This window comes from Bacillus spongiae, from assembly GCF_037120725.1.
GTDB lineage: Bacteria > Bacillota > Bacilli > Bacillales > Bacillaceae_K > Bacillus_CI > Bacillus_CI spongiae.
The window spans coordinates 1-50,606 of sequence record NZ_JBBAXC010000022.1; the positions used below are offsets into that span (position 1 = coordinate 1).

50 protein-coding genes and 2 pseudogenes are annotated in these 50,606 nt (G+C 36.4%); 26 read left to right on the top strand and 26 right to left on the bottom strand.

Features of this window, described 5'->3' with window-relative positions; translation table 11 throughout:
- Positions 1-190 precede the first annotated feature (190 nt).
- The 4 genes from WAK64_RS19490 to plsY form a co-directional block, all read right to left on the bottom strand.
- Positions 191-625: an NUDIX hydrolase gene (locus tag WAK64_RS19490; RefSeq protein WP_336588730.1), complete on the bottom strand. Its 435-nt coding sequence runs from the start codon at positions 623-625 to the stop codon at positions 191-193.
- Positions 626-811: 186 nt separating this feature from the next.
- Positions 812-1,102: a HesB/YadR/YfhF family protein gene (locus WAK64_RS19495; protein ID WP_336588678.1), complete on the bottom strand. Its 291-nt coding sequence runs from the start codon at positions 1,100-1,102 to the stop codon at positions 812-814.
- 77 nt (positions 1,103-1,179) lie between these two features.
- Entirely contained in the window at positions 1,180-2,346 is a 1,167-nt protein-coding gene (locus WAK64_RS19500) for a CapA family protein (RefSeq protein WP_336588679.1), read from the bottom strand.
- Between the two features lie 132 nt (positions 2,347-2,478).
- Positions 2,479-3,063, bottom strand: a complete 585-nt coding sequence (gene plsY / locus WAK64_RS19505) for a glycerol-3-phosphate 1-O-acyltransferase PlsY (protein ID WP_336588680.1) — start codon at positions 3,061-3,063, stop codon at positions 2,479-2,481.
- Positions 3,064-3,481: 418 nt separating this feature from the next.
- Between plsY and WAK64_RS19510 the strand changes: the two genes are divergently transcribed.
- The 7 genes from WAK64_RS19510 (at position 3,482) to WAK64_RS19540 (ending at position 10,579) form a co-directional block, all read left to right on the top strand.
- On the top strand, positions 3,482-4,774 hold the full coding sequence (locus WAK64_RS19510) for a purine/pyrimidine permease (RefSeq protein WP_336588681.1): 1,293 nt from the start codon (positions 3,482-3,484) through the stop codon (positions 4,772-4,774).
- A 638-nt stretch (positions 4,775-5,412) separates the two neighbouring features.
- A complete protein-coding gene (locus tag WAK64_RS19515; RefSeq protein WP_336588682.1) occupies positions 5,413-5,721 on the top strand; it encodes an alpha-helical endospore appendage domain-containing protein in 309 nt (102 codons plus the stop codon).
- A 42-nt stretch (positions 5,722-5,763) separates the two neighbouring features.
- Positions 5,764-6,765: a right-handed parallel beta-helix repeat-containing protein gene (locus tag WAK64_RS19520; protein WP_336588683.1), complete on the top strand. Its 1,002-nt coding sequence runs from the start codon at positions 5,764-5,766 to the stop codon at positions 6,763-6,765.
- A 564-nt stretch (positions 6,766-7,329) separates the two neighbouring features.
- On the top strand, positions 7,330-8,268 hold the full coding sequence (locus WAK64_RS19525) for a GNAT family N-acetyltransferase (RefSeq protein ID WP_336588684.1): 939 nt from the start codon (positions 7,330-7,332) through the stop codon (positions 8,266-8,268).
- A 325-nt stretch (positions 8,269-8,593) separates the two neighbouring features.
- Positions 8,594-8,821 carry a GNAT family N-acetyltransferase gene (locus WAK64_RS19530; RefSeq protein WP_336588685.1) on the top strand — a complete coding sequence of 76 codons (228 nt, stop codon included), beginning with the start codon at positions 8,594-8,596 and terminating at the stop codon, positions 8,819-8,821.
- Between the two features lie 476 nt (positions 8,822-9,297).
- On the top strand, positions 9,298-9,606 hold the full coding sequence (locus WAK64_RS19535; protein ID WP_336588686.1) for an alpha-helical endospore appendage domain-containing protein: 309 nt from the start codon (positions 9,298-9,300) through the stop codon (positions 9,604-9,606).
- A 34-nt stretch (positions 9,607-9,640) separates the two neighbouring features.
- Positions 9,641-10,579, top strand: coding sequence for a NosD domain-containing protein (locus tag WAK64_RS19540; RefSeq protein WP_336588687.1), 939 nt, complete (start codon positions 9,641-9,643; stop codon positions 10,577-10,579).
- Between the two features lie 64 nt (positions 10,580-10,643).
- On the opposite strand, the gene WAK64_RS19545 is transcribed toward WAK64_RS19540, so the two are convergent.
- Positions 10,644-10,988, bottom strand: a complete 345-nt coding sequence (locus WAK64_RS19545) for a hypothetical protein (protein ID WP_336588688.1) — start codon at positions 10,986-10,988, stop codon at positions 10,644-10,646.
- A gap of 282 nt (positions 10,989-11,270) precedes the next feature.
- Here WAK64_RS19545 and WAK64_RS19550 point away from each other — a divergent pair, with 282 nt between their 5' ends.
- From WAK64_RS19550 to WAK64_RS19595, 10 genes are all read left to right on the top strand, one after another.
- On the top strand, positions 11,271-13,616 hold the full coding sequence (locus WAK64_RS19550; RefSeq protein ID WP_336588689.1) for a xanthine dehydrogenase family protein molybdopterin-binding subunit: 2,346 nt from the start codon (positions 11,271-11,273) through the stop codon (positions 13,614-13,616).
- Positions 13,613-14,449 (top strand): FAD binding domain-containing protein, encoded by an 837-nt coding sequence (locus WAK64_RS19555; protein WP_336588690.1) that lies wholly within the window; start codon positions 13,613-13,615, stop codon positions 14,447-14,449. Before WAK64_RS19550 ends, WAK64_RS19555 begins: the two co-directional genes overlap by 4 nt.
- Positions 14,446-14,910, top strand: coding sequence for a (2Fe-2S)-binding protein (locus WAK64_RS19560; RefSeq protein WP_336588691.1), 465 nt, complete (start codon positions 14,446-14,448; stop codon positions 14,908-14,910). The genes WAK64_RS19555 and WAK64_RS19560 overlap by 4 nt, the downstream gene beginning before the upstream one ends.
- Positions 14,911-14,915: 5 nt before the next feature.
- On the top strand, positions 14,916-15,857 hold the full coding sequence (locus WAK64_RS19565) for an XdhC family protein (RefSeq protein ID WP_336588692.1): 942 nt from the start codon (positions 14,916-14,918) through the stop codon (positions 15,855-15,857).
- 2 nt (positions 15,858-15,859) lie between these two features.
- Complete coding sequence (locus WAK64_RS19570) at positions 15,860-16,450, top strand: nucleotidyltransferase family protein (RefSeq protein WP_336588693.1); 591 nt, start codon at positions 15,860-15,862, stop codon at positions 16,448-16,450.
- Positions 16,451-16,683: 233 nt separating this feature from the next.
- Entirely contained in the window at positions 16,684-17,094 is a 411-nt protein-coding gene (locus tag WAK64_RS19575) for a CoA-binding protein (protein WP_336588694.1), read from the top strand.
- A 233-nt stretch (positions 17,095-17,327) separates the two neighbouring features.
- Entirely contained in the window at positions 17,328-19,304 is a 1,977-nt protein-coding gene (gene parE / locus WAK64_RS19580; RefSeq protein WP_419465972.1) for a DNA topoisomerase IV subunit B, read from the top strand.
- Between the two features lie 3 nt (positions 19,305-19,307).
- The gene (gene parC / locus WAK64_RS19585; protein ID WP_336588696.1) at positions 19,308-21,731 is read left to right on the top strand and encodes a DNA topoisomerase IV subunit A; all 2,424 of its coding nucleotides are present in this window, start codon (positions 19,308-19,310) and stop codon (positions 21,729-21,731) included.
- Between the two features lie 156 nt (positions 21,732-21,887).
- Positions 21,888-22,952, top strand: a complete 1,065-nt coding sequence (locus WAK64_RS19590; protein ID WP_336588697.1) for an ATP-binding protein — start codon at positions 21,888-21,890, stop codon at positions 22,950-22,952.
- A 77-nt stretch (positions 22,953-23,029) separates the two neighbouring features.
- The gene (locus WAK64_RS19595) at positions 23,030-23,803 is read left to right on the top strand and encodes a hypothetical protein (protein WP_336588698.1); all 774 of its coding nucleotides are present in this window, start codon (positions 23,030-23,032) and stop codon (positions 23,801-23,803) included.
- Between the two features lie 356 nt (positions 23,804-24,159).
- Here the strand turns inward: WAK64_RS19595 and WAK64_RS19600 are convergent, their stop codons facing one another.
- The gene (locus WAK64_RS19600) at positions 24,160-24,627 is read right to left on the bottom strand and encodes a hypothetical protein (RefSeq protein WP_336588699.1); all 468 of its coding nucleotides are present in this window, start codon (positions 24,625-24,627) and stop codon (positions 24,160-24,162) included.
- Positions 24,628-25,208: 581 nt separating this feature from the next.
- Between WAK64_RS19600 and WAK64_RS19605 the strand changes: the two genes are divergently transcribed.
- From WAK64_RS19605 to WAK64_RS19620, 4 genes are all read left to right on the top strand, one after another.
- Positions 25,209-25,496 (top strand): YolC/YozM family protein, encoded by a 288-nt coding sequence (locus tag WAK64_RS19605; protein ID WP_336588700.1) that lies wholly within the window; start codon positions 25,209-25,211, stop codon positions 25,494-25,496.
- A gap of 350 nt (positions 25,497-25,846) precedes the next feature.
- Entirely contained in the window at positions 25,847-26,794 is a 948-nt protein-coding gene (locus WAK64_RS19610; RefSeq protein WP_336588701.1) for an MBL fold metallo-hydrolase, read from the top strand.
- Between the two features lie 157 nt (positions 26,795-26,951).
- Entirely contained in the window at positions 26,952-27,371 is a 420-nt protein-coding gene (locus WAK64_RS19615; protein WP_336588702.1) for a hypothetical protein, read from the top strand.
- 119 nt (positions 27,372-27,490) lie between these two features.
- Positions 27,491-27,850, top strand: coding sequence for a hypothetical protein (locus WAK64_RS19620; RefSeq protein ID WP_336588703.1), 360 nt, complete (start codon positions 27,491-27,493; stop codon positions 27,848-27,850).
- A 911-nt stretch (positions 27,851-28,761) separates the two neighbouring features.
- On the opposite strand, the gene WAK64_RS19625 is transcribed toward WAK64_RS19620, so the two are convergent.
- Positions 28,762-29,367 (bottom strand): hypothetical protein, encoded by a 606-nt coding sequence (locus WAK64_RS19625; RefSeq protein ID WP_336588704.1) that lies wholly within the window; start codon positions 29,365-29,367, stop codon positions 28,762-28,764.
- 223 nt (positions 29,368-29,590) lie between these two features.
- Positions 29,591-30,892 carry a hypothetical protein gene (locus WAK64_RS19630; RefSeq protein WP_336588705.1) on the bottom strand — a complete coding sequence of 434 codons (1,302 nt, stop codon included), beginning with the start codon at positions 30,890-30,892 and terminating at the stop codon, positions 29,591-29,593.
- Between the two features lie 354 nt (positions 30,893-31,246).
- Between WAK64_RS19630 and WAK64_RS19635 the strand changes: the two genes are divergently transcribed.
- Positions 31,247-32,170: a DUF5655 domain-containing protein gene (locus WAK64_RS19635; protein WP_336588706.1), complete on the top strand. Its 924-nt coding sequence runs from the start codon at positions 31,247-31,249 to the stop codon at positions 32,168-32,170.
- A 191-nt stretch (positions 32,171-32,361) separates the two neighbouring features.
- On the opposite strand, the gene WAK64_RS19640 is transcribed toward WAK64_RS19635, so the two are convergent.
- From WAK64_RS19640 to WAK64_RS19655, 4 genes are all read right to left on the bottom strand, one after another.
- On the bottom strand, positions 32,362-33,108 hold the full coding sequence (locus tag WAK64_RS19640) for an SDR family NAD(P)-dependent oxidoreductase (RefSeq protein WP_336588708.1): 747 nt from the start codon (positions 33,106-33,108) through the stop codon (positions 32,362-32,364).
- Positions 33,109-33,417: 309 nt separating this feature from the next.
- Complete coding sequence (locus WAK64_RS19645; protein ID WP_336588710.1) at positions 33,418-33,846, bottom strand: MarR family winged helix-turn-helix transcriptional regulator; 429 nt, start codon at positions 33,844-33,846, stop codon at positions 33,418-33,420.
- Between the two features lie 563 nt (positions 33,847-34,409).
- The gene (locus WAK64_RS19650) at positions 34,410-34,808 is read right to left on the bottom strand and encodes a VOC family protein (RefSeq protein ID WP_336588712.1); all 399 of its coding nucleotides are present in this window, start codon (positions 34,806-34,808) and stop codon (positions 34,410-34,412) included.
- A 125-nt stretch (positions 34,809-34,933) separates the two neighbouring features.
- The gene (locus tag WAK64_RS19655; protein ID WP_336588713.1) at positions 34,934-35,515 is read right to left on the bottom strand and encodes a GIY-YIG nuclease family protein; all 582 of its coding nucleotides are present in this window, start codon (positions 35,513-35,515) and stop codon (positions 34,934-34,936) included.
- Positions 35,516-36,086: 571 nt separating this feature from the next.
- On the opposite strand from WAK64_RS19655, the gene WAK64_RS19660 reads away from it, so the two are divergent.
- Positions 36,087-37,568: a flavin monoamine oxidase family protein gene (locus tag WAK64_RS19660; protein WP_336588715.1), complete on the top strand. Its 1,482-nt coding sequence runs from the start codon at positions 36,087-36,089 to the stop codon at positions 37,566-37,568.
- 371 nt (positions 37,569-37,939) lie between these two features.
- On the opposite strand, the gene WAK64_RS19665 is transcribed toward WAK64_RS19660, so the two are convergent.
- Positions 37,940-38,119 carry a YuzK family famiily protein gene (locus WAK64_RS19665; RefSeq protein ID WP_336588716.1) on the bottom strand — a complete coding sequence of 60 codons (180 nt, stop codon included), beginning with the start codon at positions 38,117-38,119 and terminating at the stop codon, positions 37,940-37,942.
- Between the two features lie 569 nt (positions 38,120-38,688).
- On the opposite strand from WAK64_RS19665, the gene WAK64_RS19670 reads away from it, so the two are divergent.
- Positions 38,689-38,955: an ATP synthase subunit c family protein gene (locus tag WAK64_RS19670; protein ID WP_336588717.1), complete on the top strand. Its 267-nt coding sequence runs from the start codon at positions 38,689-38,691 to the stop codon at positions 38,953-38,955.
- A gap of 242 nt (positions 38,956-39,197) precedes the next feature.
- Here WAK64_RS19670 and sigJ read toward each other — a convergent pair whose 3' ends face one another.
- The 11 genes and pseudogenes from sigJ to WAK64_RS19720 all read right to left on the bottom strand — a co-directional run bounded on the left by sigJ (position 39,198) and on the right by WAK64_RS19720 (position 47,456).
- Entirely contained in the window at positions 39,198-40,070 is an 873-nt protein-coding gene (gene sigJ / locus WAK64_RS19675) for an RNA polymerase sigma factor SigJ (RefSeq protein ID WP_336588718.1), read from the bottom strand.
- An 11-nt stretch (positions 40,071-40,081) separates the two neighbouring features.
- On the bottom strand, positions 40,082-41,272 hold the full coding sequence (locus tag WAK64_RS19680; protein WP_336588719.1) for an NAD(P)/FAD-dependent oxidoreductase: 1,191 nt from the start codon (positions 41,270-41,272) through the stop codon (positions 40,082-40,084).
- 124 nt (positions 41,273-41,396) lie between these two features.
- A complete protein-coding gene (locus WAK64_RS19685; protein ID WP_336588720.1) occupies positions 41,397-42,173 on the bottom strand; it encodes an SDR family NAD(P)-dependent oxidoreductase in 777 nt (258 codons plus the stop codon).
- Between the two features lie 49 nt (positions 42,174-42,222).
- Positions 42,223-42,726 (bottom strand): GNAT family N-acetyltransferase, encoded by a 504-nt coding sequence (locus tag WAK64_RS19690; RefSeq protein WP_336588721.1) that lies wholly within the window; start codon positions 42,724-42,726, stop codon positions 42,223-42,225.
- A gap of 101 nt (positions 42,727-42,827) precedes the next feature.
- Entirely contained in the window at positions 42,828-43,394 is a 567-nt protein-coding gene (locus tag WAK64_RS19695) for a GNAT family N-acetyltransferase (protein ID WP_336588722.1), read from the bottom strand.
- Between the two features lie 58 nt (positions 43,395-43,452).
- Entirely contained in the window at positions 43,453-43,560 is a 108-nt protein-coding gene (locus tag WAK64_RS22515; RefSeq protein ID WP_419465973.1) for a hypothetical protein, read from the bottom strand.
- 462 nt (positions 43,561-44,022) lie between these two features.
- Positions 44,023-44,501 (bottom strand): annotated as a pseudogene (locus tag WAK64_RS19700) (recombinase family protein).
- A gap of 176 nt (positions 44,502-44,677) precedes the next feature.
- Complete coding sequence (locus tag WAK64_RS19705; protein ID WP_336588723.1) at positions 44,678-45,346, bottom strand: hypothetical protein; 669 nt, start codon at positions 45,344-45,346, stop codon at positions 44,678-44,680.
- A 134-nt stretch (positions 45,347-45,480) separates the two neighbouring features.
- On the bottom strand, positions 45,481-46,146 hold the full coding sequence (locus tag WAK64_RS19710) for a hypothetical protein (RefSeq protein WP_336588724.1): 666 nt from the start codon (positions 46,144-46,146) through the stop codon (positions 45,481-45,483).
- 184 nt (positions 46,147-46,330) lie between these two features.
- On the bottom strand, positions 46,331-46,993 hold the full coding sequence (locus WAK64_RS19715) for a hypothetical protein (RefSeq protein ID WP_336588725.1): 663 nt from the start codon (positions 46,991-46,993) through the stop codon (positions 46,331-46,333).
- A 133-nt stretch (positions 46,994-47,126) separates the two neighbouring features.
- Positions 47,127-47,456 carry a helix-turn-helix domain-containing protein gene (locus WAK64_RS19720; RefSeq protein ID WP_336588726.1) on the bottom strand — a complete coding sequence of 110 codons (330 nt, stop codon included), beginning with the start codon at positions 47,454-47,456 and terminating at the stop codon, positions 47,127-47,129.
- Between the two features lie 194 nt (positions 47,457-47,650).
- On the opposite strand from WAK64_RS19720, the gene WAK64_RS19725 reads away from it, so the two are divergent.
- Together WAK64_RS19725 and WAK64_RS19730 are read left to right on the top strand one after the other, a co-directional pair.
- Positions 47,651-48,886, top strand: coding sequence for a TolB family protein (locus tag WAK64_RS19725; RefSeq protein ID WP_336588727.1), 1,236 nt, complete (start codon positions 47,651-47,653; stop codon positions 48,884-48,886).
- Between the two features lie 363 nt (positions 48,887-49,249).
- Positions 49,250-49,807 (top strand): annotated as a pseudogene (locus WAK64_RS19730) (AAA family ATPase).
- Positions 49,808-50,069: 262 nt separating this feature from the next.
- Here the strand turns inward: WAK64_RS19730 and WAK64_RS19735 are convergent.
- Together WAK64_RS19735 and WAK64_RS19740 are read right to left on the bottom strand one after the other, a co-directional pair.
- Entirely contained in the window at positions 50,070-50,237 is a 168-nt protein-coding gene (locus tag WAK64_RS19735; RefSeq protein ID WP_336588728.1) for a hypothetical protein, read from the bottom strand.
- A 138-nt stretch (positions 50,238-50,375) separates the two neighbouring features.
- Positions 50,376-50,606 (bottom strand): integrase core domain-containing protein (locus WAK64_RS19740; RefSeq protein WP_336588729.1); only part of this gene is annotated, 231 nt, incomplete at its 5' end.

Here is a 50,606-nt window from a genome sequence, read left to right on the forward strand (position 1 = left end):
CAGCTCCTATTCTACCAACTAAGTGGTCTCCAAGCTGAAGAAGAACATCGCCTGATCGGCTGCGCACTCTCGTTAACTAATTTCTAGGATTGGGTGCAAATCACAGAAAATGGTGAAGAGACAGAAATATAGAGTAAATCTACCTATGCTGTCTCGATGAATAGTTCCTATCAAGCCGAGCCGGTGAAGGCTACTCAAGAAAAAGCAATGGTTTGTCTATAGAGGGGACATACTTTATAAAATACTCTTTTGTTTCTTGATGAGTAAGTTTGGTTGTAACCTTTTCTTTCTCAACGAATTGTAGCTCGCCTATTTCAATATCATTCGGAATTAGTATAGAAGTATCACCTAAAAACTCGACGAGAAACATAGTTGTTTCCTGTTTGTCATAGCCGACCATTTTCTTTAATTTAGTTGGAAACGGAAAAGAAATGATTTCGTCAAATTGTTTAACAATTTTATATTCAGTTGAACCCGTTTCTTCTTTTAATTCGCGCATAAGTGTATCTCGTAAATCCTTATCACCCTCTTCGACTCCACCCTTTACGAAATCCCACTCTCCTTTAATCGCTTCTTTGCCATTATGAGTGTTGATTCTTGTTTTATGTACTAGTAAATATTTAATTGATGAACGATTATCGCTCCAACTGCTTTTCTAATCATGAATACCACTACTCTTTCTGATTTCAAATTTCTGGCGAACTTTTCATCCTATGACTTTAAGTATGTTACAGAAGTACACGATGAAGAAAAAAGCCCCATATGTCTTTTATGGGACTCTTTCATCTCGTTTATCCGAAGGCTTCCAAGTTTATTTTTTATATTCATATTCTGGCTCGTCCAAAGCCTCATTATATTGAACAAATAGATGATGACCATCAAAAAACCACTCATCTTTACTCTCAATATAATAGATGACCTCGTTGATTATGGTTTCTACACTAGCGTCAATCGGTTCTTCTTTCGCGATACCTAATGAAAAGGCTTCATGTAGTGGGCTGGAGCCCCCATACCTTACATAGAATCGGATATAGTCTCCAGGTTGAACGTCCATTTCATCTGTAAACCATTTTTGGGCTCTTTCTGAAACATATATATTCATAATGTCATTCTCCGTCCTTCTATTAAAATGTACGTAGGCTCATTTTATTTAACGATACGCTGATAAGTGTTGACTTGTTATCTAAGGGATGTAGTCATATAGGTACTCATATGTGAATTAACATCCACTACGGAGTGATTCGTTAACCCGAGCTTTTCCGCTTCTTCAAGTGGGTACATCATGTAACGATAGGTTGGGTCCTTGGCGACAAAGGTTGGTTTGAATTCAATCTCAGGATAGGTAATCGTAGTCTTTGTTCCTTCGACTGCTTTGTTTACTTTTACGTTTATAACTCCGCCTAAGTCCTTAGATTCACCAGTTTGGCCTGAAATAAAATTACCGAGTGAGTAGATGATGACTGCCTCTCGACCATCGACTGTTTTTCTTGTTTCAATAGGTTGAAGAACGTGAGGATGATGACCAAATATGATGTCCGCCCCAGCATCAGTCAGTTCTTGAGCAAGTGTTTGCTGATCCTTGGTTGGTAGAGCCTGGTATTCCTGGCCCCAATGAAGGCCAAGAACAATTAAGTCCACATCATTCTCCATTTTTACTTTTTCGATATCTTTGATTATTCGATTTTCATCAAGTAAGTTGACCATATAATCTTTTCCTTCTGGAACAGGGATACCATTTGTTCCATATGTATAAGACAATACTGCTAGGGATATTCCATTTACGTTAAACGTTCGAACTGTGTTTTGATCTTCTACGCTTTTAAATGCACCGGTATAAGGCATTCCGACCTCTTCATAGTAGGTAATGGCACTGTTTAATGCTTTCTCGCCTCTATCTAATGAGTGGTTATTGGCATTTGTCACCATATCAACGCCTGCCTCTTGAAGTGCATCAATAATTTCATGCGGGCTATTGAAGGATGGGTAACTCGATAACCCAATTTCCACTCCCCCTGGCATCGATTCTTGATTCGCAATTAAAAAATCAGGCTCTTGTAAGTACGGTTTTACTTTTTCAATCATTGGACGAAAATCATAACCTGAGTCCGTCTTCGCACCTTCATAAACACTATTATGGAGTAATACGTCTCCGATAGCTGAAATCGTTGCTTCTGTCGTGAACGATTTAGCCTCTAATTGAATCTCTTTATTTGTTATGGGAGTAGGGGTACGTTCTTGCGATTCGTTTCCTTGTTCAAAAAGATTCCTTAGGAGGAGCCCTATGCCAATAATGAATACGACCGTAATGATGACTCGAACTTTTCTTATTCTTCTTCTTTTTTTCATATGTATTCCTACCTTTTCGATTACTTCCTTCTCATTTTACCCGAAAAAAGCTAAAACTGGAAGGTCATCAGAAACGTAAAAAAGCCCAGTTTCCTGAGCTTTTTTACGTTTCTTCCTATGTATGAGGTGATGTTACAACCATTTTATTTTCGGTTCTGTCTTATTTTTAATCCGAACAATATTCGCTTTATGTCGGTAGATAACAAATATAGCTAAAGCTATGACAACGATTAATAGAAAAGGGTCATCTGTAAATAATGCTGCATACAGAACTGCTGTAATCGAACTGAGCATAGATGCTAAGGATACATATTTTGTTAAATACAAAAATAGAAATAAGATTAATAACATAATGCCGAAAAATAATGGATTATAGGCGAGTATAACTCCTCCAGAAGTTGCAACTGCCTTCCCACCTCTAAATCCTGCGAAGATAGGAAAGGTATGTCCTAATACCGCAATGATTCCAGGTATAAGCAAGTGTAGTTCACTGCCAAAAAATAATGGTAAGAGAGTAGCAACTGTTCCTTTTAAAATATCCATTATGGTTACGATTAAGCCAGCCTTCACTCCTAACGTACGAAATGTATTTGTACCGCCAAGGTTCCCACTTCCATGTTCACGAATATCCTTTTTATAAAAAAGTTTCCCGATGATTAAACCAGATGGAATCGAACCAAGCAAATACGCTAGTAATAGAATAATTGAAAATATCATTAGCATTGCTCCTTTAATTATCAGTCACCTGCGCATTTATTTTAGCATGAAAAAGAGAAAATAAGAAAGAGTTATTAGTGAATGTAGTAGTAAAATTGATACATTCGAATAGGAAAAGGCAGAAAATTGATAGGAACACTACTGAGCGAATGGACAATTTGTAGTCGGACGATCATTGTTAGTATAGGAAATTTATGAAATAGGGCTAAAAATTTTTAAATTAATATATTGATCAAAAAATTTTAAAAAATGTGTAAAATTAACATGGTCTATACAGAAACAAACAACTTCGATATACTTCTTGTGATAGAGAATATGAAAATAATTAAGTGCTCATTTTAAAAAGATAAGTGATTTTTTTCTATAGAAATGTAATTGTAAAATTGACTTAATCTATGTAGCAAGAAGGGTGAAATAAATGAATCAAGCTTTTACAGCCATTCAGTGGATGATTTTTATGTTGGCAGCGGCGATTGTTGCGCCGATTGCGATCGGAGAATTATATGGGTTTGAAGGAATTGAAAAAGCCGCATTTGTCCAAAGGACTATGTTTGTCTTAGGTGTTGCCGGTATATTACAAGGGCTAATTGGCCATCGCTATCCAATAAATGAAGGTCCTGCTGGTCTGTGGTGGGGGATTTTCTTAATTTATGCAGGATTTGCGGGTACTATCTATGCTTCAACAAGTGAAGTTCTTCAATATTTACAAGCAGGGATGTTAATTAGTGGTATTCTTTTTATTCTCCTTTCTACTTTCGGTTTTATTTCTGCTTTAACAAGCCTGTTCACTCCAACGGTTACATTTGTGTATTTATTATTATTAATCATCCAGTTGAGTGGAGCATTTATGAATGGAATGCTGGGAGTTAATGAGGATACGGGAACGGTTGATGGTGTGATAATGGTGGCAAGTACCTTTTTATTATTGTTAACGTTCTATTTTTCTAGCCATAGAATTCAGTGGATTCAACGATATTCCGTTATTCTTTCCTTATTAATCGGCTGGGCATCCTTTAGTTTATTAGGGAAGAGCCCGACTATTTCATCGATTGAATCAAATTGGATTTCATTTCCTGGTGTGTTTGTTTGGGGACTTCCAAAATGGGACGCAGGAATGATTGTAACAGGTATTTTCCTCACGTTGCTTTTAACAACGAATTTAATTGCATCCATAAGAGTCATGGAGCATGTCGTAGGGAATAACGGGATCTCTCTTGAAAAACGAGCTCGTCAAGGTGGGTTTGTTTCAGGAATTAACCAACTGATTGCGGGGACTTTTTCTGCAATTGGATCTGTTCCAATTTCCGGTGCCGCTGGATTTGTTGCGACAACAGGAATAAAACGAATTACCCCTTTCATACTAGGAAGCGGATTAGTGGTGATTGTGAGCTTACTACCTCACGTAATGAATGTGTTCGCATCCATCCCTCCGGCAGTTGGGTATACGGTCACTTTTGCTATTTTTACTAAAATGCTTGCTATGGCATTCTCAGAATGGAAAAAGGAATCCGACCTTGATAAAGCATATACTATTGCAGGCCCTGCTCTTTTAGCAGGAATAGGCGTCATGTTTGTTCCATCGACAGCCTTTACTCAATTACCAACAGTCGTCGTATCTGTATTAAACAATGGTCTTATTCTAGGAACACTAATCGCTATTGTCGTTGAACAGCTATATATGATTAATCAAAAGAGAAAGAATAGCGTTTAATATTAGAGGTCACCTTCCCTGCGTCCTATTTATCCATAGCACGAACTTTAATGTTCCCCACTTTTAAATAAAAGTGGGGTTTTTTTGTTCTCCTTTTAACTAAAAGTTTCTGATATTAGTGATTTGGATAAACAAATAGAAATGATGGGAACTATTGATGAAGAATCATTCTCTGCTTTATTTTGAATGCTAATTGAAAAAGAAGGAGTAAATATAGTTAGCGGTTGACTAGATTAACAGGCAAGTAGCGGTGGGTTTAATCGTTTTCATGCTGTACCAAATAAGTCTATATATGTATTTACATATAGGTATTAACGATGTAGTAGAAGGATAAGGTTGTCTCTAGGTTACATCAATGAAAAAAGAATTTTTTTCTTTCATAAAAATGAAGCGAATCTATTTTGGAAAATTAAAATGATGTGAGGAACTTCATGTCCCGTAAGCACTGGTAAGACGATAAAGAACGTATCAAAGCATTCATGGTAAGTTTCTTTTGTTAAACCCAACTGTTCTACATATGGACTCCAATGCGTAATAAATAACCCTATTTCCATTCAATCTAGTTATTCGTACAGGCAGTCCTTGTCCTTTCTCATAGTATAAATTGAGGAAAAAAAAAGAGAAAGGAGTTGAATCTAATGGGCCAACCGAATTTCCCGGATCCGTTTAATGGATTACCAGATTTAGATAAAAACCAAACGCTTTTATTTCTTCTCGCAACCGTAGGCCAAGAAGAGCTGGCGCTTGCACACATTATGAATGCGGAAGGTGAAAAAATTCAAGCAGCTGTTGCAGCTTTCGAGGATGATTGTTTAACGATTGAAGATTTACTTGCTGTTAATGATAATGTAAATGAAACATTAAAGCATGTTATAAAGAAGGAAATGCTTCTTCAATTTAAAGTAGAAAATGTTATAGAATTATTCGAAGTTGTCGAGGATTGTTAGCCGTTAACATTGAAAATCCGAATATAGAAAGGAGGGAAAAACATGACAATTTTTAGAGTACCTGAGGATTTCCCACAAGTACAAGATGTAATTGATAATATGATGCCACCTGTTCTTGAATCAGGAGATACGATTGAAGTAAGTGCAGGAACGTTTCAATCGTTCGTATTGAATGATATGGACGTTAATTTGAATAATTTAGAGCGTGTCCGCATCTCCGGCTGTGGAATCGGTAGAACTATCTTCAACGGAGGAGGTACAGGTGATGGTGTCGTGATAAATGGGTCTCCGCAAACGTATTTGAAGAATTTTACTGTTCAAGGTTATTCAGGAAGCGGGGTTCTCCTTCAATCTAATACTTTAAATGGCGATAATTGTGTCATTCAAAATGTTGAAGCAAAATTCAATGGAATTGGCTTTGATATTCAAACAAATGATAATACGCTCGTAAACAATAGTGCAAGCTCTCATACTACGGGTGAAGGCGACGGATTTGAGATTAGTGGAGAGAATAACTGCCTGTTTGAAAATACAAGTAATGAAAACATAGCAGGTTTTCATGTCACAAATAGTAACAATACGTTGGTTGATAATGTAGCAAAACAGAATACAGAGGATGGATTTCTGTTGGATGGTGATGGATCTAATACCACATTAGTTGGCAATTTAGCGCTTAAAAATAATATTGGAATCAACTGTCAAACAGACGACAATATGATTTTAGAAAATCGAAGCTGTAATAATACGTCCATTGGCATTGCTTTAGTAGGTGTAGATGCAGATATTGCAAATGGAAACCGTGTTGACTGGAATATTGTTCGTGGAAATGGAACAATGGGACAACCGAATAATGCGGGAATTTTCGTAATTCTTGGAGCGGGTTCCACGGTTCCAAATGCGATTACCTTTAATAAGTTAAAGTTAAATGAGAACTTCAGTATCCTTGATGAAGCTGGTTTTCCTGGTACACCTAATATTTATAATGGAAATGTGTGTACTGATAATATAAGTGACCCGGTTGAAGCGTGTGACACTATTAATTAATGTAACTACAAATGGTAGGTCTAAAATGAAGCTAGGATTTATTTCTCCTACCATTTGTATTTAGAAAAATACAATTTATGAACGTTCATGTTTGTAGTAGATTAACCGAATGTAAACATTGTTGGTTACGCTATTAAATGGAAAGGCTCCCTTATAAATTTCCATAAAGAATAGCGACTAGAGAACAGGAAGTATCCTATCTACTATTGTTGAGGCTATTCATTCATCATCAATAACGAAAGTGTATTCAGTGCTTCGTTATCCTGGCCCTCTTATCGCTTGAAAACATGAAACAGCAGAAAATAATTGTTCGATAAAATTAAGAGAATGAGGAAAAAATCAACGTAGTTGAACATTTATTTTACAAATTCTTTCTTTGGATGAATTGTCCATTCTACATATTTAAACGCTAAAATAAAGGGATTTGCTAAGTGATGTTGAATAGAATAATACAATGTTGAAAAAAGGGGCTGATCGTCATGATGATCGTTAAAAGGGAAAATCAAATCAGTTGTCAAGTAGTTCAAGAGGTGATGATAAGACGATAGGAAGGAAGTTTCCTGTATGACCAAAATAAAAAATAGGCATTATGTAATAAGAAACTACACAGAGGAAGATGCTGATAAGATTGCTCAATTTAATGTTGTTCTAATGCTTACTTATTGTTATAACGGTGATTATAAACCGGAGAATATCTTCTGTGCAGTAGACCAAGAAAACACGATCATGGCTGTTGGGCATTTGGAGTTTGATCAAACTTGGTCGATAATGAATAAAACAAACCAATCGATAGATTATGTATATAAATTAAATCTTGATATTTCGATTTCGAACAATGGTGAGTGGAGCAGTCTTTTACCTATCCGAGAAGAATTAATGAACTGTTTAATAACAAGGGCAAACGAAATCAAAAACCAATTTCCAGAAAGAAACATAAGAGTATGTCACAATATTTCGACGGATAAGATCAGTGATATCGATTATTATTTATCGAAAGGGTTTATGTCAAAGCGATCTCAATTTGTGATGAAGCGGGATTTAACGGAAGAAATCAAGAATGTGCCTCATTCAGATAAAATAAGAATCATCAATTGGAAGATGAAGACGAAAGAAGAAGAAAAACAATATCTTCGAGCGGAAGCGAAAGGGGACCTAGAAGGGATTTCCTGGAGTTTAAATCGATTGAGGTGGACAAAAGGTGGTCCAGAATGGGATACGTTTACAGCATTTGCAGGAGAAGATGTAGTCGGTAGTGTGATGACATGGGGAATAAGTGAGAATAGAAGTGCTACAGAAAGTATTTTTGTGCTACCTGAATGGCGACAAAAAGGAATTGCAAAAGCAGTCATTACAGAAGCGCTCAAGTTTCTAAAAGAAAAAGGAAAATCAGAAGCTACCCTTTGTGTATTGAGCGATAATTATAAAGCGATTGCTTTATACCAATCATTAGGTTATAAAATAGACAGTGTGTTTCTCGAGTTTGGATTTGACCTTTCATCATAATACCGATTCGAATGGGATTGATTTTTACTTGAACAAGTAGTGGTGCTTTATTTCAGTACCGTAATAAACAAGGAATTGTGTGAAAGAGTAGGGTGAGCCGTGCATATTGCTCCCCTACTCTTTTGATGTTCAGAAAGAATGATGTAACCTATTCATTTTGTATAACGATACGAGAAAATCATATAAACATATCCTTTACTTAAAATGAAAACGTACATTCTGGTAATGAAAGGAGAAATGAAATCTGTACAGCCTACTACTGTTACGTTAGACTTTTATCAATCGCATCATACAATTTCCCTTTTCCCCTTTAGAGGCGATCAATTTGTGTTCTGAAGAAGAAGAGCGCTTAGGAACTGTTATATTATTTAAACATCAACCAGCTGGCTTTTTCGTCCTACATGGCTGGAACGTCGTAAAAGTGTACAGTACGAATGAAAAAGCGAAATTATTAAGAGCTTACTTTATAAACCCTGCCTACCAAGGAAGAGGAATTGCCAAACAATCGTTGGAGTATTTATCTGAATTCATTAATGTTCCTTTTCCCCGTTAATCATGCCAATACGTGTATCAAAAGGGGGGTTTTGTAAACAAAGGCATTAGGGTGATGGGAAGAAAGGGTGAACAACTCGTCTTACATAAAAATCTATAATGATCTTACTCTATATAACTGGAGGAATATTCAATTTCTGACATTCAGGCTTAAATAACGGCAAACCAAAAATCCTGATCAATATTGTTACCTTAGAAGGACGAATGCTGAAATAGTTGACACAATTTTTTGTGAGTTAAGAATGAAAAGGGACATTTCTCTTATGGGTAAAATGAAAAGATTCATTACATATTTATTTTATAAGCGACGTCGTCGAGGACACGTCGCTTTTTTTATTTATTCAAAAAAGAAGATTGCTACATTCCTTGTTATAGTACAACAATATTTATGTAAAATAGACACCCGTCCAATCACTTCTGTTTATCAATTATACAATAGAGTGAAAATAAAAATTAATGAAAAGGGAGATGTTTTCATTGAGTTTACCAAATTTTCCAGATCCATTTCACGGATTACCGAGTTTGAATAAAACCAATACACTTTTATTTCTGTTAGCTAGTGTAGGACAGGAAGAGCTTGCCCTAGCACATATTATGAATGCTGAGGGAGAAAAAATCCAGGCTGCCGTTGCAGCATTTGAGAAGGATTGTTTAACCATTGAAGAGGTTATTGCTGTTAATGATAATGTAAATGATGTGTTAAAAAATGTGATTAAAAAAGAAATGTTGCTTCAATTTAAAGTAGAGAACGTGATAGAGCTATTTGAAAAAGTGGAGAAATGTTAACAATGTTACGTCGTAAATGGGGAGAACAGAAATCATGACAATCCACGTTGTACCAACAGATTTTGCAACAGTTCAAGATGCAATTACGAATGCAAATCCAGGAGATAGCATTCATATATTAGCAGGCATTTATGATGGGTTTACAGTGACGGATGATAAACCACGATTAAAAATTTACGGTTGTGGGAATGAGAAAACCATTATTTTTGGAAATCATATAGTTGCTGTAAACGCAGAGAAAACCGAACTACAAAAACTGACAGTTAGAGATTTTAACGGTGACGGAATAAAAGTGAATTCAAGTTTTAATTTTCTTCATCAAGTTAAGTCAATTGGTAATGAGAATGATGGATTCGAGATAAATGGTGACCATAACTTCATCTCAGATTGTTCTAGTTCATTTAACAGAGATGATGGATTTGATGTAAATGGAAACAGTAACTGTATTGTAGATTGTCACAGTCTAAACAATAGACAAGGTGGATTTTGCATTGATGGGAATGCTAATTTCGTTCTAAATAATATAGCGAAAGAAAATGGAAGTAATCAAACACAGCATTTCGGTTTTCTATTGGAAAATAATGATGAGAATACGGATGGAGGAGCATTCAATTTTCTTTTTGGTAACACAGCTCGTAAGAATATTGGAGCTGGAATCGTTTGCGAAGGAGCAGACAACAATAGTATCAAAAAGAACCGAATTTGTAAAAATGAATCGAGTGGGATTTTACTGACGAGCCAGGCTGATCAAAATGTGATTGACACGAACACCATTCGAAACAACGGAACTGGGGGATCAGGCTCTGGAATTTTCATTGCTGATGGTGCTGGTGGAGCGGATAAAGAGAATGCCATCAAATTTAATAGAGTGAAGAAGAATGTAGAACTAGATATTAAAATAGAAGGTCCTGTAGAAGAAAATATATTCGATGGAAATAAATGTGATAATAGTAATGGGAATGTTTGTAACTAATCAAGCAACAAAAACCGTCCTTCCCTAAAGGGCGGTTTTTGTTTTGTACTATACTCTTTAGGAATTAATTCACTTCATCAAAAAGCAGATAGTTATTTTCAGTTGTTTTGGCGACTAAATAATGGTCATAATTTTGAACGCTATAAATGACGGTTCCAGGTTCGAGCACGTTTGAGGTAAGGTTTTCGGTTGGATGAAATTGTTCATCAATTTTTTCGCTGATTTCGCCAAGCTCTTTAGACAACGTAAATGATTTCGTGTCGGGTACACTAACATAGATTTTATCATCAACAATCATCATTGGCCCGTACCCGCATAAATCATAAGGTGTGGCAGTCTCTTTCCCATTACAAGCCGTTAATAAAAGAATGCAGAATCCGAATATAAACAATAACTTCTTCTGTTTCATGTTTCCCCTCCTAAATTAAGTAGCTATGCTATAAGTAGTATTCAAGCTCGTCTTTGAACATGTATAGAAAAAGGACGAGGATTTCACTTTTTTACAGCACTGTGATTTAAGAAGAAAATTCATAAAAGATCAATGGATGATGTAGTATTGTTTCTCGATTTTTCCACCTTCTTTGGTTAGGATGAGGAGGACATGCTTTTTAGTTGAACTTCTTGTACGGATGTTCTAATTGGGCCGTTACTATCATACAACTAGAGAGAAAATGGGGGAAAGGGGGAAACGATGGATCAGTATAGATTAATAGGTAAAAGTATCCCTAGAAAAGAAGGGGAAAATAAAGTAACCGGTAGAACCAAATATGTTGATGATCACCCTGAGGCAGGTACCCTATTTGTTCAACTTGTGACAAGTCAATGTGCTCACGGTTATATTCGTAACATCAATACGACTGAGGCGTACCATGTCCCTGGTGTACTTCGTGTTGTGCTGGGGAATGACTTCCCTTACCCGGTTGGGTCAACCATTGTCGATCGACCCCCATTGGCGTTTGAAAAAGTTCGATATTTTGGTGAACCAATCGCTATGGTCATTGCAACTAGTGAAGTTTCTGCCAAAAGAGCGGCTCTTTCCATTCAGGTTACGTATGATGAATTACCTGTTGTGAATTCAGCCTTACAAGCCTATGAGAGCACTGCCCCGCTCGTACACGAAAATATTAATCAATACAAAGTGATGAAAGAGAGAATTCGCCCTGAACATGGGACAAATATTGCCAACCGAACAAAGGTAAGAAAAGGAGATACAGAAAAGGGATTTTCACAGAGTGATATCGTAATAGAAGAATATTTTACACTTCCACAATCGGATCATGCTGCCATGGAAACAAGAGGGGTAATAGCGGAAATAAAGCCCAATGGAGACGTAGAGATTACGTCAGCTTCCCAAAGCCCATTTGAAATTAGGAGAGATTTAAGTGATGCATTTGGTCTAAATGCAGGAAACATTCATGTGACAGTTCCATTAGTGGGAGGAGGCTTCGGAGGAAAGACCGCTGTACAGTTAGAGATTTTAGCTTATCTCGCTTCAGTACATGTAGGTGGGAGAAAGGTGAAATTACGAAACACGAGAGAACAGGATTTTATCACCTCTCCAGTCCATATCGGATTGGAGGCAAAAGTGAAATTAGGATGTACGAAAGCTGGGAGATTACAAGCAGCAGAGTTTTTATTTTTGTTTGATGGTGGTGCTTACTCAGGAAGTGGAGTGTTGATGAGTACCGTCGTTGCTCTTGATTGCACGGGCCCGTACTCAATTGAACATGTCACATGTGATTCATTATGCATGTACACGAATCACCCTTATGCAACGGCATTCCGTGGGTTTGGCCATTGTGAATTTAGTTTTGCTGTGGAAAGAGCAATCGATATAATAGCTGGTAAATTAGACATATGCCCGTTGGAATTTCGAATGAAGAATGCTATTACACCTGGAGATACAACTCCTTCACAAGTAAGAATTACACCTAGTAACATGGGTGACGGAATCGCTTGTTTAAAGAAACTTAAGGAATTGATCAACTGGAATGATGGGGTTGTATTCCATGAATCAAAAAATAAAGTGAGAGCCAAGGGAATTTCCTTCGTATGGAAAAACTCCTCTACAAGTGTAAATGCCGGAGCAGGTGCGACCCTCATTTTTAATGAAAACGGGAGTGTTACGATTAACTGTGGGGCTGTTGAAATCGGACAAGGAACGAAAACCGTGTTGGCACAAATGGTGGCAGAACGCTTAAAGATGGAGATAGAGGATGTGCACATAAAAATGGAGGTGGATACTCAAGTAGCCCCTGAACATTGGAAAACGGCTGCTAGTCGAACGACGTATTTAGTTGGAAATGCTGTATTGGCCGCGACGGAAGATGCAATGCAGCAACTAAAAGAAACAGCTAGTAAACTATTGGCTCTACCCTTAGAAAAGCTAGAAATAGAAAATAAAAAAGTATACGAAAAGAATGTTGAACGGAACTATATAGATTTTGCCCAAATTGCGTTTGGAATTGTTAACGAGAATGGAGAAGTAATAGGTCAACAAGTTATCGGAAGAGGCTCGTATGTGTTTGAAGGGTTAAAGGAAGCGAATAAGGATACAGGAGTTGGACAGTCTGGTCCTGAATGGGGTGTCGCCGCTCAAGCTGTCGAAGTAGAGTACAATCCGTCAACTCACACCTATAAGCTGCTTCAAGCAGTCTGTGTAATCGATGCGGGGAAAATATTAAATAAAAAAGGAGCCGAAACACAAGTCTTTGGGGCAATGAACATGGGAATAAGTTTCGCCTCACGAGAAGCCTTTTATTTTGACGAAAAAGCAAGAGTGTTAAATAATCAATTCCGTTCATATAAACCCATTCATTTTGGACAACAGCCCACTTATAAAGTAGCCTTTGTCGAAACACCACATAGTCACTCCCCTTTCGGATCACGCGCTATTGGTGAGCACGGTATTCTTGGCATGCCAGCCGCCTTAGCCAATAGTCTTTCAACTGCTGCAAATGTTTCACTTTACCGGTTGCCTATTACACCAGAGTCAATTTGGAGAGTAGTAAGCCATCAGGACGGTTTTTCGTCATGATTCCATTTGATTTCGAATATTTTCAACCAAGCTCAATAACTGAAGCCATCCAGCTTTTCCAACAACTTTATGAAAAGCAGAAAGGGCCTTTATATTACGGGGGTGGGACGGAATTCACAACACTCGGCCGGTTTATGGATTTGACTAGAGCGGTCATAGACATAAAGAAAATTCCAGAGTGTAACATAATAGAACAGAATGGTTCAGAGCTAGTCGTAGGAGCAGCACTAACACTTACGAAACTGGCAGAAGACGATAGATTCCCTCTTTTAAGTCAAGTAGTTGCCAATGTAGCTGATCGAACTGCACGAAATCAAATCACACTTGGAGGTAACATTAATGGGATGATCCCTTATCGGGAGGGGGTTTTGCCTTTTTTAGTATGTGATAGTACTTGTGTGATTGCAGGCAAAAACGGGCTTCGGTACGAACCAATCCAGCAGCTTTTTAAGAAAAGGTTACGACTAGAAAAAGGAGAGTTTCTTGTTCAACTGAGGACACCATTACGAGAAATAAACGCTCCCTTTTACTACGTGAAAAAAAGAAAGATCGACAAGATCGATTACCCGCTTATTTCCATGGCGTCAATTAAGAAAGAACATGTCATTCAATTCGCTTTTAGCGGGTTATGTGCTTTTCCATTCCGTTCCATTCCGATGGAGAAAACACTTAATAATCAACAGCTGCCTCTAAAAAAAAGAATCAATCAGGCGTTCTTAATGATCCCAGCACCGATTAAAGACGATATACGTGGTTCTAGAGCTTACCGTGAATTTGTTCTCCAAGAAATAGTCACAACGATGATTGAAACGTTGGAAGGAGGTACAGTGTGATAACAAAGCTTACCGTTAATATAAACGGACAAATAAGTGAAGCAGTCGTGAGGATGGCGGAAACACTTCTTGAAACACTTAGAGAACAATACGGTTTAACAGGGGCTAAACGAGGGTGTGAAAATGGAGATTGTGGTAGTTGTACCGTTTTAATTGATAACATACCGATAAAGTCTTGCATGCTCCTTACAGTAGAGACAAGAGAGAAAAAAATTGTTACGATTGAAGGTTTGCATAATACCCCTATACAACAAGCCTTTCTCGAGAAATGGGCCTTTCAATGTGGCTATTGTACATCAGGGTTTATTATGAACGCTCACTCTCTTATTCATCACCACCCAGATGCTGATGATGAGCGAATAGAAGATTGGCTAGGTTCTAACCTTTGTCGTTGCACTAGTTACCAAGAAATTAAAGAAGCGGTCAGCTCCGTCCTTAAAAAGAATCATGATAGGAGTTGACACGAGTGCATGATATTTTAGACATAGTGGTGAAAAAGCCGCTCCCAATCACGTTGGCGACGATCATTCAGACAGAAGGATCATCTTATCAAAAGGCAGGAGCCATGATGGCCTTCGACAAGAATGGAGAACAAATCGGCATGCTAAGTGGTGGTTGTATTGAAGAGGAGCTCTCACATTATGTAAATGACTTATCCCCTAATAAATGGGCAACCAAAGAGATAGATATGACAGAAGATAGCTGGTTTTCAGAAGCAGGGTGTTACGGTGTCCTTTATGTACTATTGGAAACGGTTGATGAAACCGTACAAGAGTTTCTTAGAAGAGTGGTCATGTATATCGATGCGGGACTTTCAGTGAAAATAGTGAAGCACTTAGGCAAATCCGAGACGTTATGTATTTGTGAAAATGGACACCACTTTGGTAATTGGCAAGGGGAGGTTGAAAAAGTGAAACACGTACGAGAGGGATTACATGGTTCAATGTATGTTCAAACCATCCTTCCTCGACCAAGGTTGATCATATTTGGTGCAGGAGAAGATGCAAAGCCACTCGTCTTATTAGCAAAGCAAAATGGCTTCTCGATTACCATTAGTGACTGGCGTGAAAGCCTGTGTACACCGAGGAGATTTCCTGAAGCCGACCATTTTTTCATCGGGTTTCCAAGTGAAATTTTTCATCAGTTAGCGATACAAAAAAAGGACTTTGTCGTCATGATGACCCATCATTTGGAGCGGGATGAAGAGTTGCTAAGATTACTTTCTAAAGAGCCTTGTCGATATGTTGGAATATTGGGATCAAAGGAAAGAAAAACTCGTTTATTTGCACAAATTAAGGAACCAGAATGGGTGTTTTCACCGGTTGGCCTTTCGATTGGTGCAAGAGGTCCAAATGAGATTGCTGTCAGTATAATGGGAGAAATTATCCAGCAATTAAGGAAGGCATAACGATGAAGATTATAGGTGTTTATTTGGCAGCAGGAAATAGCAAGAGGACGGGTCCAGGAATTCATAAACTTTATTTTCCCATTCAACAGATTCCCCTAGGAAATTTAGGGTTAAGATCTGCTCTCGCATCCAATCTTCATGACGTTATTGTCGTCACTAATGACGTGCACTGGATTCTTCCAAGTCTACGGGAAGATCGTATCATTATTCATTCATGTGAGCAGTCTACGTATGGTCCAGCCCACTCGCTGCATAGTGGTATTTTAGAAGCAGAACGTTTAGAGGCAGATGGAGTTTTGGTAATGCTTGCCGACCAACCGTTTATTACAAGCGAACTATTGAACCAAATTATGGAGCAATTTCAGTTGGACAAAAGCGTTGACTTTGTCGCCACTAGCTTCAAGGGGATTCCTCAGCCTCCTGTGTTATTTTCTAACCGGTTGTTTTCAAAGCTAAAATGCCTATCTGGGAATAGAGGAGCTCACTCGATTTTAAAGGACCCTCAATATAAAAGGAAAATACTTTCCTATGATCAACCAGAATTACTGCGAGATATTGATACTTGGGAAGACTATTTATTCTTTAACAAATAATTATAGGTGTGTATGATACGATTAGCTTATTAAAACGGGTAGATTTGTACAACACGCTTTTTTCTTTTCTCCTATTATTTTGGTTAGCATTTACGTCTCTTTTTTTATAGTTTTTCCTCTTGAATAGATAGAATCCTTTCTTTTTTTGTAAAATATGTATACGATAAGGAGGAAGGAATCCTTTCTATTTAGAATGGTTGTACAAATAGAAAAAGAGATAGGAGTGGTGACCAATGATTGAAAACCCTTCAAGAGAAGAAATAAAGCAAATATTACATAAGGCAAAAACAATTGCGGTTGTCGGTTTAAGCGGAAATCCTGAGCGAACTTCTTATATGGTTTCAGAAGCGATGCAAAACGCAGGATATAAAATTATCCCTGTTAATCCGACAGTTGATAAAGTTCTAGGCGAAAAGTCAGTCCGATCATTAACAGACATTCAAGAGCATGTGGATATCGTCAATATTTTTAGACGGCCTGAACATCTACCCGAAATTGCTAAGGATTTCGATAAAATGGATGCGGACGTATTTTGGGCACAACTCGGTGTGGTCAATGAAGAAGCTTATGAATTTTTGAAAGAGAAAGGCTACACAACCATAATGGATCGATGTATTAAAGTGGAGCATGCTTTAACAAAATAGGAAAGTAAAGCAAGCAAAAGCACGAATATGCTTGCTTTTTTCGTGTTTTTTTTTTTAGAATACGTCATAAAGGGCAAGGATTTAACGAAAGAGGATTTGCCAAATAAAAATAAAACAGTAAAATAAAGCATAGACCATAACAATACTTATGATAAAATAAGAATTCGAACATTCGTTCTGATTTGATAAAAACTACTAATATAAGCTATCTATAGGCATTAATTGAAAGGGGAATGGATTTGGTAAAAGGAAGAAAAAACATGGATTACAATGATGAAGCAATCCAGGTACTTGAAGGCTTAGAAGCTGTCCGAAAAAGGCCAGGGATGTATATCGGCTCAACGGACGCAAGAGGGCTTCACCATCTTGTATATGAAATCGTAGATAATTCAGTCGATGAGGCACTCGCCGGTCATGGTGATCATATCATTGTCACAATACATAAAGATAATAGTATTTCCGTTCAAGATCACGGGAGAGGGATGCCTACTGGCATGCACAAAATGGGAAAGCCAACTCCAGAAATTATTTTAACGGTCCTGCATGCAGGCGGAAAATTTGGACAAGGGGGCTATAAAACGAGCGGAGGACTGCACGGTGTTGGAGCTTCTGTCGTGAACGCTCTATCAGAAAGTTTAGAAGTGACGATTAATCGTGATGGAATTACGTATCAACAACGTTTTGAAGACGGTGGAAAACCGGTGACAACGTTAGAAAAAGTAGGTAAATCGAAAAAAACAGGAACAACCATTCATTTTAAGCCAGACAAAAAGATATTTAGTACGATTACTTACAACTACGATACGTTATGTGAAAGACTTCGCGAGTCTGCATTTCTATTGAAAGGATTAAAAATCGAAATTATTGATAAGCGTCATGATCGACAGGACGTATTTTATTATGAGAATGGAATTGAAGCCTTTGTTGAGTACTTAAACGAGGACAAGGATTCCTTACATAAAGTGGTTTCTTTTGAAGGTCAAAATGCTACTATCGAGGTCGAGTACGCCTTCCAATTCAATGATGGTTTTTCTGAAAATGTTCTTTCATTCGTTAATAATGTTCGAACGAAAGATGGAGGAACACATGAAGCTGGTGCAAAAGCGGCTATGACAAGAGTTATAAACGAATATGCTCGCAAAGTACAATTGTTAAAAGAGCGAGATAAAAACCTTGAAGGAACAGATATTCGGGAAGGACTAGCAGCTGTCGTATCTGTTAGAATCCCTGAGGAACTTCTTCAATTTGAAGGTCAAACAAAAGGAAAACTCGGTACAAGTGAGGCACGTTCAGCGGTAGATTCTGTTGTAAGTGAACATTTACAGTATTTCCTTGAAGAAAACCCTGACATGAGTTCATTATTGATCAAAAAAGCGGTCAAAGCGGCGCAAGCGAGAGAAGCAGCTCGAAAAGCACGAGAAGATGCAAGAAGTGGGAAAAAACGAAAGCGGTCCGAGACGGTCCTTTCTGGAAAATTAACCCCTGCTCAATCACGAAACCCAGAACGAAATGAGCTTTATTTAGTCGAGGGGGATTCTGCTGGAGGTTCTGCCAAGCAAGGGCGCGACCGGAAATTCCAAGCCATTTTGCCACTGCGTGGGAAAGTAATCAATACTGAAAAAGCAAAACTACAAGATATTTTTAAAAACGAAGAAATCAATACGATTATTCATGCGATTGGGGCTGGAGTCGGTAATGATTTTAATGTTGATGACACCAACTATGACAAAGTCGTCATTATGACAGACGCTGATACAGACGGCGCTCATATCCAAGTCCTTTTGATAACGTTCTTTTATCGTTACATGAGACCGCTTCTAGAAGCGGGCAAAGTATTTATTGCTTTACCGCCGTTGTATAAAGTTAGTAAAGGAACGGGAAAAAAAGAAGTGATTCATTACGCTTGGACAGATGAAGAGCTTCAAGAAGCAACGAAAAAAGTAGGTAGAGGATATATGATTCAACGATACAAAGGTCTTGGCGAGATGAATGCGGATCAGCTTTGGGAAACTACAATGGATCCAACGACACGAACCTTAATTAGAGTGAAAATTGATGATGCCGCAAGAGCCGAAAAACGAATAACAACATTGATGGGGGATAAAGTGGAACCTCGTCGTAAGTGGATTGAAAACAATGTTGCCTTCGGTTTAGAGGAAGATGCAAGTATTTTAGAAAATGAAAATGTTATGGTCGCAGAGGAGGAATAAATCATGTCAACACATGAGAAATATCAAGACATGCCACTTGAAGAAGTGTTAGGCGACCGGTTTGGGCGTTATAGTAAATATATTATTCAAGATCGTGCATTGCCTGATGCAAGGGACGGGCTTAAGCCTGTCCAACGAAGAATATTATATGCGATGAATGTAGAAGGAAACACGCATGAAAAAGGATTTCGTAAATCTGCAAAAACCGTCGGAAATGTCATCGGAAATTATCACCCACACGGTGATACATCCGTGTACGATGCAATGGTACGAATGAGTCAGGATTGGAAGTTACGTAATTTCTTAGTAGAGATGCATGGAAACAATGGAAGCATCGATGGGGACCCACCAGCTGCGATGAGGTATACAGAAGCCCGTCTTTCTGCCATTTCTACAGAACTATTACGTGATATTGAAAAAAACACTGTAGAATTTATTCCTAACTTTGATGATACCGCCGAAGAGCCAACCGTTCTTCCTGCACGATTTCCCAATCTGTTAGTCAATGGCTCAACGGGGATTTCTGCAGGTTATGCTACGGAGATTCCGCCGCACCAGTTAGGTGAAGTGATTGACGGAGCAATCATGCGTATGGATCACCCAAAATGTACTGTCGAAGAATTAATGAAAGTCATTTCTGGTCCAGATTTTCCAACAGGTGGAATCATTCAAGGAACAGATGGAATTAAGAAGGCGTATGAAACAGGTAAAGGGAAATTTGTTATTCGAGGGAAAGCGGAAATTGAGGATATTCGTGGAGGGAAACAACAAATCGTTATAACCGAAATCCCCTTTGAAGTCAATAAAGCCAACCTTGTAAAGAAAATTGATGAATACCGAGTCGATAGAAAAGTGGAAGGGATATCAGAAGTTCGTGATGAAACCGATCGAACAGGCCTTCGTATTGTTGTGGAGTTAAAGCGTGATGCTAACGCAAACGGAGTATTAAATTACTTATATAAAAATTCTGATCTTCAAATTACATATAATTTTAATATGGTGGCAATCCATAATCGACGCCCTAAATTGATGGGGTTACGTGAACTACTTGATGCCTATGTCGCACATCAAAAAGAAGTAGTGACAAAGCGTTCTCAATACGATTTACAAAAAGCAAAAGATCGCGAACATATTGTCGAAGGACTAATGAAGGCATTGTCCATTTTAGACGAAGTAATTCGTACAATTCGTGGATCAAAGGATAAAAAAGACGCAAAAAAGAATTTACAGGAGAAATTTTTCTTTACTGAGCCCCAATCAGAAGCCATTGTGTCACTACAGCTTTATCGATTGACGAACACGGACATCACTGCTTTAAAGGAAGAAGCAGAAGAATTAGCAAAAAAGATTAAAGAATTAACCGACATTCTTCAAAATGAAAAAAAGTTATTGGTAGTGATTAAGAAAGAACTTAGAGCCATCAAAAAGCAGTTTAACGACACACGAAAAACGAAAATTGAAGATAAAATCGAAGAATTAAAAATTAATTTAGAAGTTCTCGTAGCTTCTGAAGATGTGATGGTCACAGTCACGAAAGATGGCTATATAAAGCGTACAAGTTTACGATCTTTTGCTGCATCGAACGGGCAAGATCTCGCGATGAAAGAAACGGATCGTTTATTAGCTCAATTCGAAATTAACACAACGGATAAACTCCTAGTATTCACGAATAAAGGGAATTACTTATATTTCCCTGTTCATGAATTACCAGATATTCGCTGGAAGGATCTCGGCCAACATGTTGCTAGCTTAATTTCGATTGAGCGAGATGAGCAAATCGTAAAGGTTATTCCAATTAAAGATTTTTCAGCTAAACAATATATGCTATTTATAACTAAAAATGGCATGGCGAAAAAGACAGAGTTAGCTCAGTATCAAGCACAACGATATTCTCGGCCACTTGTTGCTGTTAACTTAAAAGGGGATGATGAGGTCGTAAATGTTCATCTTACTTCAGGGGAAGAAGATGTCTTTTTAACGACACGTACCGGTTTTGCTCTCTGGTTCTCAGAAGAGGAAGTAAATATTGTTGGCCCTCGTGCCGCTGGAGTAAAGGGAATAAACTTAAAGGATGACGATTTCGTTGTTTCAGGAAAATTGATTTCAAAGGATGCATCAGCTGTGGTGATTGTTACACAACGAGGTGCCGTCAAAAAAATGAAACTAAGTGAGTTTGAAAAAACCTCAAGAGCGAAGCGTGGTGTCGTCCTTCTTCGAGAATTAAAGACAAATCCACATCGGATTGCCTCTGTGGAAATCGTCAAAGCAAATGATACGATTTCGATTCTAACTGACAAAGGCATCAGCGAGGAAATCAAAGTTTCTGACTTACGATTTAATGATCGTTATAGTAATGGATCGTTTGTATTAGATGAGTCAGAAGCAGGTCAAACGATTGAATCGTGGCTATTGGAAGATCCGTCCTGAAAGAAAAGGTGAAAAAAGGCACCTAGAAAGGTGTCTTTTTTTGCTGAATATACAAAAAAAAGGCCGTTCTATGTAAAAAAAAGGATGAAATTACATTGAATTATGATACGATAGAATTAAGTTGGAATTTTCAGAGTTTTAGGGAGATGAGTCTATTTGGAACGCCAATTAACCACTACTAAAGACCCAACAAGTGTTAAAGAGTTTTTTATTTCGTCTTTAGCAGAAGCAGATGAAAATATAGTATTAACGATATTAGATGAAAACGGGATTTACAAATATGTTTCACCCAATATAGAAAGGCTCTTAGGCTATCCACCAACTTTCTTTGGAGATAAACATTGCAACTATTTGATTCATCCTGAAGACTGGCATGACTGGATGATCAATGAAACGCAAAATTATCAACGTTACTCGTTTATTCAATATCGAATGATTACGCATTCGAATGTTGAAATTTGGGTTGAGTCGTTATTTATTATCGTACCATCTGCTACCATACGCGAGTATGTCATCCTTTCACGAGAAATTACGAAACGAAAGCAAATGGAAGATGCATTAATTCAAAATGAAAAGCTCGCTGCTATTGGGAAACTGGCTGCTGGAATAGCTCACGATATTCGGAATCCACTTACATCGCTTAAAGGGTTTTTAGACTTAATGATTTCCGGGATACAAGATCCTATCTATTTACAAATCATGAAAACAGAAATTGAACGAATTGAACTGACCACAAATGAATTAATGCTACTTGCAAAGCCATCCAAAAAAGAAGTCATGCGCTTTGATATTCAACAAATCATTCGTGATACATTAATGCTTTTAGATACTGAGGCGTTCAAACAGCAAGTACAATTTCGAAGTGATTTTCATGAAACACCCGTGTACATAAATGGTGATCCTTATCAAATAAAGCAAGTGATGATCAATTTTGTCAAAAATGCAATCGAAGCGATGATGAAAAAAGGAGTCATTGAGATTTCAGTCACTCAATTAGAAGAAGCCTGTCAAGTGAAAATTAAGGATGAAGGATGCGGGTTAACGAAAGAAGAGTTAAATCAAATTGGACGCCCCTTCTATACTTCAAAAGAGCAAGGCAATGGTTTAGGGCTAATGATGTGTGAATATATCCTCCGTAACCATAAAGGATTTATGTCATTCTCGAGTGAAAAAAATAAGGGAACGACCGTAACGATTCAGCTCCCACTTTCACATAAATAAATAATTGCTATTATTACATAATACTTCCTTTCTTGGAGAATATAACAGAAACGAACTTCAAGAAGGAGAGAGCTTACATGCATAAAGAACTACTCTTTGCTTTTGTAGCATTTTTCCTTATGTCACTAAATGTTGTTGTCGGAGCCAATACGTTTGAAATACAGCAACAAACAGGTGAGATCGTGATAGAATCGTGGCAGAAGGATGTAACAGGTGACGGCCATAAAAACGTCATCACGCTTTATGGAACGCCTTATGATGAAGATAGTCCATACTTTCAAAAGGTTTGGTCCATTGTCCAAACGAAAGACGGACAGAAGCTTCGAATGGATTATGATTCAGGCTATAACCCTACACTGCAATTTGTTGATTTAAACCATGATCAAGTGCTCGATGTCTTTTATTCTAGTGCAACAGGTGGTAACGGAGGAATATATCATTACGCAGCTCATTCAACAAAATCAGAAACGGTCGAAGATTTAGCCGTTCCAGACCCTTTAACGATTGTTGGAAAGTTTAAACAAGACTATCAAGCTGTCGTCACCTTTAAAGAAACGGGCAAGTCGTATCAAATAAACTTAATGGACCGGAAAAAGAATTACGATTTATTAAACCTATATGAAAATGGAACGCTTGTAAAACCAACGAGACTTATGATTGCTCCCTTTACATCACTAGAAGTCGTCAACATAGATAACGAAACAGGCAAAGGTTTAAAAGGAACACAGCTCATTAGTGGGGCTTATCATGCTGATTCGATTGGGGTCGCACAGTCTGAGTGGTATTTCGAAAAGGGCAAGTGGAAGCTTAAAAAAATGAACTGGAGCCCACTGCAAGCGTCAACTAGATAATGAAGTTAGGACTTAACGAAGAAAGAGGGCCACAACAGCGTTTGTGGTCCTCTTTCTTCGTATAAGTCACTTACACGTCTATTTTGTTAAAACGAAATAAAGTGCTCGTAATGTTGTAGATGGAAATAAAGCACTTGAGTAATCAGTCAGAAGGAGGTATCAACATAAGAATAAACCTATTAAACTTTTTAATTGGACTTTAATAAGGTAGTATTGGTTAGATAATAAGAGTTTAATAGGGCTGCTCCGTATCGATTGAACGTATATTTAATAAAAGGATATCAAGACTGTTTATTCCAATCGAAACAAAGGCATAGTCCTCAGGAATAAAAGGCTTATGATGTTTCTCCTTGCCATTATCGTATATCGACAACAAACGTATAGGAAACCTCACCATTCGTCCATTCTGCTAAGACTTCATAAATATACGTACCTTTATTTGCAGGAAGAGTGAATTCATTAGAATTATGTTTAATTTCTTTTTCCCTTCCTTCTTCATTCCATAAATACACTTTAATATCAGGATTTTCTTCAATCCGAATATCAACTTTTTCATTAGGACTTACACTAATTAATTCTAATTTATCTGCCATTTGATATGGAGATATGTAATCTGTTTGTACAACTTCAGTTCCTAAGCCTTTTTTTCTCTCCCATCGATAACTGCCATCTTCAATTTGGTATTCCATTCCGTTAATAATCACTTGTCCTGTCATAGTTGGAGGAAATTCACTGTCTTTTTCCTTGATTCCAGTATTTGAGCAACCCATTAGTAAAAGGATAGCGCTTGTTAAAACCACAATAAAAATGTGTTTTAATTTCAAAATAATAGTCCCTCCTTAATTTATTTGACGAATTTGTTCCATGTTCGTTTCACTTTATTGGCTCTTATTGATATAAAGCACAAAGCATATCATTCTCCTAATCAATTGAAATGCGTCTAGCAATATGATCCCATAGGATTGAAAGGTTCTTCATTAAGATACCTTAATGCCTTCCAAAAAGGTCTTCATGGTAATAGAAAGGGAGATAGGATAACAGACTCAGAATAAAGCTTCAAAAGGGCCGAGAGTGTAAACATAGTAAATGAAAAAATACCGTAATAATTATAGTCTTACCAGTTATTGTATCAAAGGCCATTAAGTTCATGAAGTCAAATGAAGGAAGGTCCTGATAGGGAACCAGAACTGTTTATGGTCTTTTGAAGGAATAAAGGAACATCATAGAATTAGTATATTTGGGAATTGAGCTTTTTTAAATTCAAATTGAATTGTGTAGACATATAAGGAATTAAATGGTATTTTGAATCTGATGAATAAATCTATCAAATGTATATAATTACGATTAACAGGAGGAGATTAATATTAAGAAAATTATTTTTTCCTTAGTTAGTGTAACTGCTATTTTGTTATTTTTGTTAATCGACAGTAATGCTAATTATGGTAACGAGAAATTCAGTGCCCCTACCAAGGATAGCGATATTTTTACGCCAGTTTTGGAATACGTAATTGATAGTTATGATTATGTATTTGCTGTACAAGCGATTAAACAAGATCATGAAATTTGGATTGATATTGATGAAAGGGAAAGTGAAGAAGAGGTAAAAAATTATTTAGAAGAAAATCTACCTGATTCAATATTAAGTGTCTATAGTATTAACTTTAACAAACGTAGTTTGGACAATATCCGGTAAAAATATATGTTTCTATTCGTAAAACGGTAATGACAGAAAAACGCCTGATAATTAGTAATAAATCTAATTTCTCACTAAGGATATATCTCAGAGGATAAGGTTACTACGCTGATGAATTTAAATTAGGATTTAGTCAAAATAAAACGGAAGAAAATATAGCTGATTCAGCTTATCATTACTTCAAGTTTAAGTTATACCGAGAAATATTTAATACGAAGCAATGGATGTAGCCAGCAGGCAATTCGATTCTTCAAGAATAAAAAAAAGTGTCCATTCTTTATTTTATTAGTATTTATAAAACGTATAAATGAATTATTTTCTTGTTTTGAGAACAAAGAGGGGGGAGAGCCGTGAAAAACTTGATAAAGGAATCTGAACAATTTATTTTGTACTCTTTAAGTGACGGAGTGTATGCTGCAATATCTAAACCTGGTCAAGGTGCATGGAGTAACGCAGGTATCGTAGACCTCGGTGAAGCATTATTAATTTTTGATTCATTTTCTACTCCTTCAGCTGGATATGAATTAAGAAGGCAAGCTGAAGACATGACAGGAAAAAAGGTTAAGTACCTCATCAACAGTCATTACCACGGTGATCACACTTTTGGAAATCAGGCATTTATTGATACAACCATTATTTCTACTTCTTTGACCAGGAAATGGATAGAAGAAAAAAACAAAATGGATGATGTAGCGAAAGAAATAGAAGAGATGCAAGTATATTTAAAGAGCCTCAAAGATCAAATCCAGAAGAATCAAGACAGAATTATGAAGGCTAGTTTAGAAAACCAGTTGAATGAAATGACAAAAGTACTGAATGACTTACCTATTATGAAAATTGTATTACCACACGTTATATTTGACGAAAAGCTGATTATAGAAGGAACAAAGAGAAAGGTTGAATTACACTGTTTTGGTGGAGGACATTCCCCAAGCGATACATTTATGTATTTACCGCTTGAAAAAATCGGGTTTATGGGTGATGTAGTTACAGAAGATTTACATTTACCTATTTATAATCCTGAAGAATTTCAATTGATCTTGGATAAAGTGAAGCAAATGGATATTGAAACCTTTATTCCTGGTCATGGTAACGTAGGAAATCGTGACATACTATATACGTTAGAAGAGTATCTATCATTTTTAATTAAAAGCTCAAAGGAGGCAATTGCAAATAAGGTTCCATTAGAATCCTTTGTTGAAAATGTAGAGACTCCCAGCAAGTATAAAGACTGGAAAGGTATAAAAGGCATCCAAGGTAACCTTTCAGCAGCGTATTCATACTATTCGGGGGAGTAAGATTTATGAGCGCCCTTCGGTATGAGTGAAAATTAAGAGAATAGTACCTCGCTACTATTAATCCTATTAGTACATAAGTAATATAGAATAATTGTTATTTTTTGTTAAGATTATCTTATAAAAATGGTATATACCTTTTTTCATAAGGGGGAGGAAAGTGGAGAATAAGAAGCAGCTGCAAAAAATCAACTGGGTTGTATTTGCGACTCTAGTAGTAATATTTGTACTTTTCTCATACAATCAGACGATTAATACCGTAACGAGCTCATCCTTAGATGGACCTCAATCACGCATAGATTTTGGTATGAGTGGTTTTTCAACTTCATTCCTAATCATTTTACTTTTTCTTTCAGCATTATTAGTAATCGGCTGGAAGCGATTATTCCCATTTAATGTACCTATAGCTATCGTACTGCTTGGTTTTTATTTTCAGTTCCTTTTTATCATATTTACTACAGGTTGGATTGGCTTCGCAGGAACTTTCATATTAGCGATATGTGTAGCAGTCAGTTTAATAATGATTATTTCTTACGCGATCTACCTACTCAAATATAAAGAGGAATCCCGAGTTAAATAATTCTAAACAAAATAAAATAATAACGATATTTGTTCCTTTTTGAACTACTTTGTGTGTAGGCTAATATCAGTTAAAACGTATATCACTGAAGTTATGATTTATTGAAGGGAGTCCAGTTCATGTCATTATTGAGCAAGTTATTCGGAAAAAGTAGCCCTAAGCAACAAGAATACAAACGTCCTAGCTATGCTGGCACTTTGAGTATTTTGGTTATTTATAAAGAGGAAAAATATGATGATGCTGGAGAGCATATAGAGGAGCATTTTGAATTAATAGAAGAGCTATGGAATTATTCTTCCATAGATACATCAGGTTATACGTCATTAGATAGGGTCAAAAATGATTTTGGTACTAAATTACCGGTTTTTCCTGAATACCCATTGATAGGAGTTTATAAGGGAGAAAATCAGCTATTTATATCATCTGATTTAAAAGAAGTACAACAATTTATTGAAGAGTACGAGAGAACATATGAATAGTATAAAGGGCTCTATATAGATTGAACTAATTTCACATTCAAGTAACGTAGAAAGGTCAATATCTCAATTTTATTACTGTGATATTGACCTTTTTTACTATTAAAAGTCCTCTTATAAATCCTATTTTTTTGCAACTACTTTAAGAATCAAAACGACTTTGTAATTAATCAACACGATGAGCATCTTCTAGGATGCTTTTTTACTTAGTAGGAGGGGGGACAAGCAGATTTTGACGAAAATATAGCTAAGGATTTGTTATTATATTTAGACTGTTGAAGTGTTCGAGAGTTACTAACGAAATTATTATTTAATGGAAGAAAACGTAAAATTCGAACAGTATTATGTAAACTAACGAATAGAATGAAACACAAGGTAATGCGTATAGACGAGTAAAAATAATGACTTAAAGTGATACAATTAATGAATTTAATAGTAAAAGTATAAATAATAAAATAACTGTCACTGATATATAAAAACGATCAACGAGTTATTTGTTATGTAAAAATAAATTAATCTGTACAACTAATCAATATTTCAAAAAAACAAATTTTGTCTCATTATTAATAGTATACTTTTGAAATGAGACAAAATTACGATTTTAAAATCGACTTTCTATAATATATATTATGTAAACTAGAAAAAATAATAATAAGGAAACAATACTCTTTACTTATCGTCCTACTCCCTCTTTAACGACACGGAAACTTGAAATAAAAAGGTTCCTAAAGTATTTAATTATATGCTTTGGGTATGATTATGGCTCATCCCTATTCTGTTTCTTACACCTTCATTACTTGTATTTTTACCAATTGTTTAAAAGAAATTAAGCAGAATAATATTTCTACCTCAAACTTTTCATATTGAAAGTGAATTCTTACAGAAAACGCCTGGATAGCTTTAGTACAAAATTATTAGTATTTCCTTTCAATCTTATTAGCTGAAAAGCCCTTTGCAACAATATAGGAATCACCCATCTCTAACAGTTTATAATCTGTGCTATATTCCCGACTGTTTCTATAGTGAAGTGGCAACACAGTTGTTTTAAAACCGTACATAGTTAAGACATTTCTATAGGAATCCATTAGGTTAATTGGGCCTGTTGCAAAAAGTCCAAATTCCCCTTCTAGAAGCTTATCAACTCGACCATTTATGTATTTACCAAATGGTATGTTCCCTTTAGTATTGTCAAAATGAGTTTTTAGAAGTTCTCCCATTACTTCTTTAGTAGAATCTGGTCTACCATCAAAGAATACCTCACACCATTCTTTGTTATAATTCCATAACAATTCATGCTCATTGAATACCTTACATTCTACAAACACTTCGTATTTAAGTGTATGAGTTCTGAAGTCATCACAAACAATTTGCCACTGCTCTTGAATTTCATTATCATCATAATATGTTAGATTAATATCAATGGTAAGCGTGTCCAAATTCACCTTAAAACCAACAAGGTGTAAATCCACGTCTGTCTCATAACTTAACTTTGAAATTGCAGCATCTAAATCTTCAAGCATTACAACTCACCTCATTAACTCCCTTCTGGGTTCTCTTAATCTTTATTATAAACGAGTATTTATAGGATTTATCATACTAATTGCATTCGAGGTAACTAATACTCTTGGTGTTGGGATTTGAATATGTGTAAAGTTAGAATCACTACTTCTCACTTACTATTTGATCAAAGGTTAATTGGTGTCCATTCATTATTCTTTTGAAAGCGAAATAAAAATAATTACTTCAGCGATTATTTAAATACTCATCTGCTATTTTTCTGCAAACATCCTTTTTATCAAGTTCTGTATCTATTAGATAGTTAATAAATATATCTTCTACTTCCGTTCTATCAAATGAAGCTAAACAACGAAATGCATCCTCAAATAATACCTTCCAATTCATATCCTTAATAATCTTTTTAGACAGTTCAAATGCCCTTTCAGGATCATCACGCTGGAACTTCTTTAAAATCATTTCCAATTTTAATTCAGCTTCGTCATCGTACCTAGATAGAAGATTATTAATATGTGAGTCGGATACATCCTCAACAAGATCTGAAAGAGCAATGGATAAATAGTCAGGATAATGCGATTTTATGGAGTCAAAATCTATTGAAGACCCTTCAACCTCTTCTAATTTCCATACATCTTCACAATCTCTTAAAATTCTTTCAACCTCTGTATCTTTAAGTTCAGCATTTTGATTATCATGTATCTTTTTAAGATAGTTAAAAATTCTTTCTGGTTTTTTGAATAAATTGCTGGCATACCACCTCCCACCTGCATATAGTTCATCAGGTTTATTTTGAGGGTTTATTCCATAGTTAGAAACTTTTATAATGGTTAAACAATCAATTGATTTATTTTTAATATATGCTGCGGTTGCTCTATGGTGTCCGTCTAATAACGTGCTCATAAATCCATCATAGTAATAGGCTAATCCTGTCATCGACTTCCCTTTTTCAATCTGATTTATATAGTGTTTAACTCTTTTTTCGTTATAACAACTTTTACTTTGAGAGGGCAAAATGAATTTGGGTGTTACTGATCTATGATGAAATTTATAGTATAAATAATCAACCGTTGCATGATAATACTCTTTTCTACTTGTTAAGTTCCAAAAAAAGTTACCTTGACCATCAGTAGGTATCATTTCAATTCGTGTCAAGAAATAGTACCCGTCTTCTAAAATGGATAGCATCGGTTTAACATTATTGAAAATCGTTGAAATATCCCTTCCCACCTCTTGTGAATGTTTAATCGAATGAATAACGCTATTATTTATATTCTCTCTCCCTAACCCAATACTTAATAGCTTGGCACAAGTTGGACAGTGTAACTCATCTCCATAACTATTAATCAACGGTTTATCTTCTAACAATAAAAAGCTATGTGACTTACCGCTTTTATCACTTCCAAATCTAGTAGTCAATTTTCCATTTCCTCTATTTACTCTGAAAAGAAGCGCGTCATTACCCCAATCTGAATAGTTAGCTGGTAGGATATCTTCAAATTCAATCTTGTCTGGAAAATGAAATCGTTTCAATTTGAACACCCTTTCATGTTAAATAGTATAGAAACTTGGCCAAATAAGTAATGATTCAGATACTTTTATACAAATAACTGTTTATAGTAAGGTTTTTACTCAAAAGACTAGCGTAATTGCATATGTGTAATAAAGGTTTATTATACTATACTCCATCAATAAAATTCTCCAATATAGTACATTCCTCCATAGCAGATTCAAATAGAATAAGCAGGTAATCATCTTCATAGCTTTGATAAACTTCAAGAAGAAGCTTTCTAAATGGTTCTATCATGTGTTTTAATTCAACTAATATTCTAATAGGAAGAATTTAGAAGTAAGTAATGCTATACTAAATACAAGGAGGGAAATGAGTTGGGCGATATTAAGCTATTCCGTTTAGACGATAACAGCGTCGAAGAACTAACAGGTCAAGCCGTAACGGTTGAAAAATCGTTACAAAATACACTAGAACGACATTTGGATACGTTTTTAGGTGTGCGGTTTCTAGCCTCTGAATATAGTACGGGTAAAAAACACGCCGGCAGGATTGATACATTAGGCATTGACGAAAACAATTCACCAGTCATCATTGAATATAAACGGGCTGTAAACGAAAACGTTGTTACGCAAGGCTTATTTTATTTAGATTGGCTACTCGACCATAAAGCGGAGTTTGAGTTAATGGTAATGCGTAGATTTGGTTCAGAAGTATCGGATGCCATTGACTGGAGTAGTCCGCGTTTGTTGTGTATTGCTGGCGGTTTTACTAAGTTTGACGAGCATGCAGTAGCACAGATTAATAGAAACATAGAGCTATACGTTTATAAGTATTATAATGATGGTCTATTATTACTTGAATTAGTTAACGCCACTACAGCACAGACGGTATATAAACAGAATGACCTCCCCACTACTACCGCAACTAATCGTAATACTAGGGGGAAAACGGTTTCCGATTATTTGGAGCAAGCTACTATACAAATTACGGATAGATATGAAACATTAAAGGCGTATATGTTGGCTTTAGGGGATGATGTTCAAATAAAGATTCTTAAGAATTACATAGCGTTTAAACGTATTAAAAACTTTGTGTGCCTTGAAGTTCACCCACAAGCGGGAAAGATACTGTTATACTTAAAAATTGATCCAGATAGTATAAAAATAGAAAATGGTTTTACTCGCGATGTTCGGAATATTGGGCATTATGGTACTGGCAACTTAGAGGTCGTGATTGCAAGCGATGAGGATATCGAAAAGGCTAAACGTCTAATTGACATTGCATATGACGCAAGTTAATCATAACGTTAACACCTCTCCCATAAACCAGAAACGATCAAATATAAAATGGAAGCAATATTGAAGCCTAAAACTGATTAACGTTTTAGGCTTCCTAGTGCAGCAACGAATCATCCCCAAAAAATAGGCCATGATACATTACCATACTTTACTCCTCCTGCATTTGAAGTTAATCTAACGGACTATGAAGCTTAAGATATAGCGAGCCCTCCGTCTACACCGATGATTTGCCCTGTAAGCCAATCCGAATCTGGGTCAGCTAAATTCACAATCCACCGTGCTACGTCATCTGTCTCGCCGCGTCGTCCCAGTGGAATAATTTGACGCTCCTGTTCCTTTACTTCAGTAATCTGATCTTCTGTAAGACCCATACGCTCTCTGAGGAAAGCAGTTTCAACTGGCCCACTCGCCACCGCATTAACGCGAATCCCCTTCGGAGCAAGCTCAAGAGCCCAGCAGCGTGTGAGATGCTCAACAGCAGCCTTACTTGCCCCATATAGGGATAAGCCTGCAGCAGCTTTACTTCCATATGTGCTAGATAGATTAATTATTGAACCTTTTGTTTCTTCTAGGTATGGGATGGCTGCTGACGCAAGCATTGTGGGCCCAGCTACATTAACAGCAAAAATGTCATTAATCGATTTGGTATTCGCATTGGCTAGTGGTTGAATGACGCCGTTACCCGCATTGTTCACGATGATGTCTAGACGCCCCCAAAATTCCATTGCCGCAGCAACGGTTTTGGGTGCTGACTCAGGATCAGTGACGTCTGCTACAAATGCCTTAATGTTCGAATCACTAGCTGCAACCTTCTGCAGTGGACCAATTTGACGCCCAGTGATGAGTACCTTTGCTCCCCTTGCAGATAACAACTGAGCTGCTGCGAGTCCAATACCTGCCCCTCCACCTGTGATAATCGCTACCTTGTCTTTTAACATATTCATTTCTCCTTCGTTTTCACAAATTTAGTCTTTGTAACACTTGAGGAATTTTCCATTCCCTTTATACTCGCTTTGGAGTTATCTTTAATAGGTTTCTAAGAAAATAGACCTTAATCTTTAACCAGATGGAGCAAATCCATCATGGACTTTTGGTTTGCTCAAGCCCTCATTCGATAGCCTCTGGCTAATTTTCAATGTTTTTACCCTTAGGATAACAACAATAATTATAAAGATTTATTGATTAATAGTTAATTAATTAACTAAAATAGAAAGCTGTCCTTATAACAGGACAGAAATTAATACTATTTAAAACAACTTTTCCAACAAACTTTTCAATTGACTCTGTTCTTCCAGAGTAAGTTTATTGCCTACATTTTGAGTAATAGACTGTTCATATACAGGCCATACATTTGAAATGAGTTTATCACCCTCTGGTGTTAAACTTACTAGAATTCTTCTCCTATTATTCGGGTCAAACTCCCTACGGATGCTGCCTGCCTTCTCAAGAGAATTTAATAAATTACTTATATTCGCCCTTGTCACAGCAAGGTCATCACTTAACTCGGAAGGAACCATCGGTCTCCCGCTAGACTTTAGGGCAACAAGTACACACCACCGTCCCAACGTCAGATCAAACTTTCCTAGTTGTTCTTCCAATTGTTGAACCAAATGATGTTCCGTTTTATAAAGTGTCAGAAACACATTGACCGATAAAAGAGGATGTTCAAAAGGCATCCATTTCTCGATAATATATCCCCTCCTTCTAAATAGTTAATTAATTAACTGTTTGCGATTCATCATACTTTTCTTCGCCTCCTTTTGTCAAGTTTGGACAATTTATCGATCCGAGACACCCTACTCCAAATAGTTAAACGTTTAACTATTTATTAATTAATCATATTTTTTTCACCTTCTCTTGTCAAGCTCGAACACATAGAAAGGTTTTTGTTAAAGACGATTTATTAACGACAAACAGGTCAATATGTCCTTTAAATGGTACTCGGTACGTCCTTTATTTGATAAAGACTAAAAATTCGAACATAAAGCAACTCATTTTCATTATCCTTACAAGCGACTGACTCTTTTCTTTTTCCTTTGTAAAAAAGCCTTTGACTAATTTCAGCCAAAAGCGTAAATCGGTATGTCTATGTAGCAATATATCTTTAGGTTAAATCCTTCATTAGCATTTAGTTTTCAACTGTCTCCCTGAAATTAAAATTGCATGATTAATTAGCATAGTAATCGGTATTAAGCTCTTAATCGACATGCACTAATAGAAAATCGACACGAATCTAAAACTAACTTGACAACCCTGATGAATTCATGAGGACAATTCTCCAGCCATCGGGATCCTCGATTGTCATCCCCTTCTCCTTCCAATATGGATTTTCTGGGGAAACCTCTTGATAGCCTAATAAGCTTAGTCTACTACTGATTTTGTTTATTTCATTGATTTCAGGGATGTAAAATACAAGTAAATTATCCTTAGTTGGTGCAGGACATGGACTCCCAGAAATGTGGCGGGTGAATTCTAGATGGTATTTGACATCAGGTAGTCCAAACATTACCCCATCATACCCATCATGATTTTGAAAACTACCAATTCTTTTTAGTCCTAATCCTTCTTCATAAAATTTAATTACCTGTTCAAAATTGTCTGTGGGTCTTGCAATTCGAAACTGAACTGAACCTTGCATATGAATGCCTCCTTTAATTCAATATGTTATATGTACATCATCATTATATAAAGCGAGTACATTTCATACATTGTTCAAAAGAAGGAATAGTAGTTCATACTTTTGGTGGAGAAATGAGTGTATTGTTAACGTAGTTCTTCGTACCAGCCGTTTCCGCCTGGAGCACAATTATAAAACATTGGATTCTCAACAGCATTAAAAGTATCAATGTACATTTTTTCTAGTGTGTTTAATTGCTCTTCAGTATAGGCATACGCAATAATTTCTCTTTCAAAGTTAGCTTCACCAAATTTTTCAATGGCTTCCTTTAGCCGAACGCCACTTCCTAGGTAAGTCTCATCATTTCTTGAATGCTTTCTAACATATTTCATTCCATTTACAAGGTTTGTAGTAATATAGATAAATCCATATTTATTGTCAAGATCTATTTCACTTTTGTCCGATAGGTTTCTCTTTTTCCCAAGAGTAGATTCTTCGATTTCTTTCCATTTTCCGTTTGCCTGAAGCACTTCTCTAAAATAGGTGAAAATATTGTTATGTGTTCTCGCCTTATTCTTTCCATGATGCCTATCTGTATGTTCAACGCTAGTAATTAGAGCTTTCTTTCCTTCGTGTGGATTTTGTATTGTTACCCTGATTTCATTCTTTGTCCATTGAAAAAAATTTAATTTGAGTCCACTCAAAGTTTTTTCTGACTTCTTTGCCATAACCCTTCTCCAATCTCCACTTTGATATTCATTTAAATACACCGACATAAACTTTTATAAAAAGAAAATAACTACTCCTTATTATAAATACATTCTTTAAGTCTGTCATACTAGTACTAACGCATTAGCTCTCAGCATACAGCTTTTTTTCTGGTGTAGTTTTGTAAGTAAATGACATACAAGTGGATGTAATTCTTATGCTATCGACTTCATGGCTATTCAAGTAGTAAAAAATTCTTGGTGATTGTCTATTAAGATGAGGTTTCAACTTGTCATTTATTAGATCTAATCTTTTTTATTTAGTGCCTATCTGTTTTCTCCCTCTACCTCCCTCCTTCGTTAGCTAAATTGAAGTTAAAGACGATTTCGTAATAGGCTTCAGTTAACATTTCACTATCTCATTACGCAAACACCTATATAAACTTTTATTCACATAAAGAATAATCGCTCATGGATTAAGAGAACCTCTCCCCCCACGTTGCATACACATTATTCCCGTTGAATAAAATCATGGTAAGACAGTTTTGACCTGTTTACGTAAAGAATACCATTTATGTAAAGGAGGAATAGCATGTCAAGCTATATCGTGCCTGAATTACCAATGGATCATATGATTTCCATCATTAAAAAAGGACTTGAGAAAACGCAAGTTCCGAAAAAAATAATCATTGTAGGTGCGGGGATGGCAGGACTTGTATCAGCCTCCTTATTAAAGCAAGCTGGACATCATGTTACCATTCTAGAAGCCTCTGAACGGGTAGGAGGACGTGTCTATACGATGCGTGCGCCTTTTAGAGAAGGGCAGCATCTTGAGGCTGGAGCGATGCGCATTCCAGACACACATTTATTAACATTGGAATATATAAAAAAGTTTCAACTTCCGCTTGAAAACTCAATTAATATGACATTAAACGATATGTTGTATGTAAGAGGAATTAAAACTCGTTTCAAGATTTATGAGCAGAACCCTGATATGTTAGGCTTTCCAGTTGCTCCACACGAACGAGGGAAAACCGCTTTAGAGTTGCTACATGCAGCAACGAAGCCAGTGATTGATTATATTAACGTAAACCCGAAAAAAAATTGGCCATGGGTCCTAAAGGAATTTGATAAATACTCAACAGACACGTTTTTAAGATACAATCCATTTGGAGTACAGTTATCTTCTGGTGCAATCGATATGATTAAAGTACTTCTCTCCATAGAAGGGTTTCTAGACCTTTCCTTCCTAGAAATGATAAAGGAAATACTCCTAATTGCTGATCCGAATAGTAATTTCTATACGATCCCAAACGGGAACGATCAGCTACCAAAAGCCTTTCTCTCTCAATTAAAGAATGATATTCATTTCAGGCAAAAGCTAACAAAAATTGTGCAGCATGACAATCAAGTAACGATTCATTCGCTACACACAAAGATTTTGGAGCCCTCTCAAATTACAGGTGACCTTGCTATTATGGCCATTCCCTTCTCTGTATTAAAACTTGTTGAGGTTGAACCGTATGACTCCTTTTCTCTTTCTAAATGGAAAGCCATACGGGAGCTTCATTATGTAGCTGCTACGAAGGTTGGTATTCAGTTTAAACATAGGTTCTGGGAGAAAGAAGGACTATATGGAGGTCGAACAGTAACGGATCTTCCAATTAAATATGTAAAATACCCGAGCCTTGGTATCGGTAAAGGTGGTCCAGGTATTGTTCTAGCTAGTTATACATGGGGTGATGATGATATCCCTTGGAATAGTTTAGAGGATGGAGAACGCTTGGCATCCGCATTAAAAAATTTAATCCCTATACATGGAAAACAGGTTTACCGAGAATTTTTAACAGGAGCTAGTCACAGTTGGAGTCGATGTCCCTATGCTGCAGGTGCTTCTGCTTTATTCAAGCCTGAACAGGCGATGGAACTCTCCCCGTTTATCTCTACTCCTGAAGGAAGAGTTCATTTTGCCGGAGAGCATGCCTCATCTACTCACGGTTGGATTCAAGGTGCCATTGAGTCAGGTATACATGTAGCTCATGAGGTGAATCATTTACCAAAAACATTGTTTTAGTTCAGTTTTAAAAAACCGTTCTTTCAATGATGATAAACACACCTTTGTTGACATGATTCTCTTAACCTCAATTACTTCGATTTTTCAACGTGAAGTGCTGCTTTTTTTTCCTGTTGTGATCAATTGAATCCTTCGCTTCAAATTATTTTTTATAACCAAAATTCTTTTCTCTTGTTAAAGTATAATGAACTTTCGTGTTTAAATCTTCATGTTCGATAGGCTGTACCTTTAAACTAATAGACTCTTTAATTCGAAACGCTCGTATTATAGAATGTCGTTCTTCCCCTTTTTCATAGCTATCCTATTTAAGGTTTAATATTTTACAACGAGAAGGTAATGCCTTTACTAGGTAAATAATGACCATAGATTGTTCAGTCTTTTATTTCTTTTCGTGTTTGTTGGTCAATCGAAGGAAGTAAAATACGGGATAAATACGCATTCATCGTTTGATACTCCTGATCCATTTTGCGCTCAATTCTCAGTCTTGTAGAAAAGCAGCTTAGGTACTTTTCATAACTAATGCCATGAGCCTGAAACATTGCTTTATTCATACTATTCATATACCTTACCTTTATTTGGATAAATCTCACACCTAACTTTAAATTTTTTCCGTGAATTGTTATTTTTCAATTCCCTTTCTTATTGCCCATGTTCATGTGGATAGGTTGTTCTCTATTGTATTCATATGCTCTTCCCTTCTTTTTATATCACTTTATCTATTTATTTTACAAAAAGAAGCTTATCCATATGGTAGAAGATCAACTTTGTATTGTTCTATGAAGATTGATTAAGTTCACCTTGCACGTCAAGCATATACCCATTCCTAAATCTCTTTTAATAGATACTCCGCCTATTGCTTTGGGTTTCTTAAAGCCTAAATCCTTGCGCCACCTTTGCGCTTCTCTTGAACGCTTCTTGGCTCATTTCTTTCGTTCGTCTTCTTCTCTCCTCACTCATAGAAAAAGCACCTCCTCTACTGATTTACAATAGAGGCTTATAAAGCTTTCCACTCCTAACATGTTTTCTTGGACAAAGTCCACACCTTAGTAGTTGATGATGAATACTAAATAATAAGTACTATTTTACGATTATATTAAACAATTAACTGGGAGGTGAGTTAATGGAAAGTAAAAAGTTCAAAGTTTTTTTAAGTGTATTTGGTTTCATAGGTGCAGGCATCGCCATGATTGCTTTAGGTGGTATCGGTACAGGGATTGGAACAGCTACAGGAATGGCAGTTGAAGGAATAGCACGTCAGCCTGAAGCAGAAGATCCAATTTTAAACGCTCTTATGTTAGGGGCTATATTACCAGGGATTTTTCTCGCTTTACTTGCCTTTACGGTTGCCATATTGATTATTATTGCCGTTTGGAAAAGAAAAGTATGATAGAAGAAGTAGAAGGGACGATACATATTATTCTTATAAAATATGTATCGTCTTATTAATCTTTCATGAATTCCATACGAATGCAAGTAACCAATAAAACGTTCATCGTTTTTTTGTAACAGAGCCTTCGGTTAGTAAGGTTTTAACCTGAAACGAATACCTAACCAAATAAAGAACGAGCCAACTACTTCATCTCGTTCTTCATTTAGCAATGCGTATCTTCCGCTTCTGCATCGTCATATTTACTTTACATACTTCAGTTTATCTGGATTAACAAAATAGTAAATCGCTTTTATTTTTCCTTTCATTACATGAAAGCTCACGACTGCTGTGTATCCCTCTGGATCTTTTATGGTGAAACCTATTTGCCCATTTACTTTACTTAAAAAGAATTGATAATTTTCGTTCAATTGCTTATTCGAAAGAAACAAAAGGAAGTTTATTACTTTTTCTTTTCCTAAAATTGGTCGTAATGCCGCCACTTGTTTACCGCCACCATCTGCATAATAGATCACATCTTCTTCTAAATAATCAATTAGATGTGTAATATCTCCTTTTTGAAACGCTGATATGAATTCGAGGACAGTTTCTTCATGGTCTGATGATGGAGCCGTTCCTTCGAGCTCATCCTGTAGGTTCGGTAGCTCTTTTTTTATTCTACTCAAGATTTGCCGACAGTTACTCTCTGATTTTTGGACAATGTTTGCGATTGTTTTATAATCGTATTCGAGTATTTCTCTAAGGATAAAAACCGCTCTCTCAACTGGATTTAAGGAGTCAAATAATAACAGAAGCGCAATGGAGATTTGCTCTCCTTCCATGACCTCGTTCATTGGATTTTGGTTTGAAACAAAGGGTTCAGGTAACCATGTTCCAACATACATTTCTCTTTTCTTTCTCGAAGATTTTAGTAAATCTAAGCAGCGGTTTGTTACTAACTTACAGAGAAAGGCTTTTGTGTTTTGTTCATGCTTTAGCTCATAAGATTTTAGCTGAGTAAAAACATCGTGAATAATATCTTCAGCATCATCCACACTCCCTGTCATTTGATAGGCAAGTGAGAAAAGTAGCGGTTTATAGCTAATGTAAAATTGCTGAATTAATGAATTTTCCAATCTCATTCACCTCACTTTACTAAACTAGCAATATCCCACGTGAACTGACGAAATCGCATTCCTAATTGCCCCGTTATCGTGAAATTCAGTCCCCATTTTTGAATCCAAACAAATCCTTCATGTGGGCCCAAACTAATACAAAACAAGCGATACGGTATGCTTTTATGAATAACTTGGTTAGAGGAATGAGTCATTTTATTCTTCAGTATTTTCGCTAATCTCTGAGATTGTGGAATGGCCTCCTTACAGGTCATCCCGTCATACTCATTTGTGATAGGGTCCTTTATTTGAGCGCAGTCTCCGATTGCATAAATACCTGGTGATTCAGCTACTTCATAATGATCATTAACGATAAGTTGGCCTCGATCAGACAGAGGAAGATTAAATTGCTTGACGATTGGTGTTACTTGAACACCATTAGTAAAGATACAGCTTCCCACTTCATACGACTTTCCATCTTCACAAGTAAGACGTCCATTTTCGAATTCTTTTACTCTTGTATTTGGAATAAACGAAACACCTAACCGCTTCACCTTTTTTTCTAATTTTTCACTAATATGCTTGGGTGCTTGAGGCAACAGCCGTTGTTTAGGATCAAATAAAAGAACGTCAATAGTATGAGGGGCAATTCCATTCGCTTGAGCTTGTTCCTCTAGCCAAATGGCTAGTTCAGAAGCCGTTTCAATTCCAGTAATTCCTCCCCCAACAACAGCAATTTTTGGTGCAATTATTTGTTCATTGCCTTTGCTGATTACTTTTGTTCTATTTAATAACGCCAGTAATTGGTTTCTAATCTTATGCGCACTTTCTTCATCTTTTAGCGTAATTCCCTCCACAATAGCCTCCTGTTCCTTTACTCTACTTCCAAGTGTTATCGCTAAATAATCATATGAAAGCTCCTTTAATTGCTTTCCTTCGGTCTGAAGGCTTACTTCTTTATTCGTCTTATTGAGACTAACAACCTCTCCTTGTTCTAACTCGATTCCTTTTGAAAAATAGTGATGAAATGGAATTTTTAATTGTAATGCATTTCGATTTTCTGTAATGGCCTTCATTAACATCACTTTACGGAAATGATAAGCATTTTTATCAATTAAGATGATTTTTACTGTTGAACCTAACTCTTCTTTTAATTCCTTCTTCAAACTTTCGATCAAATTAATTCCAGCATAGCCGCCACCTAAAATGACTATTGTTTTCATGATTTTTCCCTCCTTACCCTTATAACGAGCAAGTCGGTTCATTTGTGACAAACAAAATTCAATTTCCTAATTTCATTTCCGTTTTTATTGTTCAGGTACATAAAAGTTTAACGCAAATTTCCCCCTATTTTTTCAGGCTCTTTTGAATAAATTGATATTCAAGATCAATGGACTGCATAACCAACTCTGGATTATTTGTTATAAATACTTTGTCGTTAAGAAAATCATTAACAAATTGATCACCAACCAGCTCCGGGGCTACTAAATTCCGTCCCTTTGGTTGTTTTCCCGTTACATTGTTGGAAGATTCATGTAAGAGATTATGACGCTTCGCTGCAGAATTTTCGGCTAATTTTCCTTTAACGCCAGAAGGAATGAGTAGGCTAACGAAAATACCTTCCTCTCTAAGCTCATTATGTAACGATCTAAAGTATCCTAATAAAGCATGCTTTGTAATGGAGTATAACCCAAGCCCTAATTGAGGATTTACCCTCCCGAATGCAGCTGTGGAGGAAGTGAGCATAATTCTTCCTCGCTCTGATTTCTTAATTAAAGGTAACAGCGCATCGACTAATCGAATGTTAGAAAATAAATTCGCATTAAAAGCCCATTTCCACTTCTCTTCAGAAAGATGTTGTATACTGCCTTCATCAATTGCACCGATTGTGATAATGAGCATATCGATATGATCGACGAGTTTCGCCATGTTTTTATACAGTGTATTTACAGACTCATCATTGTCAGCATCAACATATAAGTGTAAAACATCGCCTATCATTTGTTTATCTTTATTTAAAACGTGCTGATCACCTACGATTACATTGAACCCCTTTTTTACTAGTGAGGCAGTAATCCCTTTGCCGACACCACTTAAGCCACCAATAACAAGTGCATTTTGCATAATCAATCTCTCCTTTTTATAGGCGAACTTTTCTATTCGATGTAAAGCATTATTCTATCCCTACCTTATCACTCCGTCTTTCTAGCAGTATCACATCACGCCATATACCCTTTAACTTCCCTATTCGTTCTCTAGTCCCGACCACTTTAAAGCCTGCTTTTTTATGTAAGATCATGCTAGCTTCATTTTCAGGGAATAGGCTTGCTTGTAACGTCCAAATACCTGCCAATTCACTTTTTTGGATGAGTTCCTGTAGTAATGAGCTACCTACCCTCTTCCCTCTAGCCAATTCATCGATGTATATACTTACTTCCGCTACACCACCATAGACACATCGACTCGAAATAGGTGATAAGGCAGCCCAACCAATTACCTTTTCATCCATCCGGGCAACTATACGGCACTCCTCGAGATGGGATTTATCCCATTCCTTCCATGAAGGAGCATCTTCCTGAAAGGTGGCATGGCCTGTCTTTATGCCAGAAAGATAGATATCTTTCACTTCCTGCCAATCTTCTTTTTGCATTTTGGTAATTGAAATGGTCTTGTTCATCGTAGAGCCCCCTATAAGTTATTTAAAATGTTAATCTATTTTCTTGTTTTTTACATACATTGTAGAATGCTGCTTATTCCTTTATGTTTAGCATAAATCCTTTATCTGTAATCCTCTTTAAGAATGCTGTATATTTCTAAATCAATGACCCCTTTACCAGACCATAGAGTAGCCTGCCTTAATAGCCCTTCTTTTAGAAAACCATTCTTTATAAGTACTTGTTTTGACGACTCATTTGCAGGCATGACCTCTGCTTGAATTCTGTTCACCTGTACTTCCTGCAACAAATAGTGAATAACCATACGAACAGCTTCTGTAGCGATCCCTCTTCCCCAGTAGTCCTCTGCTAAAAAGTAACCGATTGAAACACTATTCACCTTTTGATTTATTTCCATACATTCTATTATTCCCACCAATTTTTCACTTTGACTTTTTTCGAAGATTCCCCATTTCACTCTTTTTCTTTTTTGAAAATCTCTTTCAAAGTGACCAATCATTTTATTGACAGTGTTAAAGTTATGCTTCGGTATGATTCCACAATAATGAAAAACATTAGTATTGTCATAGATATTAAAAAGTTCTTGAACATGTTCTTCTTTGATTTTTTTCAATTGCAAATTGGTCGATTCCAATCTCGGGAAGTCACCAAAGATCAACTCTATATTCATATAAACCTCTCCTTTATGCTTCAATTGGGATAAAAATCGTCATGTTGATTTTATCTGGTTATGTGGAATTCACTACATCCGTTCTTTCAAAATCAGGTCCTTCCGCTCTATTATAATTTGAATAAGGGAACCATGTTCCGAATATGTACCTTCTTGTGTCTTGAATTAATTCTGTGCTCCCATTCTGGAATTAGAACGTTTACAAATCCATTCGCTAAGCCTAAAGCAGAGTCCTCCAATTCTTTTCAATAAAGAATGAAAACCCTCCACCATCCTTAAAGTGAGTGGATAATCCGTATGGTATATTTGGGGCAGCTTTGTTCGGAATTCGTTGATAATATTGATTACTGCCAAAATCATGATAAAATCCTGGATCTCCTCGAAATACCGTTCACTATTAATATTTATTTTGTATTCATAACCGACTGAAAGTTCCAACTTGTTAGCTTCAAGTCAGGTCTTGCTGATAACGGATGACAATGGTGTAAAATGTTCGCTACTCTCTTCCTTCCATATCTCTTACACTCAAGGCAACGATATTCATCCCACTTTAATATGTTAGGTCGTTTCTTTTTCCATCGTGTTGTTTTGTAGAAATTCATACAATCACCCAATAAAAAGAGCCGAACTATTTAGCCGACTGCTTTCCCTTTGCTCGTATTAACGTACTCTTTGATATTCCTGTTAGTTCCTCTACCTGCTTGTATGTGTTTCCAATAGGTTCAAAGCGTGTTCCTTTTGCTTCCTGCTAAACTTATTAGGTCTACCTTCACGATAATCGTCACGCTGTCGAGCAATAGCCTTGCCTTTCTGTGTTCGCTCTATAATCATATTGCGCTCCAGCATTGTTTGTAAAAAGAATCGTCCCATCGTTGTATTCTCCAAGAGTCCTACATTCAAGACATGAACCCGAATACCTTTATTAAAAAGGCTTTCCACGATCTCAATACCTTCCATAGTATTCCTTGCTAACCTGTCTAACTTCGTCACTACAAGAGTATCACCTGTTTCTAACTTCTCTAGTAGCTTGGTAAATTCAGGTCTGTTCGTTTTTACCCCCGTGAACTTTTCCACTACAACGGACTGACAGCCTTCTTTTGCTAATATCTCTCGTTGAGGTTATAAATCTTGTCCCTTTGTACTCACTTATTTCATAAGAGCAACCATAGGTTCAAGACTGTTGAGTTATGACACTTTTAATGAGAAAAAGCACCCTTGAAGGGATGCTAATACCTTTAATGATTTAATAAGAAAAACTCATGACTTAAATGATGGTTCAATTACTATTTATCATTTTTAGGAGAAGATAAGAAAATCGTTAATCCGCCTAATAACAGGATACTAATCATCAATATTCCCCAAACTATAGATTGGTCTCCAATACCAATATCAACCGCGCCAAGAGAACTAATCCCCAATCCAACTCCAGTTACAGCTATCACACCTGCAATACAACACAAGCTTTGACGTTTCTTTAGAGAAATAAGAATAACGAAGAGAGCAATGAGCAAAACTATCAATAAAAGAATACCCAACAAGATGATTAATATTTCATTTAGGTCGCCCACAGTAGTTGAAGCAAGAGTCGCTAGGATGATTCCTGTTCCTAAGCCTATTCCTGCTAAAGCAATTCCTCCTCCTAAACAACAAAACTCCTTTTTCTTTATAGCAGATAACAACGTAAATGCCGACACGAAGGCTGCAATCATAATCAAGGTAAGGATTGCTAAGATGGTAAATACCTCTGGAAACGAATCAAAAGTCGCGTTGTTAACGCCAAAAGTAAGGATTCCTAATGCAGTAGATAGAACCCCAATCGCTACCCCTCCGACTAAGCAACAGATACGATCATCCTTCTTAAAAGATAGGACAAGGGTTAATGCAGCTATAATTACAGCGACTACCAAAATAATAAGCCCTACTATAAATGCTTCTTCAAAAACTATTCCCATAATTTTCTCACTCCTTTTTTGATAAATTCTATGAAGAAGGGAGTGAAATAATGACGAATTGTAAGGTTAATAGTTTGCTTAATTAAAAAGCACCCTTGAAAGGATGCTACGGTATTTCTAACATAATTCTATTTTTAGCAATTTTTTTTTCCTTCCTTATCGACAACCAGTATGAGTACCCCCATTAAAATAAATAATAAGAGTATATTAGGAATAACACTACCCACATTAACCCCTGTAAAGAATGTACCAATCCCTAGTGCAACTCCAGCTAAGGCTATCACACCTGCAAAACAGCACAAACCTTTACATTTTTTGAGCGAAATAAGGATGACCAAAAAAGCAGTAATTGAGACTGCTAATAAAATGATGATCGATAGAACGAATACTGTTAAAAAGATCTCTTGAGTAGCCTTTGATACAAATGAAAATGTCAGGATAATACTTGCTCCATATCCTATACCTGCAAGAGCAATCCCTCCGCCTAAACAACAGAACTCCTTTTTCTTGATGACAGATACCAGCGTAAATAGTGACACAAAGACTGCGATGATTAATAAGATAACTAGCACTATGATGGTAAACGCCTCAATGAATTCCAGACTGCTAGTTTCAAAGGTTATAACTGATGTAATCAATAAACCCAATGAGAAAGAAACAATCCCAAGTGCTGTTCCCCCACCTAAACAACAAATACGATTCTCCTTTTTAAAGGATAGTACAAGAGGTACAGCAGCAAAGATTCCAACGAGCAATAGTATAAACAGTAATGCTATAAAAAATTCTGACGCAAATTCCATATTCTCACCTCCTTTTTGATAAATTCTATGAAGAAGTGAGGAAGTTAATGACTACTTGGAAGATTAATAGTTTGCTGAATCAAAATACAAAAACGAAAACAACCTAAAAGAAAAAACGCCTGGAATAATCAGGCGTTTAAATGAAGGCAGTGTGGAAATATTTCAATATATTTCCAATCTTATTTTAGTTATTAATACTCTTATTAACAAGAGGTACGAAAACTCCCGATAAAACCAATAATAGGATATTCGTAATCAACGTAGTGACTCCAAATAACTCATCAATCACAAGAGTAAATGCACCAAACCCTAGTACAACCCCCGCTAGAGCTATTGCGCCTGCAAAACAACACAAGCTTTGACGTTTTTTTAGTGAAAGAAGGATAACCAATAAAGCAGTGATTGAAACTGTTAGTAAAATAATGACCCATAGAATCAGTAGCGTAATAACGAATTCTTCAGAACCACTAGAACCACTTGCAATAAAGGTAATACTAGCTCCATATCCTATACCTGCAAGTGAGATTCCTCCACCCAAGCAGCAAAATTCCTTTTTCTTTATGACAGAAAGAAGTGTAAATATGGACGCGAATATGGCGAAAATGAACAAAATAATCATTGTTATAAGAGTCAATATTTCTGAGAATTCCTCATCTAGGATAAAAGAGCCCGACAAAGCAAAGAAACCTAATATAGAAGAGACAAGAGCTAGTACTACTCCCCCACCGATACAACAAATGCGATTCTCCTTTTTGAAGGATATTACTAAAGTAATAATAGAAATAGTTGCGACTACCAATAATAAGACTAGTCCAGTTATAAAAATAATTTCAGAAATAGAATCCACGAAAATACCTCCCTACTTTTTTTACATTCTATGTAGGAATGATAATAAAATGACTAGTTGAAATTGAATGCTGGCTAAATTTATTCTTTCCGGTTTGTTCATGCGTATATTTCCTTTCACTATACGCTGAAAATCAAAAAAGTTTATTTTCGTTTGTAAATGGATTGACGTTTCCCTGTTTACGGTATTTTCCTGGCGTTATACGGAAGCAGTTTACAAATGCATATGTAAAGGCTTCTTGTGATCCGTATTGAAACATCACCACAATGTCTAAAATGCTTCTTCTACTTTCTTTTAATAAGACAGCAGCATGAAAAAGTCTTCGCTTTCTTATGTATTGTTTCACTGAAAATCCCGAAATCGCTTGAAAGCTGCGCTGGAAATGAAATGCTGAATAACAAGATTTTGAATCAATGTTTGTAGTGCTTAATTTGTGATGTAGGTTTTCTTCAATGTAATCCATTGCGTTTTGTATCCTTTTAAAGTATTCCATCGATTAAGAATTAAATTTTTTGTTTTTTTGTGCTATTTCTTACTCTCCTTAACAAAATGGATTATTTTCTGTTAAACCACTATGATCCTGCACGCGGCATTAATTGTATAAATTCCCTATCGGAGAAAATAGTAAGAATATGATTGCTGAAAGGAGGAGCGTAAATGAAAAGAGCTTTGTTCTTAACACTCACCTTTGTATTATTGTTGCCACGAGCGCCCCTAGCGGTTAGCGAGGATGTAGTGAAAGCCGCGTTTATTCGGGAGGGCAATTTATGGATTCTATTAAACGGGCAGGAAAAACAAGTGACAGAATCAGCTGGGCTGTTATCTAAACCCCAATGGTCAAAAGATGGAAAATGGCTAGCCTATCAAGTAGCGGTACCTGCTAAATACCAAGAGGATAAAACTCAATCGGAAGTATGGGTCTATAATATTGATTCAAATGAAAAGAAAAAAGTATTTTATAATGGCTATTCGCCTAAATGGGCACCCGATAAAAATCACCTCGCTTTTGGGAATGGAATATTAAATATTTCTGATTTAAATCAGTTCTACAACATTGCAACTGGCGTTTCGGACTATACATGGATACCGGACGGAACTGGCTTCCTTCTTTCGTCATCCGGAACCCTTCGCCCAGATGGTTGGTCGAGCGCCTCCTTATTCACCAAACATGTGAACCATCACTATAAAGACATTGTTCTCTTCGGAGGAGTGGAACCATTCTTTACATTGCCGAGAGAAATCGGGACTACCGTAAAGAATAAACTCATTGCCGTATATACCGAGCAGCTAACCTACTCTCCCAGTGGCAAATGGATTTCCTTTATAGTATCTCCGACCGCCTCCTGGTCTATGGACAGCAATATGCTTTGCGTGATCAATAGCGATGGGAAAAAATTCGAGGTATTAGACGAAGTGATTTTGCAAGTAGGTAAGCCAAAGTGGGCACCCTCCACCGATACCATTGCCTTTATCGCAGGTGGAGGAAGAATTGTTTTCGGATTTAAAGATAAAGATTTAAAGACAAGGGAAATGCCTGTTTCAGGAACATTTACGCCTGCCAATTACGCGGATCTTGATTTCAGTTGGATCACGAACAAATTATTGGTTGTATCAAGAATAAAAGAACAAGAGTGGAGCAATGACTTCAGTAAGCATCCGCTTCCAATGCTTTATTCCGTTGATATTGCCAAGAATAGGCAGCTGAAAATAACCAATCCCCCAAAAGGGTATGGGGATTATTCTCCTCAGTTTATCCAATCTACTAAGAAGCTTGTATGGCTAAGAGGGTCCTCTTTGATAGACTCAAAAAGAGATCTCTGGAAAGCCAACGTAGATGGTACCGAAGCAACGAAATGGCTTCAAAATGTGGAGGATATCGTATTTTATCAATAATCTAATGCTCTTCTTTAGTGGAGAAAATACTCACCCACAAATATCCTTGCTTGTTCCTCATTTCATGATCCTTAAAAGAAGCAGTTTTACCTGTCTGGTATTTGCAGTTCAGTTATCATCCAAATTGGACTGCTTATTTTTGTATATTTAACACCGTATATACAAGAATGATAGCAGAGCTACATTTGCCATTTGTGTTTTACAAGAAGATACAAACTCAATCCAATTTGCATGAGTTGTTTACTGAAACACTCTCTCATTCCTTTGCTAAATTACTATTCGAAAGCAAAAAGGAGTGGATAATTATGTTAAGGTAATTAGAATAAAGTGAATGATTTGTACTTATAGTAGGAGTGAGATCGATTGAAATTTGTTTTATTATTTGGACCTCAAGCTGTAGGGAAAATGACAGTAGGGCAAGAGTTATCAAAAATAACTGACCTGAAATTATTTCATAACCATATGACGATTGATTTGTTAGAACCCCTTTTTGGATTTAGCCCAGACTTGTAGAGGTTAACCACATTATTTCGAAAGGAAATCTTTGAAGCTTTTTCTAAAAGTGATAGAAATGGCATGATTTTTACATTTGTATGGGCATTTGATATGAAAGAAGATTGGGAGTTTATTGAGGAAATAGGTGAAATTTTCCGTTCACAAGATTTTAAATTATATTTTGTTGAACTAGAAGCTAGTGTTGAAGAAAGGCTTATCCGGAATAAAACACCGAATAGGTTAGAACAAAAGCCTACAAAAAGAAATATTGAGCAATCAGAGCAAGATTTATTGAATACATATGACCATCATAGATTAAATTCAGAAGAAGGCGAAATTAAACAAGAAAATTACATGAGAATAGACAATTCCAACCTTAGTGCTGAAGAAGTAGCAAAAATGATTAAAAGCGAATTTAAGTTATAGAATATTGCTGCTATTAAGAAACGCCAAGAAGCCATTTTGAAAAAGAATGAATCAAAATGGCCCTTTCTATCTGATTGATATCAATGAACAATAATAAAGATTCATATATATAAAAGTTTACTGTTCATACATCTCTTTTTTACTGTATAACTTTTTTGTTAAACAGCTACCCACATCTTCAATTAATGCTTCCAAACGTATTATATGGTCAAATTGTTTGCGTGACTACATTTACAAAACTAAAGACCCTCTTTCAAAATCATTAACTATTTTTATTGTTCGTAAGAATGTATTCACGAAAATATAGTAGAAATGGTTTATATAATTCTTCTGCCATTTTATTTTCTAGTTCAAAAATTTCTTTTACAATTTCAACCTGCAATTTCTCTTTTTCTATTGAATACTCACTATCCTCTAGTTCTGTAACCATTTCATAAAACCACTCACATTCACACCTTACAGATTTGGTTCCATCAGCATATTCTCCTGAAGCCCATAAAAATGATCCTCAGGAGATTTCTCTTCTTTGGACTTGGGTCAATATCTTAGACACCAATAAGTTAACTTTTTATACAGATTGACGGTACTTATCTTCTACTTCCTGAGGTGTCTGAAAGTTTAATTGACTATGAATACGACGACGGTTGTACCATCCTTCAATAAACTGAAACAACGCAATCTTTGCTGATTCGTAATGTAAATAAGTAGTGTGATAGACTTCTTCCTTCTTCAAAATAGCGTGAAAAGATTCAATGCAGGCATTGTCGTATGGACAGCCTTTCCTACTGAAGGATGGTGT

Coding starts and splice junctions, on each gene's coding strand:
- WAK64_RS19520 (WP_336588683.1), top strand. CDS start 5,764: ATGACAATTTTTAGAGTACCTGAGGATTTCCCACAAGTACAAGATGTA.
- WAK64_RS19625 (WP_336588704.1), bottom strand. CDS start 29,367: ATGCTTGAAGATTTAGATGCTGCAATTTCAAAGTTAAGTTATGAGACA.
- WAK64_RS19735 (WP_336588728.1), bottom strand. CDS start 50,237: ATGGTTACAGAACTAGAGGATAGTGAGTATTCAATAGAAAAAGAGAAA.
- WAK64_RS19655 (WP_336588713.1), bottom strand. CDS start 35,515: ATGGCAAAGAAGTCAGAAAAAACTTTGAGTGGACTCAAATTAAATTTT.
- WAK64_RS19570 (WP_336588693.1), top strand. CDS start 15,860: ATGAAGATTATAGGTGTTTATTTGGCAGCAGGAAATAGCAAGAGGACG.
- WAK64_RS19545 (WP_336588688.1), bottom strand. CDS start 10,988: ATGAAACAGAAGAAGTTATTGTTTATATTCGGATTCTGCATTCTTTTA.
- WAK64_RS19665 (WP_336588716.1), bottom strand. CDS start 38,119: ATGAATAAAGCAATGTTTCAGGCTCATGGCATTAGTTATGAAAAGTAC.
- WAK64_RS19500 (WP_336588679.1), bottom strand. CDS start 2,346: ATGAAAAAAAGAAGAAGAATAAGAAAAGTTCGAGTCATCATTACGGTC.
- WAK64_RS19680 (WP_336588719.1), bottom strand. CDS start 41,272: ATGAAAACAATAGTCATTTTAGGTGGCGGCTATGCTGGAATTAATTTG.
- WAK64_RS19685 (WP_336588720.1), bottom strand. CDS start 42,173: ATGCAAAATGCACTTGTTATTGGTGGCTTAAGTGGTGTCGGCAAAGGG.
- WAK64_RS19690 (WP_336588721.1), bottom strand. CDS start 42,726: ATGAACAAGACCATTTCAATTACCAAAATGCAAAAAGAAGATTGGCAG.
- WAK64_RS19540 (WP_336588687.1), top strand. CDS start 9,641: ATGACAATCCACGTTGTACCAACAGATTTTGCAACAGTTCAAGATGCA.
- WAK64_RS19575 (WP_336588694.1), top strand. CDS start 16,684: ATGATTGAAAACCCTTCAAGAGAAGAAATAAAGCAAATATTACATAAG.
- WAK64_RS19495 (WP_336588678.1), bottom strand. CDS start 1,102: ATGAATATATATGTTTCAGAAAGAGCCCAAAAATGGTTTACAGATGAA.
- WAK64_RS19720 (WP_336588726.1), bottom strand. CDS start 47,456: ATGGATTACATTGAAGAAAACCTACATCACAAATTAAGCACTACAAAC.
- WAK64_RS19710 (WP_336588724.1), bottom strand. CDS start 46,146: ATGGAATTTGCGTCAGAATTTTTTATAGCATTACTGTTTATACTATTG.
- WAK64_RS19525 (WP_336588684.1), top strand. CDS start 7,330: ATGACCAAAATAAAAAATAGGCATTATGTAATAAGAAACTACACAGAG.
- plsY (WP_336588680.1), bottom strand. CDS start 3,063: ATGATATTTTCAATTATTCTATTACTAGCGTATTTGCTTGGTTCGATT.
- WAK64_RS19670 (WP_336588717.1), top strand. CDS start 38,689: ATGGAAAGTAAAAAGTTCAAAGTTTTTTTAAGTGTATTTGGTTTCATA.
- WAK64_RS19650 (WP_336588712.1), bottom strand. CDS start 34,808: ATGCAAGGTTCAGTTCAGTTTCGAATTGCAAGACCCACAGACAATTTT.
- WAK64_RS19645 (WP_336588710.1), bottom strand. CDS start 33,846: ATGCCTTTTGAACATCCTCTTTTATCGGTCAATGTGTTTCTGACACTT.
- WAK64_RS19705 (WP_336588723.1), bottom strand. CDS start 45,346: ATGGGAATAGTTTTTGAAGAAGCATTTATAGTAGGGCTTATTATTTTG.
- WAK64_RS19550 (WP_336588689.1), top strand. CDS start 11,271: ATGGATCAGTATAGATTAATAGGTAAAAGTATCCCTAGAAAAGAAGGG.
- WAK64_RS19555 (WP_336588690.1), top strand. CDS start 13,613: ATGATTCCATTTGATTTCGAATATTTTCAACCAAGCTCAATAACTGAA.
- WAK64_RS19620 (WP_336588703.1), top strand. CDS start 27,491: ATGTCATTATTGAGCAAGTTATTCGGAAAAAGTAGCCCTAAGCAACAA.
- WAK64_RS19660 (WP_336588715.1), top strand. CDS start 36,087: ATGTCAAGCTATATCGTGCCTGAATTACCAATGGATCATATGATTTCC.
- WAK64_RS19595 (WP_336588698.1), top strand. CDS start 23,030: ATGCATAAAGAACTACTCTTTGCTTTTGTAGCATTTTTCCTTATGTCA.
- WAK64_RS19725 (WP_336588727.1), top strand. CDS start 47,651: ATGAAAAGAGCTTTGTTCTTAACACTCACCTTTGTATTATTGTTGCCA.
- WAK64_RS19640 (WP_336588708.1), bottom strand. CDS start 33,108: ATGTTAAAAGACAAGGTAGCGATTATCACAGGTGGAGGGGCAGGTATT.
- parC (WP_336588696.1), top strand. CDS start 19,308: ATGTCAACACATGAGAAATATCAAGACATGCCACTTGAAGAAGTGTTA.
- parE (WP_419465972.1), top strand. CDS start 17,328: ATGGATTTGGTAAAAGGAAGAAAAAACATGGATTACAATGATGAAGCA.
- WAK64_RS19515 (WP_336588682.1), top strand. CDS start 5,413: ATGGGCCAACCGAATTTCCCGGATCCGTTTAATGGATTACCAGATTTA.
- WAK64_RS19510 (WP_336588681.1), top strand. CDS start 3,482: ATGAATCAAGCTTTTACAGCCATTCAGTGGATGATTTTTATGTTGGCA.
- WAK64_RS19695 (WP_336588722.1), bottom strand. CDS start 43,394: ATGAATATAGAGTTGATCTTTGGTGACTTCCCGAGATTGGAATCGACC.